This window comes from Pseudoalteromonas sp. 2CM36K (assembly GCF_023161865.1).
GTDB lineage: Bacteria > Pseudomonadota > Gammaproteobacteria > Enterobacterales > Alteromonadaceae > Pseudoalteromonas > Pseudoalteromonas tetraodonis.
Genome location: NZ_JALNTK010000003.1, coordinates 57,672 through 115,342 on the forward strand (window position 1 = coordinate 57,672; position 57,671 = coordinate 115,342).

General features: G+C 40.9%; 49 protein-coding genes and 5 tRNA genes (2 of these 54 cut by a window edge). 16 read left to right on the forward strand and 38 right to left on the reverse strand.

Features of this window, described 5'->3' with window-relative positions; genetic code table 11:
• The 4 genes from glnD to MTN97_RS02350 form a co-directional block, all read left to right on the forward strand.
• Nucleotides 1-2,281 carry the 3' portion of a [protein-PII] uridylyltransferase gene (gene glnD, locus MTN97_RS02335; RefSeq protein ID WP_036981926.1) on the forward strand. Its footprint begins 338 nt before the window's first position, so the window shows 2,281 of its 2,619 coding nt (coding positions 339-2,619); the start codon falls outside the window, past its left edge; the stop codon is at nucleotides 2,279-2,281.
• A gap of 9 nt (nucleotides 2,282-2,290) precedes the next feature.
• Nucleotides 2,291-3,118 carry a 2,3,4,5-tetrahydropyridine-2,6-dicarboxylate N-succinyltransferase gene (dapD, locus tag MTN97_RS02340; protein WP_248473587.1) on the forward strand — a complete coding sequence of 276 codons (828 nt, stop codon included), beginning with the start codon at nucleotides 2,291-2,293 and terminating at the stop codon, nucleotides 3,116-3,118.
• Nucleotides 3,119-3,393: 275 nt separating this feature from the next.
• A complete protein-coding gene (locus MTN97_RS02345) occupies nucleotides 3,394-4,410 on the forward strand; it encodes a tetratricopeptide repeat protein (RefSeq protein WP_248473588.1) in 1,017 nt (338 codons plus the stop codon).
• Between the two features lie 230 nt (nucleotides 4,411-4,640).
• Nucleotides 4,641-6,671 (forward strand): BCCT family transporter, encoded by a 2,031-nt coding sequence (locus MTN97_RS02350; RefSeq protein WP_248473589.1) that lies wholly within the window; start codon nucleotides 4,641-4,643, stop codon nucleotides 6,669-6,671.
• Nucleotides 6,672-6,756: 85 nt separating this feature from the next.
• Here MTN97_RS02350 and MTN97_RS02355 read toward each other — a convergent pair whose 3' ends face one another.
• From MTN97_RS02355 to pspA, 8 genes are all read right to left on the reverse strand, one after another.
• On the reverse strand, nucleotides 6,757-7,101 hold the full coding sequence (locus MTN97_RS02355) for a 4a-hydroxytetrahydrobiopterin dehydratase (protein WP_013465435.1): 345 nt from the start codon (nucleotides 7,099-7,101) through the stop codon (nucleotides 6,757-6,759).
• Nucleotides 7,102-7,139: 38 nt separating this feature from the next.
• The gene (gene phhA, locus MTN97_RS02360; protein ID WP_036981920.1) at nucleotides 7,140-7,937 is read right to left on the reverse strand and encodes a phenylalanine 4-monooxygenase; all 798 of its coding nucleotides are present in this window, start codon (nucleotides 7,935-7,937) and stop codon (nucleotides 7,140-7,142) included.
• Between the two features lie 238 nt (nucleotides 7,938-8,175).
• Nucleotides 8,176-9,357: a methionine gamma-lyase gene (gene megL, locus MTN97_RS02365; RefSeq protein ID WP_248473590.1), complete on the reverse strand. Its 1,182-nt coding sequence runs from the start codon at nucleotides 9,355-9,357 to the stop codon at nucleotides 8,176-8,178.
• Between the two features lie 135 nt (nucleotides 9,358-9,492).
• A complete protein-coding gene (locus MTN97_RS02370; protein ID WP_248473591.1) occupies nucleotides 9,493-10,521 on the reverse strand; it encodes a TIGR01620 family protein in 1,029 nt (342 codons plus the stop codon).
• Nucleotides 10,518-11,936, reverse strand: coding sequence for a YcjX family protein (locus MTN97_RS02375; protein WP_248473592.1), 1,419 nt, complete (start codon nucleotides 11,934-11,936; stop codon nucleotides 10,518-10,520). The genes MTN97_RS02370 and MTN97_RS02375 overlap by 4 nt, the downstream gene beginning before the upstream one ends.
• A 63-nt stretch (nucleotides 11,937-11,999) precedes the next feature.
• Entirely contained in the window at nucleotides 12,000-12,398 is a 399-nt protein-coding gene (gene pspC, locus MTN97_RS02380; protein ID WP_248473593.1) for an envelope stress response membrane protein PspC, read from the reverse strand.
• The gene (gene pspB, locus MTN97_RS02385) at nucleotides 12,395-12,628 is read right to left on the reverse strand and encodes an envelope stress response membrane protein PspB (protein ID WP_248473594.1); all 234 of its coding nucleotides are present in this window, start codon (nucleotides 12,626-12,628) and stop codon (nucleotides 12,395-12,397) included. The genes pspC and pspB overlap by 4 nt, the downstream gene beginning before the upstream one ends.
• 66 nt (nucleotides 12,629-12,694) lie before the next feature.
• Nucleotides 12,695-13,354: a phage shock protein PspA gene (pspA, locus tag MTN97_RS02390; protein WP_016899278.1), complete on the reverse strand. Its 660-nt coding sequence runs from the start codon at nucleotides 13,352-13,354 to the stop codon at nucleotides 12,695-12,697.
• Between the two features lie 186 nt (nucleotides 13,355-13,540).
• Between pspA and pspF the strand changes: the two genes are divergently transcribed.
• From pspF to MTN97_RS02420, 6 genes are read left to right on the forward strand one after another with little or no spacing between them, the layout of a single operon-like run.
• Nucleotides 13,541-14,602, forward strand: a complete 1,062-nt coding sequence (gene pspF, locus MTN97_RS02395) for a phage shock protein operon transcriptional activator (RefSeq protein WP_248473595.1) — start codon at nucleotides 13,541-13,543, stop codon at nucleotides 14,600-14,602.
• Between the two features lie 14 nt (nucleotides 14,603-14,616).
• Entirely contained in the window at nucleotides 14,617-16,224 is a 1,608-nt protein-coding gene (locus MTN97_RS02400; protein WP_248473596.1) for an ABC transporter substrate-binding protein, read from the forward strand.
• Nucleotides 16,224-17,258, forward strand: a complete 1,035-nt coding sequence (locus MTN97_RS02405; RefSeq protein WP_248473597.1) for an ABC transporter permease — start codon at nucleotides 16,224-16,226, stop codon at nucleotides 17,256-17,258. Before MTN97_RS02400 ends, MTN97_RS02405 begins: the two co-directional genes overlap by 1 nt.
• Nucleotides 17,245-18,138 (forward strand): ABC transporter permease subunit, encoded by an 894-nt coding sequence (locus MTN97_RS02410; protein ID WP_069438639.1) that lies wholly within the window; start codon nucleotides 17,245-17,247, stop codon nucleotides 18,136-18,138. The genes MTN97_RS02405 and MTN97_RS02410 overlap by 14 nt, the downstream gene beginning before the upstream one ends.
• Nucleotides 18,139-19,131, forward strand: a complete 993-nt coding sequence (locus MTN97_RS02415; protein WP_036981906.1) for an oligopeptide/dipeptide ABC transporter ATP-binding protein — start codon at nucleotides 18,139-18,141, stop codon at nucleotides 19,129-19,131. It begins immediately after the preceding gene.
• Nucleotides 19,131-19,892 carry an ATP-binding cassette domain-containing protein gene (locus tag MTN97_RS02420; RefSeq protein WP_214552121.1) on the forward strand — a complete coding sequence of 254 codons (762 nt, stop codon included), beginning with the start codon at nucleotides 19,131-19,133 and terminating at the stop codon, nucleotides 19,890-19,892. Before MTN97_RS02415 ends, MTN97_RS02420 begins: the two co-directional genes overlap by 1 nt.
• Nucleotides 19,893-19,943: 51 nt before the next feature.
• On the opposite strand, the gene ppiD is transcribed toward MTN97_RS02420, so the two are convergent.
• The 11 genes from ppiD to MTN97_RS02475 form a co-directional block, all read right to left on the reverse strand.
• The gene (ppiD, locus tag MTN97_RS02425) at nucleotides 19,944-21,845 is read right to left on the reverse strand and encodes a peptidylprolyl isomerase (protein WP_248473598.1); all 1,902 of its coding nucleotides are present in this window, start codon (nucleotides 21,843-21,845) and stop codon (nucleotides 19,944-19,946) included.
• Between the two features lie 172 nt (nucleotides 21,846-22,017).
• Nucleotides 22,018-22,374, reverse strand: a complete 357-nt coding sequence (locus tag MTN97_RS02430) for an HU family DNA-binding protein (RefSeq protein WP_255314649.1) — start codon at nucleotides 22,372-22,374, stop codon at nucleotides 22,018-22,020.
• A gap of 126 nt (nucleotides 22,375-22,500) precedes the next feature.
• Nucleotides 22,501-24,861 (reverse strand): endopeptidase La, encoded by a 2,361-nt coding sequence (gene lon / locus MTN97_RS02435; RefSeq protein ID WP_036981902.1) that lies wholly within the window; start codon nucleotides 24,859-24,861, stop codon nucleotides 22,501-22,503.
• A gap of 149 nt (nucleotides 24,862-25,010) precedes the next feature.
• Nucleotides 25,011-26,294, reverse strand: coding sequence for an ATP-dependent protease ATP-binding subunit ClpX (clpX, locus tag MTN97_RS02440; protein ID WP_248473599.1), 1,284 nt, complete (start codon nucleotides 26,292-26,294; stop codon nucleotides 25,011-25,013).
• 131 nt (nucleotides 26,295-26,425) lie between these two features.
• A complete protein-coding gene (clpP, locus tag MTN97_RS02445) occupies nucleotides 26,426-27,043 on the reverse strand; it encodes an ATP-dependent Clp endopeptidase proteolytic subunit ClpP (RefSeq protein WP_013465450.1) in 618 nt (205 codons plus the stop codon).
• Nucleotides 27,044-27,202: 159 nt separating this feature from the next.
• On the reverse strand, nucleotides 27,203-28,507 hold the full coding sequence (gene tig / locus MTN97_RS02450; RefSeq protein WP_036981899.1) for a trigger factor: 1,305 nt from the start codon (nucleotides 28,505-28,507) through the stop codon (nucleotides 27,203-27,205).
• Nucleotides 28,508-28,860: 353 nt separating this feature from the next.
• Nucleotides 28,861-28,937, reverse strand: a tRNA-Pro gene (locus MTN97_RS02455).
• Between the two features lie 56 nt (nucleotides 28,938-28,993).
• Nucleotides 28,994-29,070: transfer RNA gene (locus MTN97_RS02460), tRNA-Pro, on the reverse strand.
• Nucleotides 29,071-29,087: 17 nt separating this feature from the next.
• Nucleotides 29,088-29,163 (reverse strand) — tRNA-His (locus MTN97_RS02465).
• 24 nt (nucleotides 29,164-29,187) lie between these two features.
• A tRNA-Arg gene (locus MTN97_RS02470) sits at nucleotides 29,188-29,264 on the reverse strand.
• Between the two features lie 55 nt (nucleotides 29,265-29,319).
• A tRNA-Pro gene (locus tag MTN97_RS02475) sits at nucleotides 29,320-29,396 on the reverse strand.
• A gap of 349 nt (nucleotides 29,397-29,745) precedes the next feature.
• Between MTN97_RS02475 and folD the strand changes: the two genes are divergently transcribed.
• Entirely contained in the window at nucleotides 29,746-30,600 is an 855-nt protein-coding gene (folD, locus tag MTN97_RS02480; RefSeq protein ID WP_036981898.1) for a bifunctional methylenetetrahydrofolate dehydrogenase/methenyltetrahydrofolate cyclohydrolase FolD, read from the forward strand.
• Nucleotides 30,601-30,630: 30 nt separating this feature from the next.
• Here folD and MTN97_RS02485 read toward each other — a convergent pair whose 3' ends face one another.
• Nucleotides 30,631-31,527 (reverse strand): DMT family transporter, encoded by an 897-nt coding sequence (locus MTN97_RS02485; protein WP_248473600.1) that lies wholly within the window; start codon nucleotides 31,525-31,527, stop codon nucleotides 30,631-30,633.
• A gap of 188 nt (nucleotides 31,528-31,715) precedes the next feature.
• Complete coding sequence (gene cysS, locus MTN97_RS02490; RefSeq protein ID WP_248473601.1) at nucleotides 31,716-33,095, reverse strand: cysteine--tRNA ligase; 1,380 nt, start codon at nucleotides 33,093-33,095, stop codon at nucleotides 31,716-31,718.
• 154 nt (nucleotides 33,096-33,249) lie between these two features.
• Between cysS and MTN97_RS02495 the strand changes: the two genes are divergently transcribed.
• Together MTN97_RS02495 and MTN97_RS02500 are read left to right on the forward strand one after the other, a co-directional pair.
• A complete protein-coding gene (locus MTN97_RS02495) occupies nucleotides 33,250-33,741 on the forward strand; it encodes a peptidylprolyl isomerase (protein ID WP_008111051.1) in 492 nt (163 codons plus the stop codon).
• 67 nt (nucleotides 33,742-33,808) lie between these two features.
• Nucleotides 33,809-34,543: a UDP-2,3-diacylglucosamine diphosphatase gene (locus MTN97_RS02500; RefSeq protein ID WP_036981895.1), complete on the forward strand. Its 735-nt coding sequence runs from the start codon at nucleotides 33,809-33,811 to the stop codon at nucleotides 34,541-34,543.
• Nucleotides 34,544-34,741: 198 nt separating this feature from the next.
• On the opposite strand, the gene MTN97_RS18075 is transcribed toward MTN97_RS02500, so the two are convergent.
• The 4 genes from MTN97_RS18075 to miaE form a co-directional block, all read right to left on the reverse strand.
• A complete protein-coding gene (locus MTN97_RS18075; RefSeq protein ID WP_340139791.1) occupies nucleotides 34,742-34,864 on the reverse strand; it encodes a hypothetical protein in 123 nt (40 codons plus the stop codon).
• Between the two features lie 154 nt (nucleotides 34,865-35,018).
• A complete protein-coding gene (locus MTN97_RS02505) occupies nucleotides 35,019-35,393 on the reverse strand; it encodes a hypothetical protein (protein WP_248473602.1) in 375 nt (124 codons plus the stop codon).
• A 102-nt stretch (nucleotides 35,394-35,495) separates the two neighbouring features.
• Nucleotides 35,496-35,630, reverse strand: a complete 135-nt coding sequence (locus MTN97_RS17850; protein ID WP_282447287.1) for a hypothetical protein — start codon at nucleotides 35,628-35,630, stop codon at nucleotides 35,496-35,498.
• 327 nt (nucleotides 35,631-35,957) lie between these two features.
• Nucleotides 35,958-36,728, reverse strand: a complete 771-nt coding sequence (gene miaE / locus MTN97_RS02510; protein WP_069438646.1) for a tRNA isopentenyl-2-thiomethyl-A-37 hydroxylase MiaE — start codon at nucleotides 36,726-36,728, stop codon at nucleotides 35,958-35,960.
• A gap of 199 nt (nucleotides 36,729-36,927) precedes the next feature.
• Between miaE and MTN97_RS02515 the strand changes: the two genes are divergently transcribed.
• Nucleotides 36,928-37,527 (forward strand): Yip1 family protein, encoded by a 600-nt coding sequence (locus MTN97_RS02515; RefSeq protein WP_248473603.1) that lies wholly within the window; start codon nucleotides 36,928-36,930, stop codon nucleotides 37,525-37,527.
• 87 nt (nucleotides 37,528-37,614) lie between these two features.
• Here MTN97_RS02515 and purF read toward each other — a convergent pair whose 3' ends face one another.
• The 10 genes from purF to fabB form a co-directional block, all read right to left on the reverse strand.
• Nucleotides 37,615-39,141: an amidophosphoribosyltransferase gene (purF, locus tag MTN97_RS02520; protein WP_013465461.1), complete on the reverse strand. Its 1,527-nt coding sequence runs from the start codon at nucleotides 39,139-39,141 to the stop codon at nucleotides 37,615-37,617.
• Nucleotides 39,142-39,159: 18 nt separating this feature from the next.
• A complete protein-coding gene (locus MTN97_RS02525) occupies nucleotides 39,160-39,654 on the reverse strand; it encodes a CvpA family protein (RefSeq protein WP_248473604.1) in 495 nt (164 codons plus the stop codon).
• 256 nt (nucleotides 39,655-39,910) lie between these two features.
• Nucleotides 39,911-40,537, reverse strand: a complete 627-nt coding sequence (locus MTN97_RS02530) for an SPOR domain-containing protein (RefSeq protein ID WP_036981892.1) — start codon at nucleotides 40,535-40,537, stop codon at nucleotides 39,911-39,913.
• Between the two features lie 11 nt (nucleotides 40,538-40,548).
• Nucleotides 40,549-41,814, reverse strand: coding sequence for a bifunctional tetrahydrofolate synthase/dihydrofolate synthase (gene folC, locus MTN97_RS02535; RefSeq protein WP_248473605.1), 1,266 nt, complete (start codon nucleotides 41,812-41,814; stop codon nucleotides 40,549-40,551).
• A gap of 25 nt (nucleotides 41,815-41,839) precedes the next feature.
• Nucleotides 41,840-42,715, reverse strand: coding sequence for an acetyl-CoA carboxylase, carboxyltransferase subunit beta (gene accD / locus MTN97_RS02540; protein WP_069438649.1), 876 nt, complete (start codon nucleotides 42,713-42,715; stop codon nucleotides 41,840-41,842).
• 176 nt (nucleotides 42,716-42,891) lie between these two features.
• Nucleotides 42,892-43,686, reverse strand: a complete 795-nt coding sequence (gene truA / locus MTN97_RS02545) for a tRNA pseudouridine(38-40) synthase TruA (RefSeq protein ID WP_036981890.1) — start codon at nucleotides 43,684-43,686, stop codon at nucleotides 42,892-42,894.
• Between the two features lie 169 nt (nucleotides 43,687-43,855).
• Nucleotides 43,856-47,443 (reverse strand): FimV/HubP family polar landmark protein, encoded by a 3,588-nt coding sequence (locus MTN97_RS02550; RefSeq protein WP_248473606.1) that lies wholly within the window; start codon nucleotides 47,441-47,443, stop codon nucleotides 43,856-43,858.
• 351 nt (nucleotides 47,444-47,794) lie between these two features.
• Entirely contained in the window at nucleotides 47,795-48,811 is a 1,017-nt protein-coding gene (locus MTN97_RS02555; RefSeq protein WP_013465468.1) for an aspartate-semialdehyde dehydrogenase, read from the reverse strand.
• A 45-nt stretch (nucleotides 48,812-48,856) separates the two neighbouring features.
• Complete coding sequence (locus MTN97_RS02560) at nucleotides 48,857-49,978, reverse strand: 4-phosphoerythronate dehydrogenase (RefSeq protein ID WP_248473607.1); 1,122 nt, start codon at nucleotides 49,976-49,978, stop codon at nucleotides 48,857-48,859.
• Between the two features lie 108 nt (nucleotides 49,979-50,086).
• Nucleotides 50,087-51,298, reverse strand: a complete 1,212-nt coding sequence (gene fabB, locus MTN97_RS02565; RefSeq protein WP_248473608.1) for a beta-ketoacyl-ACP synthase I — start codon at nucleotides 51,296-51,298, stop codon at nucleotides 50,087-50,089.
• Between the two features lie 179 nt (nucleotides 51,299-51,477).
• Here fabB and mnmC point away from each other — a divergent pair, with 179 nt between their 5' ends.
• Together mnmC and MTN97_RS02575 are read left to right on the forward strand one after the other, a co-directional pair.
• A complete protein-coding gene (gene mnmC, locus MTN97_RS02570; protein ID WP_248473609.1) occupies nucleotides 51,478-53,487 on the forward strand; it encodes a bifunctional tRNA (5-methylaminomethyl-2-thiouridine)(34)-methyltransferase MnmD/FAD-dependent 5-carboxymethylaminomethyl-2-thiouridine(34) oxidoreductase MnmC in 2,010 nt (669 codons plus the stop codon).
• Between the two features lie 290 nt (nucleotides 53,488-53,777).
• Nucleotides 53,778-54,413 (forward strand): NAD(P)-binding oxidoreductase, encoded by a 636-nt coding sequence (locus MTN97_RS02575; protein ID WP_069438653.1) that lies wholly within the window; start codon nucleotides 53,778-53,780, stop codon nucleotides 54,411-54,413.
• Here MTN97_RS02575 and MTN97_RS02580 read toward each other — a convergent pair.
• The 3 genes from MTN97_RS02580 to MTN97_RS02590 form a co-directional block, all read right to left on the reverse strand.
• Nucleotides 54,406-55,164, reverse strand: coding sequence for a sulfite exporter TauE/SafE family protein (locus MTN97_RS02580; protein ID WP_248473610.1), 759 nt, complete (start codon nucleotides 55,162-55,164; stop codon nucleotides 54,406-54,408). The two genes, MTN97_RS02575 and MTN97_RS02580, sit on opposite strands and share 8 nt — an antisense overlap.
• Nucleotides 55,165-55,611: 447 nt before the next feature.
• Complete coding sequence (locus MTN97_RS02585; RefSeq protein ID WP_248473611.1) at nucleotides 55,612-55,995, reverse strand: hypothetical protein; 384 nt, start codon at nucleotides 55,993-55,995, stop codon at nucleotides 55,612-55,614.
• A 75-nt stretch (nucleotides 55,996-56,070) separates the two neighbouring features.
• On the reverse strand, nucleotides 56,071-57,671 hold the 3' portion of the coding sequence (locus MTN97_RS02590; protein ID WP_248473612.1) for a type I restriction endonuclease subunit R. Its footprint extends 1,630 nt past the window's final position; the window shows 1,601 of its 3,231 coding nt (coding positions 1,631-3,231); the start codon falls outside the window, past its right edge — the gene reads right to left on this strand; the stop codon is at nucleotides 56,071-56,073.

Below are 57,671 nucleotides of genomic sequence, written 5' to 3' on the forward strand. Positions count from 1 at the left end.
GCTGTGGGATCTTAATTTAGAAATAGGTCACAGTGTACGCACCATTGAACAAGCCATAGAGCAAAAACGTGAAGATGTTACCTTTGCCACCAGCCTACTAGAAAGCCGATTAATTTTCGGCAACCATATTGAATTCGAAAAGCTCAAAAGTCACCTCATCGAAAGGCCTGTATGGGGCTCTGGAGAGTTCTTTGTTGCAAAAGTACAAGAGCAAAATTTACGCCACAAAAAATGTCATGGTACGGCTTATAATTTAGAGCCTAATATAAAAGAAAATCCAGGCGGGCTGCGCGACTTACAAACCATTATTTGGGTTGCAAAAAAACACTTTAGAGCCGAAACCCTGCAAGAGCTGATAAATCACGGCTACCTAACTCACGAAGAATACCAAGAACTGTTAGAGTGCCTTGAAAATTTATGGAATATTCGCTTTGCTTTGCATTTAGCCGCAGGTCGCTCAGAAAACCGTTTATTATTCGATCACCAACCGCAAGCGGCTGAAATTTTGGGTTTTGGTAGTGATGGAAAAGCCTCTGTTGAGCGCATGATGAAACGCTTGTTCAGAATAATGAGCCGGGTTCGTGAACTTAATCAAATGCTACTTTCGTACTTTGAGCAAAGTATTTCACCAGACAGCAGCCAAGCCACTGTTGAAGAACTTGATCGTAATTTTGAACGCGTTGGCCATCAAATTCGGGTAAAAAGTCCGTCAGTATTTTTTAGGCGTGACCAACTTTTTGTATTATTTGAGCACATTGCTGATCACCCAGAAATTACCCATATATACCCAAGCACTATTCGAACTATCCGCCAAGTACGTCGTCGCTTATTAGGTGACTTACAAGATTATGCCGCGTGCCGCGAAGCTTTTTTACGTATTATAAAGCACCCTAACGGCATGGGCCGTGCGTTTACGCTAATGCATAAGCACGGCATGATTGCAGCTTACCTTCCGCAGTGGCGCAATATTTTTGGCCAAATGCAGTTTGATTTGTTTCATGCCTATACCGTAGATGAACATACCCATAAATTAATTAATAATATTTACCAATACTTCGATAAAACCAGCATTAGTGAATTTCCAATTTGCAGTGAAATAGTCACGCGCATGGATAAACCCGAATTACTGTATTTGGCTGGTATTTTTCATGATATTGCTAAGGGGCGAGGAGGAGATCACTCAGAGCTGGGCGCTGTTGATGCCATAACGTTTTCAAAGCTGCATGGTTTTGCTTCTTCAGATGGTAAGCTCATAGCGTGGTTGGTAAGCAACCACTTACTTATGTCGGTAACTGCGCAACGTAAAGATATTAACGACCCCGATGTAATAAAAGATTTTGCATCGCGAGTAAAAACCGAACGCCAACTCGATTACCTCTATTGTTTAACCGTGGCTGATATTCGAGCCACCAATGACAACCTATGGAATGACTGGAAAAACACGCTGCTGCGCGAGCTTTATTTGCACACACAGCGCGCCTTGCGCCTTGGGCTTGAAAACCCGATGGATCAACGCGACCAAATTCGTGATAAAAAGCACCAAGCTAAGCAACGCCTGCTTAATTTGCATTATCACGAGGAGCAAATTGACTTAATTTGGAGCCGTTTTAAAGCAAATTACTTTACCGCTTTTAGTGAGCAACAAATTTCTTGGCATACTGAGCACTTACTCAAGTGCACTGATTTAAGCCAGCCCAGTGTTATCGTTTCTAATAAAGCGATGCATGGCGGTACCCAAGTGTTTGCTTATAGCCCCTATTCAGGTGCGCTCTTTGCTCGACTGGTTAGTGTTATTGGCTCTAAAAAAGCGCAAATTCAGCACGCCCAAGTACTGACCACCAAAGATGGCTACGTACTGTTCAACTTTGTTATTTTAGAAGTTAACGGCGAGCCGATTGCCAGTAGCCGCGCACAATCGATTAAACGCGGATTAGAGCAAGCGCTTAATGATCCACGTAAAAAAATACGCTTTAAAAAGAGCCGATCACAGCGTTTTAAAGACTTTAATATTAAACCTAAAATTGTACTGCGCCCGCATCCTCGTAAGGATCGTAGCTTAATAGAAATTCAAGCGGTTGATATACCTGGACTATTAACTAAAATAGCCGAGGTTTTTCAAGCTTACTTACTCCACATACATGCCGCACGTATTACCACGGTAGGCGAACGTGCAGAAGATTTCTTTGTGGTATCAAATAACGAATATCAAGCGCTCACTGATGAAGAGCAAGCAAAAATTCATCAGGCATTACGTAAAAAACTCAACGCCGAAATTGAATAAGAGGACACTATGTCAGATTTAAAAACCATGATTGAAAATGCGTGGGATAACCGCGACAGCATTAGCCCTGCTACAGTATCAAGCGATGTTAAACAAGCGATTATAGATGCGCTTGAGCTATTAGATAGCGGCGCTGCTCGCGTTGCAGAGAAAATTTCAGGCGAATGGGTTGTTCACCAGTGGCTTAAAAAAGCAGTACTACTTTCATTTAGAATTCGTGAAAATCAGCCAGTGAACGACGGCGTAAACCAATTTTACGATAAAGTACCGCTTAAATTTAGCGACTACACGCCCGAGCAATTTCAGCAAGGCGGCATGCGTGTCGTACCCAACGCCGTTGCTCGTAAAGGCAGCTTTGTAGGTAAAAATGTCGTATTAATGCCATCGTACGTAAACATCGGTGCATTTGTTGACGATGGCACCATGGTTGATACATGGGCGACAGTGGGCTCATGTGCTCAAATTGGTAAGAATGTACACTTATCTGGCGGCGTAGGCATAGGCGGCGTTTTAGAGCCGTTACAAGCAAATCCTACCATCATTGAAGACAACTGTTTTATTGGCGCACGTTCAGAAATTGTTGAAGGCGTAATTGTTGAAGAAGGCGCCGTTATTTCAATGGGTGTTTACATCAGCCAAAGTACCCGTATTTACGACCGTGAAACCGGTGAAATTCACTATGGCCGCGTACCTGCCGGCGCAGTTGTGGTTCCAGGTGCTCTACCTTCAAAAGATGGCAGCCATAGCTTGTATGCGGCTATTATTGTGAAAAAAGTAGACAAACAAACTCGCGAAAAAGTGGGCATTAATGCCCTACTGCGCTCGATTGATGATTAAGAGCAGCTGTAAGTTTTTAGCTGTTAGCGCTAAGCAGGTTGATGTTAAACGTAGCTTGGGTTGAATAAAACGAAACCCAACGACACATTAAGTTAATGTGTATTCGCTAAAATTTAATTACATACAGAAAAAGCCCTAAGCTTGTATAGCTTTAGGGCTTTTTTAGTGATTTTAAAATACTTTCTCACAAACCTGTACCCTTTAATGGCGTTGCTTTGTTAGATGCCTACAACTATAATGAATTGACGCATAGTTCGATTGTCGAGGTTACGTTGTTGCGGCTTTTTGTAATAAGTTGGTTGATATTATTATGTTCAAAACACCTCTTTGCTAATGACTTTAATACCTTTGAAAAAAAATTAGATGAAGCCGAAGATTATCTTACTGTTAATCCAGCTCAATCTATTACTATTTTAGAAAACCTCACAGGGTTACAACTCATGCCGCCAGAATTATTTATTCGCTGGCACCTTATCTATGCCCGTACAGCAGTACCTACAAGTCACTATGACAAGCTTTATACATCGATTGAAGCAATATTTCAGCATCATCAAACTGACTATTTCAAACAAAAGCTGACCACCATTATGAGTGCCTTGGGAATATGGCTTCGCCATGCAGAATATTTAGACGATGCCCAATATTCATTTAAATGTGCTTACAAATATGCGCAAAACGCTCGTCAACGGCTAACACTCACCAACAGCATAGCATTGGTTGCTCGCTCGCAAGATGACTTTGCAAAAGCGCGTGCCTTGTACCTTGATAGCCATAAAATCACCACACAATTACAGCTTCCCAATGTAACCGCATTGATAGAGAGTAACTTAGGTTATTTAGCCCTAGATGAGGGCAACATACCCGAAGCTGAGCGCTATTTTAGAAGTGCATTAAGTAATAACCAAAACATTGATAAACGCGCGGGGCAAATCTCAACCGGACTTAATTTATTAATGGTTTTTTTGATTCAAGAGCAGCAAATTAACTTTGAGCGACTCTATAGCCCAACAGCCACATTAACCCATGCCTTTCCCAACGAAGCAAAACAAGCATTACTTCTTTGGCTTGAAATAGGCTACAAAAATTTGACCGGTGGTTTTATAAGCCAAAAAGACAAACAACAGTTACAAACAGCTTATGAGCAATTAGAAAGTGATAAAATGAAACAACTGGTCGCACGCTATTTAGCCAACAAACTAGATGTAGCTGTAACCTTACCCGCTTCTATTGTCGCTAAGGACTTTACCAGCCCTTGGTTTGAGCTGGTAAAGCAATGTGATTGGAAACGCTAAGACTCGATTTAGTCCTTAGCATGTAAAAGTCTATCCCCCTCTAAAACAGCGGCATTAACACTCCTATATCAAATTTCACTTACTTTCTTTTTTAAAACCAATCTGCTGTAAATATTAACTTTAATTTAAAAAAGTGTCGTTTTTAAGCTGCAAAATTAGCCAACCATAGTGAATTTATAATAAGGTAGTTAGGCATACTTGAAAGTTAGCAATTAATATTAAGGATTAATATGACAAAAACTGCTTTACGCTCAACCATTTTGCTACCCGTATTTTTGCCTGCAGTATTTATTATTCTACTTTTGGTAATTGGTACAAGTAGTAACCCTGAACTCGCTGGTCAGGCATTTAGTGTTGCCCTTGCGTGGATAACAGAAACCTTTGGCTGGTTTTATATGTTGTCTGTCGCTATTTTCTTGGTATTTATTGTCTCGGTCGCGGCTTCTAGTTGGGGGAATATAAAATTAGGCCCCGATCATGCACAGCCACAATACAGCTTTGGTGAATGGTTTGCCATGCTCTTTTCTGCCGGTTATGGCGTGGCACTGCTTTACTTTGGTGTTGCTGAACCTGTGCTGCATTACGCATCCCCGCCATCTGGGGCGGCTGAAACCGTTGATGCCGCCAAGCAGGCAATGCAAATTGCCTTTTTCCATTGGGGATTTCATATTTGGGCCATCTATGGAATTGTTGGTTTAGTGCTTGCTTATTTTGCATTTCGCCATGGCTTACCACTGTCTATTCGCTCTGCCTTGTATCCACTTATTGGCGATAAAATTTATGGCCCAATCGGCCATACTGTGGATGTGTTTGCCATATTAGGTACTTTATTTGGTATTGCTACTACACTAGGGCTTTCGGTGACCCAAATAAATGCAGGCCTACATTACTTATGGCCAAACATCCCTATTAATACCACAGTGCAAATTACGACCATTGCCGTTATTACTGCCGCAGCTACGCTCTCAGTAGTTGCCGGTATGGATAAAGGGGTTAAGAGATTATCAATTGTGAATATGACCTTAGCGGTTTCACTAATGGCTTTTGTGTTTTTCATTGGCCCAACTATTCACATCTTAGAATCATTTTTACAAAATACCGGCAGCTACCTAAGCGGTATTGTTGAGCGTACTTTTAATTTACAAGCTTATAGTCGCAGTGATTGGATTGGTAACTGGACTTTATTTATATTTGGCTGGACGATTGCGTGGGCGCCGTTTGTCGGGATGTTTATCGCAAAAATTAGCCGCGGCAGAACCATCAGACAATTTGTTGTTGGCGTAATGTTAGTTCCTACTATTTTTACTTTTTTATGGTTCTCAGTGTTTGGCGATACAGCACTGAATTTAATAATGAATGAAGGCTTTGATACGCTCATTGGTGATGTACAAGCAAATCATGCCGTGGCGTTATTTCAATTATTTGAAGTGTTACCACTGTCATTTTTCATTTCACTGCTCACCGTAATTCTGATCATAACTTTTTTTGTTACATCATCTGATTCTGGCTCTTTAGTCATTGATTCACTCGCCTCTGGTGGAAATATCAATACGCCGGCTTGGCAACGCGTGTTTTGGGCGGTACTAGAAGGTGCTGTGGCGGCTGTCTTATTAGTGGCAGGCGGACTTAGTGCACTGCAAACCATGACCATAGCCAGTGCCTTACCCTTTGCTGTTATTATGTTAATTGCCACTGCCGGGCTTTGGCGAGCTCTAAAAATTGAAGGCCATCGCGATACCAGTCTACAAGCACATTCACTTAATGGTCGTAATATCGATCTATCCCATTGGAAACGCCGTTTAGCGGCTATGGTTAATTACCCTAATAAAGAAAAAGTACATACTTTTATTGGCAGTGTAGTAGTTGAGGCAATGAAAGCCGTACAAGCAGAATTGAAATCTCGACAATGGCATGCCGTGGTCGAATTTGATACTGATTTAGGACGCGCTCATTTAACTGTACTACGTCATGAGCATGTGGATTTTGTTTATGATATTCGCCTTACCGAGCACCCTATGCCGAGCTTTGCTTACTCAGAGCTGCGGCCAGATAATGATAATAATGAAATGTATTATAAGGCCGACGTGTTTTTACGTCGTGGTGGTCTGTCATACGATGTTTATGGCTACAGTGAAGATGATATTGTGAAAGATATTCTTGATCAGTTTGAGAACTACTTACACTTTCTAGGTAATAGTCCAGGCGAACTTCCTTGGGATATGGCCGAACATGATGACATGTTAAATACCGATAAAGCTTAACGGATGCAGTCAATATTGGTAAAACGGTAATTAAAAATAAAAAAGGCACTGTAAAGTGCCTTTTTATTTACTCAAATATAATTAATTACAGCGCGTTAAATACGTCATCTGTTTTAGCAGCACAAATAAAATCGTTTTTATGCAAACCTTTAATTGAATGGCTCCACCAAGTAACAGTTACTTTACCCCATTCGGTTAATAGACCAGGGTGATGGCCTTCGTCTTCAGCCATATCGCCAACTTTATTAGTAAATGCAATGGCCTGCTTAAAGTTTTTAAACTTATAAACGCGCTCTAATTGCATAATACCGTCGCGTACTTCCGGCACCCAATCAGGGATTTTTTTAATTAATTCAGCCAATTCTGCATCAGATACTTTTGGTGCATCTGCATGACAGGCTTCACATTTTTGTTCACTTAATGAAGACATTTTAAATCCTTAATTCTAGTGTTACTTTTATTAAAAAACTAACTAGCTAATTTTTCTTTTGGGGGAAATTTCGGCTCATGTAAACCAAGCGCCTTAGCTTGCTCAACTAAAGTCATTATATCCATTTGCGATATTTCAAACAGATCATGAATCGAATTAATCGTATAATACAATGGTTGCATAATATCTATACGGTACGGTGTACGCAGTACATCTAATACATTCATTGAGTTTATCTCTGGTGTATCTGAATACACGTATTGGGTTTCCCCTGGGCTTGATAAAATACCACCGCCGTAAATACGTAATCCTTTTTCGGTTTGCATCAAACCAAACTCAACGGTAAACCAGTACATGCGTGCTAAATAAACGCGATCTTTTTTCTCTGCCGCGTAACCTAGTTGCCCGTACTTATGGGTAAATTCAGCAAAGTCAGGATTGGTTAGCATGGCACAGTGACCAAATATCTCATGAAAAATATCGGGCTCTTGTAAATAGTCAAATTCTTCACGGCTACGAATAAAGGTCGCTACAGGAAATTGCTTGTTAGCGAGTAACCTAAAAAACTCATCAAAATCGATAAGTGCAGGCACAGGTGCAACTTGCCAACCTGTGGTTGCTAATAGGACTTCGTTTAGCTCACTAAGCTGTGGGATACGGTCATGAGGCAGGTTGATTTTTTTCAACCCTTCCATGTACTCGTCACAGGCTTTGCCTTCAATGCACGCAAGTTGGCGTGCTACAAGCTCAGACCAAATTTTATTTTCTTCATCGCTCCAATGTATAACGCCATTTTCATCTGGTGTTTTAGAGGTGTAATTACTTGCTTTAGCCATAAATACCTTCTTTGGGTTTAAACCCTAAATCGGTGTCAAAATAATAGCCACGTGCTCGGCTATTCGATGTAGCCATACTATGCAAAAGTGAACAAAAGTTTAATAGCTTGACTCAGATCAATACTTTCGCTGATTGCGTAGATCGTAAATCTATAGTTACACCATAGCAAAGATAAAAACACACCCTATATTTAACAGCACTTTCAGATCGAAACCTCTGTAAATAATAAATTACACCTTACGATATTTTAGTAAATGCTTGGTTGAGATCGTTAATAATATCATTAACATCTTCAAGCCCAACTGATAAACGAATTAAACCATCACTAATTCCGGCTGCTAATCTTTCTTCGGGTGTGTAAGGCGAATGGGTCATCGATGCAGGGTGTTGAATAAGTGTTTCAGCATCGCCTAAGCTAACCGCTAAAGTACATAGCTTCATGCTATCAATAAACTGCTCACCGTCGGTTAAACTCCCTTTAATTTCAAAAGCAATAACACCGCCAGCAGCTTTCATTTGCTTACCAATAAACCGATGACCTGGGTGCGACTTCAGTCCAGGATAGTACACTTTACTCACTTGAGGGTGAGCCTCTAAATATTCAGCAATCGTTTGCGCACTCTGGCAATGACGCTCTACCCGTATAGCTAATGTTTTTAAACCTCGGTTAATTAACCATGCATCGTGTGGGCTAATCGTCGCGCCTATATCTTTTAACACCGTCATTTTAATCTGTGTAATGTGCTCAAGGGATCCACACACAATACCTGCGACTACATCGCCGTGACCATTTAAATACTTGGTAGCACTGTGCATAATAATATCGATGCCGTATTGTTTAGGTGACTGTAGCAGCGGCGTTAAAAAGGTATTGTCGACCACACTTATTAAATTATGCTGTTTTGCTACATCACCAATAAGTGCTAAATCAATAACGGCCATCGTCGGGTTTATCGGTGTCTCTGCAAATATCATTTTTGAGTTTGGCTTTATTGCAGCACGTAACTCATCTTCATTGGTCATATCCACAAAGGTGACTTCAATGCCCCAACGCGGCAACATATGCGCAAAAAAAGCAAAGGTGCAGCCATAAAGCGCACTTGATGCAACTAAGTGATCGCCTTGTGATAAAAAGCTCAGTACCGAAGCCGATACCGCTCCCATACCTGTAGCCGTTGCCGCTGCAGCCTCACAGCCCTCTAATTGCGCCACTTTTTGTTCAAGTTCAGTGGTGGTAGGGTTACCCAAACGCGTATAAATATAACCTGGCTCATCGCCAGCAAACCGTGCAGCACCCTGCGCAGCATTTTCAAAATGAAATGTCGATGTTTGGTATAATGGCGAGGTTAATGCGCCATGGGGATCATTGGCTTTTTGTGGGCCATGGATACATTGGGTGTGTGGATGATGCTTGCTCATTGTGTGCTCTCGTTTTTATTATGTGTGTCAATTACATAAATAAAACGCACCGCACTTTAAATCACAAGCATGCCGGATGCTCAGATGGCTATTTGTGCAAACTTTACTCAAAAAGCTGTACACAAATATTGCCAACTATTTACTCTCCGCTCTCTTAGTGCGACTCATAATTTTACTCGCAATTCCTTGAACAGTGCCTTTTAACAAGCTGCGTTTATTTTCAAGACGCGGTAAGGGTCGACTTAATTCCATGGCTTTATAGCCTATACGAGCTGTAAATATACCCGCACTGACGCCTTGCGCGGCTCGCCCTGAAAGTTTGCCTAATAGCTCAGCACTAAGTGCTGTGGCCGCTAAATCAGATACAAGCTCTGCACTGCCTACAAACATGACTTGCTTTAACAGCATTCGGTAGAGCTTAATGCGACTGGCGTAACCAAAACCAATGCCATAAATTTTACCTATTTGCTCGATTAATTTTGTACCGCGCCAAAGCACCGCCATCATATCCACCAGCGCAAGAGGGCTTAATGCGACTAATAAGGCTGACTCTGTTGCAAAGCGGTTTATAAGCTTTTTAGCTTGGGTGTCTTGCCTTACCAGTAGGCTATTAGCGTAAAGTGTCATTATTTCTTTATCACTATGGTGCGTAGCAACTTGGTTTTTAAAGTTTTCAAAATTGTCTAACTGCTGGTGCTTGTTCAATTTTTCAAGCCAAGGGAGTGCACCACCCACTTGCTCACTGTTTAATAGCCTATCGGCTTCATGGCGATGCAGCTGATTACGCTTTAAACTGCGCAACATCAGATATTCTCGCCATAACAATCTTGTTATTAATAACACACCGCTTACCACAGCGGTTAAATAAATACTGCCCAAAATAAGCGATTGCTGATAAGCAAGCACAATAGAAAACCCAAACTCTAGCAGTACTAAAATAATAAAGCTGAGCGCAAACAAGCCTTTTAGCGTTTGCCATTTTGACTTTTTATACACCGGATCTAAATCAACTTCAGGCTCAAGCGCATCATCCTCAACCTCAGAGGTGTAATCACTTTGTCCGTGTTCAATAATTTTAGCGGATGTTAACGCAGGCTCGTTTTGCTCAATACTTGGTGCACTAATACGACGCCCTGCTTGAAACTGTTGCGTTGACTCACTCATGTTAATTTATCTCCTAGCAGGTACTGCATCACATGATCTAATCGAATATGTTTAAGTTGTTTGTCGGGGCTTGGCATCGGCGAAAATGACAAAAATTCAAACCCTTGCTCTGGCCACTCACTTTTATTAAGCATTCTACTTGGCGGCTCTGGTGGTAAATAAGTCAGCCACTCATCCTCATTTAAAGGTTTACCGTAAACGCAATCAAGAGTTTGACCTTTATCAACCACTTGGCGAGGCTGGGTTGCGGTAATTGATGACATAGCCATAGTTTCAATTTGTACACCATCAAACTTTAAATGATTACTTTGCTCTTTAACCAGCGAGTCTAGTAACAAGGCTAACGCTTTATGATGCTTAGCGCTGATGTGATCTGACTTATTAGCAGCAAACAATATTTTATCAATATTCGGTTTGAATAAACGTTTAAAAAAGCCAGACTCCCCATAACTAAAATGGGCCAACAATTGATTAATAACACGGCTTTGCTCATGCAACGTTTCATGGCCTTCATTTAATGCACTGAGTACATCAACCAACACAATTTGGCGGTCAAAATGACGAAAATGCTCATTATAAAATGGCTTAACGACTTCTTTCACGTAAGCGTTAAAACGTTTAATTAAATGCGCTAAATTAGAACCCGCCACTACATCGTCTTTCATTTTTTCAGGATTAATTGGAAAAAATAACAATAACGGCGCACCTTGCAAGTCGCCTGGCATTAACATTCGCCCTGGTTGTAGCATCGCAAGTTTAGTGTCTTTTTTTAGCCCTACCAGCATGCGTTGATAAAGTTGTGCAATGTTAGCAAGCTCACTTTCATCCACAGGGGCATGTAAATCAAGTTGCTCTACGGCGTGTAAAAAATCGCCTGAGGTAGCGCTGCGAGGAGACTGATTTAATAATGGGTATTGCTGTTCACTCCACGCAGTATAGCTTTGTTCAAGCATAGGTAAATCGAGCAGCCATTCACCTGGATAGTCAATAATATCAAGGTATAACGTTGATTGCGGTGAAAAATGACCTCGCAGACCCGCATTACTTTGGTATTTAATCGCTAAGCGCAGGGTATTTATTCGCTCTGTAGACGCCGGCCAAGCAGGGTCACCTTCCATTGGCAGTAAAGCATTTATTGCACGGTTAAAGTCAAAGGTGGGCACGTTTAATGCTTCTTGCGGCACAATTTTAGTGGCAATATGACGATGCTCGCGCATCACATCAAAAAAAGGTAAGTTGTTGTCATTCGCCTGAGAGGTTAAGTGCTTAACTAACGCACTGATAAACGCGGTCTTACCACTGCCGCTCAACCCAGTTACGGCAAGCTTAACATGTTGGTCTAAACTACGGTGCAGGGCTTTTTGTGCTTTGCCTTTAAAGGTTTTAAAGGTCTTTTTTGCAAATGATTGGCTCATAAAGTGTTTTGCACCCTATCTGCCGTAATTGTTCACGTTACAAACAAGGTGCCTATCAATCCTTTAAAGTTTATTAATTTCACGACTGACCGTAAATTCGCTTGAGGTAACGTAACGTTCCATCTCTTGTAAGCGAACATCAACACGCGTTAAACGCTCTTTTAAGTCTTGTAATGCACGACGAGGTGGCTCGCCCTTTTGCCATACTTTAAACTTAACTTCCAGTGGGTCACCGCTATAAGTTGAATGCGTTTTATGTGTTGCAGCAGGTTTTTTATCTAAAATAAACCATGCTGCAATGTACGCTACCACAAATAATGGGCCACCGGTTAGTAGTACCGCACTAACAAATATAATGCGAACTAACCATAACTCCATATTAAAGTAGTCACTTAAACCGGCACATACGCCAGCTATTTTGCCGCGTTGTGGGTCTCTTAATAATTCGCGTTTAGTGTTCATACTTTTTGTCTCCACTGAGGTGACTCTTGATCAAGCAACGCTTCTAATGTTTTTACTCTATCAGCCATTTTTTCAGCTTTTTGTGCAAGCTCCAATAATTGGCGATGCTCATGCTCACTCAACCCTTGGCTTACTTGCTTTTTGCTACGGTAGTGTAAAATTAACCACAGTGGCGCAACAAAAATCATAAATAAGATAAAGGGGGCAACTAGTATCTCTGGATCAAACATAATCCTCTCCTGACAATCCATATTCTATGTTGATGTCAGGGGCACGTGGCCCCTGATATTATCGTTTTATTTATTTGCGAGTTTCTTTTTAAGTTCAGCTAACTCGTCATCAATCTTTTCATTCTTTTGTAAGTCTGCAATTTCATCAGCTAACGTTTGTTTACCTAAATCGTAAGACTCTATTTGAGATTCTAGCCCATCAATTTTGGTTTCGTAACGTTCAAAGCGATTAAGTGCATCCTCTACTTTAGAACTATCAAGCGCTTTTTTAACTTCAAGGCGCGACTCAGCCGAGCGTTGACGTAAAATAATCGCTTTTTGACGTGCCTTAGCATCTGCTAGCTTTTCTTGTAGCGTAGTTACCTCTTGTTGTAGCTTCTCTATATGAGACTCTACATGGTCAAGTTCACTTTCTACCGCAGCAACTGCGTCGGCTGATTTTTGCTTTTCAAGTAATGCTGAGCGTGCTAGATCGTCACGATCTTTGCTCAGTGCCAATTCGGCTTTGTCTTGCCAATCGTTTACTTGGGCTTTTAGTGTATCTACGCGACGTACTAATTCTTTTTTCTCAGCGAGTGTTTTTGCTGATGTAGAGCGGACCTCTACCAGTGTATCTTCCATCTCTTGGATAATAAGACGAACCATTTTTTCAGGGTCTTCTGCTTTATCTAAAATGGCATTGATATTAGAATTAACAATGTCTGCAAAACGTGAAAAAATTCCCATAACATATACCTCTATTATTTAATCTAAATGTGTCTGCTTTTATTAGTATCAATATGCTTGCCAACTTTTTTAATTTTAAAATAGCAATAAATTTCAAATAGTTAAATGCAAATTACAAATTACTTTTGTTGTTAATCATAATGAAATACACTAACTGTTAGTAAAAATGACTAAGAGTTAGGAAATATGAGTCAATATCGCCAACAGGATAATTTGCTCGGCCAATCAGACAGCTTTTTATCGGTTCTTGATCAGGTATCGCAGCTAGCAAACCTAGATAAACCCGTACTTATTATTGGTGAACGCGGTACCGGTAAAGAGCTTATTGCAGCACGTTTACACTTTTTATCCAAGCGCTGGGATCAAAGTTACGTCAAACTCAACTGTGCGGCATTAAACGAAAATCTACTCGAAAGTGAATTATTTGGCCATGAAAGTGGTGCATTTACCGGCGCAAGTAAACGTCATGAAGGCCGATTTGAGCGGGCTAATAGCGGCACCTTATTTTTAGATGAGTTGGCAAATACTTCTGCCCTAGTGCAAGAAAAGCTATTAAGGGTAATAGAGTATGGTGAGTTTGAGCGTGTTGGCGGCAAACAAACGGTTAAAGTAGATACGCGCTTAGTCTGTGCGACCAATGAAGACTTACCGCATTTAGCGCAGCAAGGTGAATTTAGAAGCGATTTACTCGATAGGCTCGCATTTGATGTAATCACTCTACCGCCACTGCGCGAACGCCAAGACGATATTATGTTATTGGCTGAGCAATTTGCAATGAATATGGCACGCGACTTAGAGTGGGAGCTATTTAGTGGTTTTACTCGTAATGCACAAGAAAGTTTACTTAGTTATGAGTGGCCGGGTAATGTGCGTGAGCTTAAAAATGTGGTGGAGCGAAGCCTTTATCGCCACGGCAATGAACACATCCCTGTGCATAAAATTATTTTAGACCCTTTCGAAAGCCGCTTTAGACCTAAAGCACGTATTAAACATACACAAGCCCCTGTTGCTGTGCAAAATGAAGTTGTTAACACCCAGCCTACAGAAGCGCCTGTAACACCGAGTTTAGGTAACGCAGAACTTGAGTTTCCTTGTGACTTAAAAACACTCTCTAATGAATTTGAGATCACATTAATAAAAAAAGCATTAGAACATAGTCAATTTAATCAAAAGAAGACTGCAGAAGTACTTGGTTTAACGTATCATCAATTACGTGGTTATTTGAAAAAATACAATTTGCTGGAATAGTAGAGGTTGTGCGGGTGCGTAAATTATTACTTGCTTTATTATCATTGAGTTTAGTAGGTTGCATTGATAGTAAAGAAGAAATCTTAGAAGAAAAAAACCAAGGCCTCGTTTATTGCGCTGAGGCAAATCCTGTGTCGTTCAATCCACAAGTCACAACCACAGGATCAACCATCGATATTATTGCTAACCAGTTGTACGACCGGTTAATTAGTATTGACCCTGTGACCGCCGAATTTAAAAGCGAACTAGCCACCGACTGGAAAATTAGCAAAGACGGTAAGTCTGTCACATTTACTCTGCGCAAAGGGGTTAAATTTCATACCACCGCGTATTTTACTCCAACACGCGAATTTAACGCTGATGACGTCATTTTCACTTTCAGTCGTTTATTTGATGTATACAACCCCTATCACTTTGTCGGTGATGCGAATTACCCCTACTTTCAAAGTGTGGGTATTGACCAACTTATTCGTAAAATTGTCAGGGTGTCTGATCACCAAGTTCGGTTTGAATTATTTAACGCAGAAAGCAGTTTTTTAGCGAATATGGCGACCGATTTCGCCGTGGTGCTCTCTAAAGAATATGCCATGGCGCTCAAAGCCAACAACCAAGAAAACCTATTTGATCAATATCCAGTTGGCACCGGTCCTTATATTTACAAAGAATACCGACGAGACCATTTAGTACGCTTTTATAAAAACGCTGACTATTGGAAACACGAGGTGACACTTGAGCAGTTGGTGTACGACATTACCCCTAATGGCACTACGCGTATTGCTAAAATTCTTACCAAAGAGTGTGACGTAACTGCGCATCCTAGCAGTGCACAGTTAAGTATTTTAGCTCAGCGAGATGATATTAACGTTGAAAAGGAAACCAACTTAAACATAGGTTACTGGGCATTTAATACCGAACGCCCTCCGTTTGATAACTTAAAAGTACGCCAAGCCTTAGTACATGCCATTGATATAGAAAAAATAATGCAGGCAGTTTACTATGGTAATGGACTTCGTGCGCGGTCAATATTACCACCCACGTCGTGGGCGTTTGAAGCACAAAAGAACATGCCAATTTTCGACCCACAACTGGCAAAAAAATTATTAACTGAAGCAGGTTTTCCAAAAGGGTTTGATATGAGCATTTGGGCTATGCCTGTCAGCCGTATTTATAACCCCAATGCACGAAAAATGGCAGAGCTGATGCAAAGCGATTTACGCAAAATTGGCGTTAACGTTAATATTGTCGAGTATGAGTGGAACACCTTTATTCAACGCATAGGCGAGCACCGTCACGACAGTGTATTATTAGGTTGGGCAGCAGATACGCCAGATCCTGATAACTTTTTTAGCCCGTTACTTAGCTGCACCGCGACCTTCAGTGGCAAAAACCCAGCGAACTGGTGTAATCCTGAATTTGATTTACTGTTAACTAAAGCTCTCGATACGACCGATTTAAATTTACGTAAACAATATTACGACGCAGCACAAAGCATGATCATCAAACAATTGCCTTTACTGCCAATTGCCCATGGCATGCGTTTTCAGGCAAGTAGTGCTGATGTTGAGGGGATCACACTCGGGCCATTTGGCGCTATTTCATTGGCTAACGCGAGGAAGAAGTAATGTTATTCGATTATATTTTACGCCGCCTCGGATTGTTATTTTTCATGGTGTTATTACTGAGTATTTTTACTTTTTCGCTGAGCTACTTATTCCCTGGCGATCCACTGAGTAACTTAAGCGGCATACCAGACACTAACTTTACTCAAAATGTACAGCTAGAAGAAAAGTACCTGTTTAACAGTAACTACTTTATGCAGTACATTGCCTTTGTCGGGCGAATCGTACAAGGCGATTGGGGCGTGTCGTTTGCCTCGGGGAGCAGTGTTTTTGCTCACGTGGTTGATTTAATTCCTGCAACGTTAGAGCTAAGTATCTATGCGTTATTTATTTCGGTGGTAGTGGGTGTGCCTGTCGGAATTTTAGCATCGGCTTATCATAAACAATGGCTTGATAAATTAATTAGCTCAACAGCTATGGTTGGCTATTCTATGCCTATTTTTTGGCTCGCGTTATTACTAATTATGGTTTTTTCGCTCAAACTTGGCTGGTTTCCCATGTCGGGGCGAGTGAGCTTATTGTATGAAATACCTGCCAGTACGGGGTTTATCTTACTGGATATTTTACTTGCTGATTTTCCCTACAATGGCATGGCAATGCTTGATGCACTGCATCACCTAACGTTACCTACCATTGTACTGGCTATGTATCCAACTACTGTATTAGTGCGCTTTACTCGCGAATCGATGTTAAAAGTGATGGATCAAAACTTTATCAAAACAGCTCGCGCCAAAGGCCTTACCCGTGGGCAGCTTATTATTCATCACGCCCTGAGAAATGCATTACTGCCAGTCATAAAGCAAATTGGTTTGCAATTTAGCACCTTGATCACCCTTGCTATGATCACCGAGGTTATTTTTTCATGGCCGGGGATTGGCCGTTGGTTAATAGACAGTATTTATCAACGTGACTACCCTGCTATACAAGGGGGGTTAATGGCCGTTTCTTTTTTCATTATTATTGCGACAATTATGGCCGAACTGACCTACACCCTACTCGATCCTCTGTCTCGGAATCAAGCGCATGGCAAAGTTTAACTTATTTTCAGAAGATTCAAATAAATCGCCATTAGCGAGACTCTGGCGAAAGTTTAAAAATAACCACCCTGCACTGGTTGGTTTATGGGTGTTTATTGCCTTTAGCCTGTTAGCGGCTACCGCACCTTTTCTTGCGCCTTATGGGGTAAATCAACAGCACAGTGATGCACTATTACTACCTCCCTCGTGGAATGAAATGGGCGATGTGCGGTTTATACTTGGCACCGATGATTTAGGCCGAGATGTGCTGTCCCGTTTAATGAATGGCGCCACATATACGTTCGGGTTATCGGTTGTGGCTGCACTGATCACCACTGTTATTGGTGTGTTGCTAGGTACCTTTGCAGGGATCAACAAAGGCATACGTTCTAGTTTTTTGAACCACTTACTGGATGTAACGCTGTCAATTCCCTCATTGTTACTGGCCATCATTATTATTGCTATACTCGGTCCTGGATTAATGAATACCGTATGGGCAATTATTTTGGCCTTATTACCCCAGTTTATTCATTCAATTAGAAACCTGATAGTTGACGAACTTGGCAAAGATTATGTTACCGCCTACCGCTTAGATGGCGCCTCTAAATGGCATATTTTATCGCGCGGGATTTTTCCTAATGTGTATGAGTATATTGTGGTTATTTTTACTATGGCCCTCTCCACAGCTATTTTAGATATTGCTGCGCTAGGGTTTTTAAAGCTTGGCGCACAGCCGCCCACCACTGAATGGGGTGCTATTTTGGCTGAAAACTTAGGGCTTATTTACTTAGCGCCATGGACAGTGGCACTTCCGGGTGTACTGCTATTTTTAGCCGTTCTTTCAACAAACTTGGTGGGCGATGGACTTCGCAAAGTTTTACAAGCGCGTAAGGCCGATTAAATGCATTTACTAGATATTCGAAATTTAACCATAGAGCTGCAAACGTCTGAAACTGCTATTCGCGCTGTTGACCGAGTAAGTTTTAGTTTAAAAGAAGGTGAAGTACACGCTTTAGTGGGAGAATCAGGCTCTGGAAAAAGCTTAATTGCAAAAGCCATTGTAGGCGTACTTAACGAACGCTGGGTTATAACCGCCGATAGAATGCATTGGCGCGGTGTTGATTTAATGCGCCTCACACCTGAGCAGCGCCGTAAAACCGTCAGCCAAGACATTGCAATGATTTATCAAGATCCAAGTCGCTGCCTTGACCCTACTGCAAAAATATTTAACCAAATCGCTGAAACACTGCCTGAAGTAGCCGCCAAAGGGTTTTTCTTAAAACGCAACCGAGAGCGTAAAGACCGTGTTAAAGCCTTAATACATAAAGTAGGTATTAAAAATCATGAAGCCGTGCTTGATAGCTACCCTCATGAACTCTCTGAAGGTGTGTGTCAAAAAGTCATGATAGCCATGGCCATTGCGCGTACACCTAAGTTGCTCATTGCTGATGAGCCCACAACCGCACTAGAGAGTACCACTCGTGCGCAGGTATTTCGATTATTAAAAAGTTTGAATCAGCTAAAGAATATGTCTATTTTGATGATTTCCCATGAGCTAGAAGAAATAGTAAATTGGTCACATGGTATTCATGTTTTGTATTGCGGACAAATGGTTGAAGCCGGTCCAACGCACCTTATTTTTAGCCAACCGCGTCACCCTTATACGCAGGCTTTATTAAAAAGCTTACCTGATTATGAGCACGGCTTAGCACATAAAGAACCTTTTTATGCATTAAAAGGTACCATACCTACACTACAACATTTACCGATTGGTTGTCGTTTAGGACCGCGTTGCCCGCAAGCACAAAAAGAGTGTGTGGTTGCCCCTAAACTCTCTAAACACCACGGCCATAGTTACGCGTGTCACTTTCCATTGATCAAGGAAATAAAATAATGCAACCCTTGTTAAAAGTTCAAGCCTTATCAAAAACCTTTAACATACGTGCAGGTTTATTTAGCCGTAAAAAATTTGATGTACTAAAAAACATCTCATTTTGTATTGGTAAAGGTGAAACAATTGCCATTATTGGGGAAACCGGTTCAGGAAAAAGCACCTTGGCTAAATTATTAGTGGGTGCATACAGTGCCGATAGCGGGCAGATATTATTAGAGAATAACACCATAGAAAACAATGGTAATCGTGATGCCCAGTGTCGTTATATCCGAATGATTTTTCAAGACTCCGCCACCTCTTTAAACCCAGCAGTGACCATTGCTGAAATGCTCGATGATTGCTTAAAATTCAATACTGATTTTGATAGAACTCAACGTAGTGAAAAAATTGGTAGTACGCTGCTTAAAGTGGGTCTACTGGTCGATCATCAGCAATACTATCCGCATATGTTTAGTGTAGGGCAATTACAGCGTGTAGCGCTCGCTCGTGCGCTTATATTAGATCCTAAGGTTGTTGTGCTCGATGAGGCACTTTCATCGCTTGACCCTTCTGTAAGAGCGCAAATAGTAAACTTATTACTTAAACTACAGCTTGAAACTGGCTTAACCTATATTTTGATCACCCATCATTTAAGTTTAGTGCGCCATATTAGCGACCAGCTAGTGGTACTCAATAAGGGTGAGATTGTTGAATACGGTGCCACAGAAACTATTTTTCAAAACCCGCAGTCAAAGGTCACCCAGCGCCTGTTAAGTTGTTAATGAAAAAACAAAAAAGGCGCCAATTGGCGCCTTTTATAGTTTAGCTATGATTTATTCAGCAGGTTGCGCTGCTTTTGGTACTTTTAGTTCCGCTTGTTGCTTAAGCGACTCAATGAATACCGTATAGTTTTTCTGTGCTTGGGCCATGGTGATATTTTGCTTCATTTGTGGCTCAATGCTGTCACTCACTGGTGCATCATTTACCGCATTAAGCGCAACAATAGCAGCATCACCATTGTTTAAGTTAACTACATCATAAACTGCGCCATCATGTGGGTGCGCCATTTTAAATATTTGGGTAACAATAGCAGGCGAAACAGCAAAGCTTTCACGAGTAAGTTGCGACTCATGACGAACGCTTAGTGACTGCTCAGCAGCAACGTCATTTAAGCTCTTACCGTCTTTGATTTGTGCAAATAAGGTACGTGCTTTTTCTTTAGCAAGATCCGACGCTTTTTCGTTTACTAAGCGTGTTTTAATTTGCTCGCTTACTTCGCTCAATGCTTTAGTTGCAGCTGGTTGATGCTCGTTAACACGAACCACAATCACGTGCTCATTACCAAGTTCGATTACTTCAGAGTTTACTTTATCTTCTAGTAATTCAACTGATGATAATGCGGTTATAACCGCAGGATTATTAAGCGGCTCAGGAAGCGCACTCAGTGCTAATAGCGGTGTAGATTGTACTTCAACACCTGCTACTTCAGCAGCATCGTCTAAGCGGTCAGAAATTTCAAAGGCTAATGCACCCATTTCTGTTTGCTTCTCGTAAAACGCATCCACTTTTTCAGCTTGCTCAAGTTCAGCGCGTAAATCGGCTTTAACGGCATCATAAGGTTTAACTTGCTGCGATTGAATGTCTGTAAGTTTAATGATGTGATAGCCAAATTCAGAGGCTACTACATCAGAGTAATCACCTTTGTTTTGCAGTGCAAAAGCAGCATCCTCAAATGCAGGTTCCATGACATCACGTTCAATCCACTCTAAGTCACCACCCATTTCGGCGCTAACAATATCATCTGACGACGATTCAGCTAATTGTGCAAAATCAGCACCCGCATTAAGCTGGGCTAATAAAGATTCAGCTTTGGCTTTTGCCGCATCGTCATCTTCACTGTTATCAATTAAAATATGTGATACACGACGTTTTTCAGGCTCAACATATTGCGCTTTACTCTGCTCATAATATGCTTTTACGTCGTCTTCGCTTACCGATGCAACATCGATATCATCTGCATCTAACTCAATGTAATTAACTGAAATAAGCTCTGGCGATAAAAATTGCCCTGCATTTAATTCGTAATAATCAGCCACTTCTTGATCAGTAACGTCAACATCAGCCTGCATTGCTTGTTTATCAATGACTAAATAATCAATGCTGCGAGTTTGTTGTTGCAGTGCAATGGCTGATTTAAGCTCGTTTTGCAATGCAAAGTCAGTTCCTGCAACCGCTGACACTAACTGGCTACGTGTCATATCATCACGAAGGTACTCTCGAAATGAATCAGGTTGGAAGTTCATTTGACGAATCACTTGTAAGTAACGGTCGTTATTAAATTGATCGCCAATTTTAAAATAAGGAAGCTCTAAAATTGTTTGACGAATACTTTCATCACTCACACGCAGACCCAGCTCAGTCGCTAACTGGCTTTGTAATTCTTGTTGTACTAAACGGTCAATCACGCCTTGACGTATTTGAGCCATATAAGTTGGATCGGCTGCTATTTGGGTAAAATATTCACCAAATTGTTGTTCTAAGCGGCTACGTTCATTTTGAAACGCACGGCTAAATTCTGTTTGGCTAATTTTAATTCCATTTACTTCAGCAACGGGTTGTTCTGTGGTTTGACCTAAGTAACTACCGATCCCAGCTAAGGCAAAAGATAAAATCACCGCGCCTAAAATGACTTTGGCTACCGGCCCTTGCGAACCTTCTCTGATTTTCTCAAGCATTTGTTTATCTCTTTTCTGACCAAGGTCTTTTCTACCTTGTCATATGTAAAAAAGCGTATCTTACCAGATACGCTTTTTCACTTGAAGTAACTGGCGGTGAAGTAACTTAATCTATCGATTGCAATAATTAAGCGTCTCTTTACTCGCCATAACTAAATTGTTTACACAATGATTAGTTTACTGCGTCTTTAAGCGCTTTACCGGCTTTGAAAGCTGGGATGTTAGCTGCAGCAATTTGAATCGTTTCACCAGTTTGTGGGTTACGACCTGCACGAGCAGCACGCTCACGTACAGAGAAAGTACCAAAACCAACAAGTGCAACTGAGTCGCCATCTTTTAGCGCGCCAGATACAGATTCGATGAATGAATCTAGCGCACGACCTGCAGCCGCTTTAGAAATGTCAGCATCAGCTGCGATTTGATCGATTAATTGAGATTTATTCACAATATCATCCTCTTTCATTGTTGTTATCAAGAGCGATTGTTTTTTTAAACTAACATCACTGTTTTGAAATTTTTGAGCATTTATTTAAAGCTCATATGATTATATTTTTCTTAAGCCTAGGCCCAGCAAGGGCTAGGCTTGAAAACCAGTGCTTAACTTATCATACCGTTTAGATTTGAAAAGCCCCTAAAAGCACTTTTTTTGGCTTTTTTACTGCTTTTTCGGAGTTTCGACTGAAAAACTATCAACTGGATGCACTAAAGCAAGCTTTAATACCTCATCAATCCATGTAACTGGGTGAATATCAAGACCCGCCAATACATTGTCAGGTATCTCTTTTAAGTCACGTTCGTTAATTTTTGGAATGATGACCGTTTTAATCCCACCACGGTGAGCCGCTAATAATTTCTCTTTTAAACCACCAATAGGCAATACTTCACCACGTAAGGTAATTTCACCTGTCATGGCTACATCAGAGCGCACCGCATTACCGGTTAAGCTTGAAACCAAACACGTTACCATTGCAATACCGGCACTTGGGCCATCTTTAGGTGTTGCGCCCTCAGGTACGTGTACATGAATATCGCGTTTTTCATAAAAGTCGCTATTAATACGCAGCTCATCAGCACGATTACGAACAACGGTCATCGCCGCTTGAATCGACTCTTGCATCACATCGCCTAACGAGCCTGTATAGGTCAACTTACCTTTACCTGGTACTGCAGCACATTCAATCGTGAGTAAGTCACCGCCTACTTCTGTCCATGCTAGGCCAGTAACTTGGCCAATACGGTCGCCGTCTTCTGCTTTACCATAATCAAAGCGTTGCACACCTAAGTACTCTTCAAGGTTATCTGCATCGATCGTCACTGTTTTAGTGTCTTTCTCGATTAAGATATTTTTAACTGCTTTACGACATAGCTTAGATACTTCACGCTCTAAATTACGCACGCCCGCTTCACGGGTGTAATAGCGGATAATACCAATGATGGCACTGTCGGCAATTTCAACTTCTTTAGCTTTTAAACCGTTACGCTTAATTTGCTTAGGAATTAAGTGCTCTTTAGCAATATTTAGCTTTTCGTCTTCGGTGTAACCCGATAATCGAATCACTTCCATGCGGTCTAATAAAGGCCCTGGAATATTAAAGCTATTTGAGGTTGCAACAAACATCACATCAGATAAGTCGTAATCAACTTCTAAATAATGATCCGCAAAGTGACTGTTTTGTTCAGGATCCAGTACTTCTAATAATGCTGATGCAGGGTCGCCACGCATATCCGCTGACATTTTATCAATTTCATCTAACAAGAATAACGGGTTTTTAACGCCCACTTTAGTCATGTTTTGAATCAACTTACCAGGCATAGAGCCAATGTAAGTACGACGGTGACCACGTATTTCGGCTTCATCACGCACGCCACCCAGTGCCATACGAATGTACTTACGACCCGTTGAACGCGCAATAGATTGCCCAAGTGAGGTTTTACCCACCCCCGGCGGCCCAACTAAACACAAAATTGGCCCTTTAAGTTTATTGGTACGCTGCTGTACCGCGAGGTACTCAATAATGCGTTCTTTGACTTTATCAAGCCCGTAGTGATCGCTATCTAGTATTTTTTGCGCACCGGCTAAATCTTTTTTCACTTTAGAGCGTTTTTTCCACGGTACGTTGATTAACGTATCTATGTATGAGCGAACAACACTGGCCTCTGCCGACATCGGCGACATCATTTTAAGTTTGTTAAACTCTGCGGTGGCTTTTTCTTTTGCTTCGCTGGGCATACCTGACTCTTCGATGCGTTTTTTTAGCGCTTCGAATTCATCTGGTACATCATCAATTTCGCCAAGCTCTTTTTGAATCGCTTTCATTTGCTCATTGAGGTAATACTCACGTTGCGATTTTTCCATCTGCTTTTTAACGCGGGTACGAATTTTTTTCTCAACTTGCAATAAATCTATTTCACCTTCCATTAGCGCCATTAAGTACTCCAAACGCTCAGTAACGCTTGATATTTCAAGTACTTTTTGCTTTTCAGGCACTTTTAATGGCATATGTGCAGCCATGGTATCAGCAAGACGCGCTGGCTCATCAATACCAGAGACCGAGGTCATCACTTCAGGTGGGATTTTTTTATTTAATTTTACGTAGCCTTCAAACTGGCTTAATGCACTGCGAATAAAAATATCTTGTTCTTGTTCGTTCACTGAATCCGATTCAATAAACTGTGCATTGGCAACAAAGAAGTCTTCGTTATCAACAAACTCTTCGATATTCGCACGCTGCGTGCCTTCAACTAATACTTTTACTGTACCATCGGGTAGCTTTAATAATTGAAGTACAGTCGCAATTGTCCCAACACGATAAATATCGTCTTTCTCAGGCTCATCTACAGTTGCATCTTTTTGTGCAACTAAGAAAATTTGTTTGTCTTTGTCCATTGCCGCTTCTAGGCATTTTATTGATTTTTCACGGCCTACAAAAAGCGGGATCACCATGTGTGGATACACCACAACATCGCGCAGTGCTAGCACAGGGATTTCGACTCGATCGTTTCTCTCAAGCGTCATTGTATTTTCTCTTTGCACTTCATTTATTTAAAGATTACTCAAGTATATGGGGATAACCTAATTAAAGTTCAACAATTTTTGCCAACTCGATTAAATTAATTATAAAAAAAAGGGAGCCAATGGCTCCTTTTTTATAATTCGCTCAGAATTTAATCTGCTGCTGCGTGTTCTTGATTACTGCTGTCATAAATCAAGATTGGGTCAGACTCACCTTTAATGACGGTTTCATCAACAACCACTTTGCTTACGTTACCAATTGAAGGCAGCTCATACATAGTATCAAGCAATACACCTTCTACGATTGAACGTAGGCCACGCGCACCGGTTTTACGTTCCATTGCTTTGTGAGCAATAGCACGTAGTGCATCATCACGAAACTCAAGTTCAACGTCTTCCATACCAAACAATACTGAAAACTGCTTAGTAATGGCGTTTTTAGGCTCACTTAGAATCTGTACCAGCGCGGCTTCATCAAGTTCAGTCAATGTTGCAACTACAGGTAAACGTCCAATAAACTCTGGAATTAAACCATATTTTACTAAATCTTCTGGCTCAACATCTTTAAATGTTTCACTCAAAGAACGACTCGCCGCCGACTCTTTAACGTCAACACCAAAACCGATACCGGTGTTTTTGTGGCTACGCTGCTCAATAACTTTATCAAGACCAGCAAATGCACCACCACAAATAAACAGGATCTTAGAAGTATCTACTTGCAGAAACTCTTGCTGTGGATGTTTACGTCCACCTTGTGGAGGAACAGAAGCCACTGTACCCTCAATCAGTTTAAGTAAGGCTTGTTGTACACCTTCACCTGATACATCACGTGTGATTGATGGGTTATCTGATTTACGAGAAATTTTGTCGATTTCATCAATGTAAACAATACCACGTTGTGCTTTTTCTACGTCGTAGTCACATTTTTGTAGAAGCTTTTGAATAATGTTTTCAACATCTTCACCTACATAACCGGCTTCGGTTAGTGTAGTGGCATCGGCCATAGTAAACGGCACATCAAGTAAACGAGCTAACGTTTCAGCTAATAATGTTTTACCACTCCCGGTTGGGCCAATTAATAAAATATTACTTTTACCTAGTTCAACGTCTTGTTTAGTTGATTGATTGCGTAAACGCTTGTAGTGATTGTAAACCGCTACAGACAATACTTTTTTAGCATGGTCTTGACCAATAACGTAGTCGTCTAAGTGGTTACGAATTTCTTTTGGCACAGGTAATTTGTCAGCGGCATCATGCTTAGGCGCGATGTCTTTAATTTCTTCCCTGATAATATCATTACACAGCTCTACACATTCATCACAAACGTATACTGAAGGTCCTGCAATTAACTTTCGAACTTCATGCTGGCTTTTGCCACAAAAAGAGCAGTATAACAATTTATTACTTTTTTCGCCGTCTGTAGGAGTGTCAGACATTCAGCTACCTCATTTTATTACGTTGGCCACCAAAGTCTTGGTGGCTATTTTAATACGCTTTAACTATACCAAAATTTAGTGTTTTTCGCATAGTAACTCTCATTAGCAAGCATCACTGCTTGCAGGCATACTTACTTGCTACCGCGATTAGTAAATACTGAGTCAACAATACCGTAATCTACAGCTTGGCTTGCACTCATAAAATTGTCACGGTCTGTATCGCGTGAAACAACGTCAAGCGGTTGGCCAGTATGCTCAGCCATTAAGCGATTTAACTTGTCTTTAATAGACAGGATTTCTTTCGCGTGTATTTCAAAGTCAGACGCTTGACCTTGGAATCCACCTAACGGTTGGTGAATCATCACGCGTGAGTTTGGTAAACAAAAACGTTTACCCTTCGCGCCACCAGACAGTAAAAATGCGCCCATACTAGCCGCTTGGCCTACACAGATTGTGCTTACGTCTGGTTTAATGAAGTTCATTGTATCGTAAATAGCCATTCCCGCAGTGACAGAGCCACCCGGTGAATTGATATATAAGAAAATATCTTTCTCTGGGTTCTCTGATTCTAAAAATAGCATTTGCGCTAAGATCAGGTTTGCCATGTTGTCTTCAACTTGGCCCGTTAAAAAGATAATACGCTCCTTTAATAGCCTCGAATAAATATCAAACGAGCGCTCGCCTTTAGCTGTTTGCTCAACAACCATAGGGACTAATGCGTTTAGGGGATCTGTCATACCAGTGTTCATACTTATTTAATTCCTTATGCGCTTATACTTATTCTGAGAAAAGCATAATGATCATTTTTAGCTAATTAAGAACCACAAACTAAAATGGCCCGGGCACACTGCATAAACAGAGTAACACGAGCCATTTAATCGTTAGCGAGCGCTTAAGTCAATGACTTATTATGCACCTTGCTGTGGATTCATGATGTCATCAAATGCTTTTTCAACATCAGTCACAGTTGCTTTAGCTAAAATAGCTTCAACAGCTTGCTCTTCCATTGCTACATTACGCATTTGCTGCATTAGTTGATCATTTGCTTTGTAGTATTCTACTACTTCAGTTGGATCTTCGTATGCAGAAGCTACAGTAGCAATCAATGCTTCAACTTTAGCGTCATCAACTTTGATGTCATTCGCTTTAATCACTTCACCTAATAATAGGCCAGTTTTAACACGTGTTACAGCTTGTTCGTGGAACAATTCAGCTGGAAGCTCTGGCATGTTTTGACCATTGCCACCAAAACGTTGAGCAGCTTGCTCACGTAGAGCGTCAACTTCTTGGTCGATTAATGCTTTAGGCACTTCAACTTCGTTTTGCTCTAAAAGACCTTTGATTGCTTGGTCTTTTACGTTAGCTTTAACTGCTTGGTCTAGCTCACGCGTCATGTTCTTTTTAACTTCTTCTTTAAGCGCGTCTACGCCGCCTTCGGTAACACCGAATTTAGTTGCAAACTCATCGCTTAATTCAGGTAATTCTTGCGCTTCCACTTTTTTCACTGTGATAGTGAATTGAGCCGCTTTACCTTTTAAGTTTTCAGCATGGTAATCTTCAGGGAAAGTTACATCAGCAACCACTTCTTCGCCTGCTTTTTTACCAACGATGTTATCTTCAAAACCTGGGATCATACGACCTTGCCCAAGTTCTAATGGGAAGTCTTCAGCTTTGCCGCCTTCAAATTCTTCGCCGTCGATAGTGCCAACGAAATCAACCGTTACACGGTCGTTTGCGCCAGCCGCTGCATCAACATCAGCCCAAGAAGCGTGTTGCTTACGAAGTGTTTCTAGCATGTTTGCTAAATCTTCGTCCGTAACTTCTACCGCTGGTTTTTCAACAGCAATTTTCTCTAAACCTTGAACTTCAATTTCAGGGTAAACTTCAAATGTTGCTGAAAACTCTAAATCTTTACCTGCTTCAAGCGCTTTAGGAGCAAATGTCGGTGCGCCTGCAGGGTTAATTTTTTCAGCAACAATTGCTTCAATGTAATTACGTTGCATTACTTCGCCAGCAACTTCTTGACGAACAGCTGGTCCGAAACGCTTGTTGATTACTGATACTGGAACTTTACCAGCACGGAAACCGTCGATACGCTGCGTTTTTGACAGTTGTTGTAAGCGTTTTTTTACTTCGGTCTCAACGTTCTCTGCAGGAACGGTGATGGTCAGACGGCGCTCAAGGCCTTGAGTCGTCTCAACAGAAACTTGCATGATTTACCTCAATATTCAATTTTGGCGACTGTTCGCCTTCCTTACAAACAAAGTAATCTATAGGCGTCTTGATAAAATTCAAGCTTTGGGCTTAAAAAAATCCGTCGCTACCAGGAGATACCATTGCTGCTCTGCCCTTCGGGCACTATATTATTAAACAAATAGACGCGGCATTATAACCTAATATTTATGATAGTCGAGTGTAGGGGGCAATTATTTGGGGTAGATCAGGGTAGATAACGACTAAGCGAATAAAAAACAGACTAATTAAGTGAAAATACGATTAGTAAAGAAAAAATTAAGGGTGTTGCGTAATAAAAGTAGAATTTAGATGTGTTTTACTTAGGGGGAAATGGTCGGCGATGCAGGATTTGAACCTGCGACCCCTTGGACCCAAACCAAGTGCGCTACCAAACTGCGCTAATCGCCGATGTAGATATTTTCTCGAATACTCAAATTTAGGATTTAAGACCACTTATAAGAAAGTGGTCGGCGATGCAGGATTTGAACCTGCGACCCCTTGGACCCAAACCAAGTGCGCTACCAAACTGCGCTAATCGCCGATATTCTTTTTTGTAATTGGGGTGACTGATGGGGCTCGAACCCACGACAACCGGAATCACAATCCGGGGCTCTACCAACTGAGCTACAATCACCACGGCATTACAATGTTTTCAAAATGGCGCACCCAGAAGGATTCGAACCTTCGACCGACGCCTTAGAAGGGCGTTGCTCTATCCAGCTGAGCTATGGGCGCATCGAAAACTTCATAGTTCACTAGTAAGTTAAATTGTTATGAGTAAACATAAAAATGGTCGGCGATGCAGGATTTGAACCTGCGACCCCTTGGACCCAAACCAAGTGCGCTACCAAACTGCGCTAATCGCCGATACTTACTATTGTCTGCGAGTGACCTCGTTGACAACGGGGTGCATAATAGTGATTTGACCGGGTTAGGTCAAACGTTTTTTTAAGAAAAAAAATCAATTGCTCATTTTTAGTTCATAATGCTCAAATATTACGATACAGGGATAAATTTTAAACTCTTTTTTTATAATTCGGGGGCTTATAATTTAAAAGCAACTTGGCGCTCAACCGCTTTTCTGCGAAAATAGTCGCCATATTAAAAAATGAGTAAGGTAAAGGTGTTTTTCTTTATCGGCATTTTAACCCCTATATATGCATTCGTTTTTTAAATGTATCGGTATCAAGTTAATTAACCTAATTAAAGGTCACCCATGACGGCAAACATCATTGATGGTAAAGCAGTAGCAAAACAAGTACGTAGCGCAGTGGCTGAACGAGTTTCAGAACGTGTTGCACAAAACCTAAGAGCCCCAGGATTAGCTGTGGTGCTGGTTGGACAAGACCCAGCAAGCCAAGTTTACGTTGGTTCAAAACGTAAAGCCTGTGAAGAAGTTGGTTTTATTTCTAAATCATTTGATTTACCCGCAGACACTACAGAGCAAGCACTATTAGCATTAATTGATGAATTGAATGTTGATGGCGAGGTTGACGGTATTTTAGTGCAACTTCCTTTACCTGCAGGCTTAGACGCGGAAAAAATTCTTGAGCGTATTACCCCGCATAAAGATGTCGATGGCTTTCATCCTTATAACATTGGTCGTTTGGCGCAGCGTATGCCAGCCCTACGCCCATGTACACCTAAAGGTATTATCACCTTATTAGATTCAACTGGCGTGCGTTACAAAGGCATGCACGCAGTGGTTGTGGGCGCCTCTAATATTGTAGGTCGCCCTATGTCACTTGAACTGTTGTTAGCTGGCTGTACTACTACTGTTTGTCATAAGTTTACCCAAGATTTAGAAACCCATGTTCGCCGTGCTGATTTACTGGTTGTTGCCGTAGGCAAACCAGAGTTTATTCCTGGCGATTGGATAAAAGACGGTGCGATTGTTATTGATGTGGGTATTAACCGTTTGGACAGCGGTAAATTAGTGGGTGACGTTGAGTACGCCGTTGCAGAACAAAAAGCTGACTTTATTACTCCTGTACCAGGTGGTGTAGGCCCGATGACAGTTGCCAGCTTAATTGAAAATACATTAGAAGCGTGTGAGAAATATCACAGCTAATAAGCAAAAATAAAGCAATGAAGAGCCCGCTTAATTGCGGGCTTTTTGTATCATCATTCTACGTTTTATTAAGTCCAAGCCTTGTGGCAAAACCGAAAACACAATCATTAATAACATAATCGCGTATTGCCAATTTGCATACTGCTCGTTAATTAATATTCCTGCACATAAAATACCGGCAATTGGGTTGGCTATAGTGCCAAAAGTAAATTCAACTACTGACATTCGTCCTAATAACCAAACATATAGGATGTAAGCCAAAGCAGTATTAGGTATCACCAGCCAAAATAACGCCAGCCATTGGGTGCTAGTTATTGATGCAGTTAAAAATTGATACTGCTGTGGAGCAAAATAAAAAGCTTGAACCATAGCGGCAATTGCTAGCAAGCTACCGCCAATGATTAACTGCCAGGTGAGTACCGTCCACCAGTGTACTTTAGCGGTTACTTTTTTTACCAGCGTACTGCCTATAACAATAGTTAATAGCGCCCCTAGCAGTGCCACTACTCCCAATATATTAAGTGCTACATGTTGTGGATCAAATAAGCGCCATGCTAAAACCACTAAAGCAAGGGCACAAAAACCTTGCACTAGCGCAGGCTGTTGGCGTTTAACAAGCCAGGCATACAATAATGCCACTACCGGTACAGACACCATACCCACGCCTGCAATAGCTGCAGGTAGGTTAATTGCCATTACAAAAATAAAACTAAAAAATAGCGCAATATTAATCGTGCCGATTAAAAAGATACCAGGCCATTGCTTTGCTGTTGGCCAAGAAGGTTTAAATAACAGCAATAATAAACCAGCAGGCAGTGCACGTATGGCTCCTAATAAAATTGGCGGCCACTCTGGGGTTGCGTATTTAGTTACCGCATAAGTTGTTCCCCATAAAAAAGCAGGGATCATGGCAAGTAAAATATTCATTAATTTTCCATTTTTAAACTGATGAATGCGAGTTTAAAACCTCAACCATAATTGAAGTCAAGAATATCAATTTTATTAAAAACATAATCAATTTAATGCAATTGATATAACCAAAAAAGGGTTACCCTATGGCAACCCTTTTTTTGTGATCCGCGCGTTATGGCTAAATCCGCAAAGGTTAATAACCTCTATGCTTTACGCCACGTTGTTTTTCCCGCTGAATCTTCAAGTATTACACCCAGTGCATTTAAAGCATCGCGAGCTTCATCTGCTGCAGCCCAATTTTTACTCGCACGTGCGTCATTACGTTTTACAATCAGTGCCTCAATTTCAGCCACTTCATCGTCGTTTTGACTGCCTTGTAAAAATGCCTCTGGTGCTTGTTGAGCAATACCAAGTATTTCACCTAAGCTACGTAGAATAAAGGCTAAATGTCCTGCTTTTTCGCTATCACTGTCTTTTACTCGATTTAGCTCTTTAGCAACTTCAAATACAACCGGTAATGCTTCTGGCGAATTAAAGTCATCATTCATAGCTTTTCTAAACTTAGCCACATACTCATTACCTTCAAGCTCACATTCAACTGGCTCAACACCACGTAATGCCGTGTAAATACGCTCAAGTGATGAACGTGCTTGGTCTAAGTTTTCTTGCGAGTAATTAAGCTGGCTGCGGTAATGGCCTGATATTAAAAAGTATCGAACCGACTCAGCGTCGTATTGTTTTAATACTTCACGGACAGTAAAAAAGTTATCTAACGATTTAGACATCTTCTCTTTGTTAACTTGTACCATACCGGTGTGGATCCAAGTATTAACGTATTGACCGTTATTTGCACAGCATGATTGCGCAATTTCGTTTTCGTGATGTGGGAACTGTAAATCTGAACCACCACCATGAATATCAAAATGCTCTCCTAAGTGCTTTGAACTCATCGCTGAACATTCTATGTGCCAACCAGGGCGACCCTCACCCCAAGGTGATGACCACGACGGCTCCCCTGCTTTGGCTTTTTTCCATAAAACAAAGTCAAGTGGGTCCTCTTTATCTTGTGCTACTTCAACACGCGAACCTGATTGCAACATGGTTAAATCTTGTTGCGAAAGCGCCCCGTACTGCTCAAAGGTAGAAACATCAAACAATACATCACCATCGGCTGCAACATAAGCGTGGCCTTTGGCAATCAAACGCTCAACCATAGCAATAATTTCATCCATGTGGCCGGTTACGGTTGGCTCTATATCAGGACGTAGCATATTTAAACTGTCAAAGTCTTCATGCATAGCTTTAGTCATACGCACGGTTAAGTCGTTAATCGCCTCACCGTTTTCATTTGCGCGCTTGATAATTTTATCATCAACATCGGTAATATTACGTACATACTTTAAATCGTAACCTAAGTGGCGAAGGTAGCGAACAATTACATCAAAACCCACAAATGTGCGTGCATGGCCAATGTGACAGTAATCATAAATGGTGATACCACACACATACATGTCGATTTTTCCATCGACCATAGGTTTAAACTCTTCTTTTTGGCGTGTCAGTGTGTTGTATATTTGTACCATTTAGTTGCTTTCCTTCACGATTAACAGAAAAGCTATGTTACCACTTGCTAAGCACGGGCTCTAGCGGTTTATAACAAACCTAACATCTACTTTGTTAATCTGGGTCAACTACGATAAAATAGCGCCAATATTTAAACTAGCTATAGGAAACCTCATGGTTGTTCTACACACAAACTTTGGTGATATCACCATTAAAATGCACGAAAGCGAAGCTCCAAATACAGTAAAAAACTTTTTAGAGTATGCAAACTCAGGTTTTTATAACGGCACTATTTTTCACCGTGTAATTGATGGTTTTATGGTTCAAGGCGGTGGTTTTGCATCTGGCATGGAGCAAAAAGAAGTAAACGACCCAATTGAAAATGAAGCTAACAACGGCCTATCTAACAAAGTAGGTACTTTAGCAATGGCGCGTACGCCTGATCCACACTCAGCTACAGCGCAATTTTTCATTAACGTGAATAACAACGACTTTTTAAACCACAGCAGTGAAACATCACAAGGCTGGGGTTACTGTGTGTTTGCTGAAGTAGTGGAAGGCATGGACGTAGTAAATAAAATCAAAGGTGTTGCTACAGGTAGTAATGGTTTTCACCAAGATGTACCACTTGAAGATGTGGTAATTGAAAGTGTAACTGTAAGCTAAAACCTCCTTATTCTTCACAGAATACATAAAGCGGGTATTCACCCGCTTTTATTTAACTGGAATCACCATGACTCGCCAAACCTACTTTATTGCCGATTTACATTTGAGTGAAAATCGCCCTGATATTACAGCGGCATTTTTTAAATTTTTACACTCCCATATTGTTCCTCAAAAAGTAGACGCCCTATATATTTTAGGTGATTTTTTTGAAGTTTGGGTTGGTGACGATTATGTTAGCGAACTCTCAGCAGCAGTGGCAGAACAACTAAAAGCGGTTAATAACTTAGGTATTCCTATCTATTTTGTACACGGTAATCGCGACTTTATCATGCGAGAACAGTACGCCGATATGGCAGGAATGACCTTACTGAATGAGCAAACAGTGATCGACCTTTACGGCACTCCTACTGTCATTTTGCACGGTGATGAAATGTGTACCCAGGATGTTGAGTACCAAAAGTTTCGTCGAAAGAGCCGTGGTTGGTGGTGGCCTAAACTTATGCTTGCTATGCCATTGTGGTATCGTAAAAAAATAGCCCGTGATGCACGTGAAAAAAGTAAGCTCAGCCAAGCTAATAAGCCAATAGAAATACTGGATGTGGTGCAAAGCGCAGTACTCGAAACCTTCGCCAAACATAACGTGGCTAATATGATCCACGGCCATACTCACCGCCCTGATGTACATACCTATGAAGTTAATAACCAAACGCTTACTCGCACAGTATTGGGCGATTGGTATACTCAAGGATCGTATTTAGTGGTGACCCCTAATTTTCAAGAGTTAGTTTCGACCCCCTTGTAGGGTTTTTAGCCTTTATTGACTAATCGTAATGAGACTTTGCTTTTAAGTCAGGTAAAGTAATAATAAATTGTGTTTTAAAATAGGTATCGCTTTGTGGTTCTGAATGAAGTTTGATGTCCCCTTTTAAAACCTTGGTTACCCATTGATAAACTATATAAACCTAAACCCGTGTTACCTCTAGCTGTAGTATAAAAGGGTTCAAATATATCTGCCATTATCTGACACGCTCAGCCTCACCCTATTATTAGTCGCTTGTTCGACTTTTATTTCTATTACCCCCTCCTGCTTTTCATCAAAAGCATGGTTTAGCGCATTAACCACTGAGTTTTCGACCTCCTAAGAAATAATACCTGGCAAGCTAATTATATGTTTATTAAGTAAAAAACAGTTTTCACTTTTATTGGCGAGTTTTTTAACCTGGAGTTTAATGACAATAATAGCTCTTCAATAATTTTTCAATATCACATGCTATAAATTAATCATTATGGCGATCAATCGCCATTTTTTTAAAACTTTTTACTAATACGGCGGTTTTATTTAAATTAATTTTAGCCAGCGCTAGGCTCTCTCCAATACTTGTTGTAATACTTTCTAACGTTGATTTAGTCTGCCCCTGTTTCATCGCTTCATTTAATTTATTCAATGACATATCTGCATTTGAAACAGAAATAACGGTTCCACCGATAGGCGTATTCATTTCATGAGCAACACCTGCCACGAGCAACCCTAATGAGGATAGTTTTTGCGCTTCAATTAACCCTTCTTGCAGTTGCTGCTGCTTAATTGTGGCATCAAGCTCACGGTTAACGATATCTAGTTCTATCTTTTCAATATGTAATTTATGTGACAAGGCTAATAGCTGATTTTGAAACTGCTAATTTCTTTAAGCACAGCGTAGGAAAGAGGCCATATCGTGCTTACCTTTAATACTTCTAGATGCTTCAAGCACCAGCTATAAACCTTGCTTAGCTGACCTAATTTGTGAAATATACTCCCATGTACGTATGTTACTATTAACAATTGATTGCAGCTTATCTGCTGTAATATCTGATTTATTCCAGTATTCATCGATATCGAGCATTTTCATGATATCGCTCTGTGGTGCAAAACCAGGTTGCCTCTTAACAGCACAATACGCATTTCTGCGTTACCGATGACCTCTCGAATAGTATTCACCAAACGCAGACCCGAGTCATCCTCCTCCATCACCACATCTATAAAAATAAGTGCAATATCAGGGTGCATGCTCAACGGTTAATATTTTCCAAGTTTTCAGATCTGTATCTGCTTGTTCTTCTTCAGCTGCAAATACAAATAATCCCTCTTTATCTTGCATACATTCTCACCCAATAATAAATAAGGTATGGCCCTTTTATTAAAATGAATTACAAAGCAATGTATGCACTCAAGTATACTAAGCACTTTTACTTAACGGTGTTCCACTGTGAAACTTAAAGTCTTCGTCATCAGATAAAATTAACTGTGCTTCTATTTCAGCAAATTCTTTTACCCGCTCGGTGATATCAAAATCAGCAATGTCTTGAGCAAGGGTTAAATAATCTTGGTAATGACGTGCCTCAGAGCGCAGCAATGAAATATAAAAATCCCCTAAGCGTTTATCTACATGCGGGGCAAGCTTGGCAAAACGTTCACACGAGCGAGCTTCTATGTAAGCACCTACAATAAGCTTATCAACTAAGGCATTAGGCTCAAACGTTTTAACATTGCGTAGCATGCCTTTGGCATAACGACATGGCGTTATACTTTTATATTCAACACCGTATTCATCCATAATTTCGAGGACTTGATAGAAATGATGCAGCTCTTCTTTTATCAGCATTACCATTTTATCAATTAAATCTTGGCCATAAGGCGAGTTAGATTTAGGGATAATGGATTTAGTGAGTTTATTTTTAGCCGCTAAATCACGCCAATTTCCCTCACGTTTATAAATAAGTGTTTCAAACGGTTTAAGCCATTCAAGCAGTGCATCACTGCTGTCTTTATCTACCGCATACTTACGAATTAAAAACATGGCACTTTGCGCCGCTTTTAATTCACATATTAAGTGATCAATTAATATGATGGGTAAGTTTTCTTTTTTGATTGCTTGTTCAACCCACTCATCGGGAGTACTGCATAATAAAAAATTGTTAATTGGCTCTAAAAGCTGACTATGTGGCACGCTGACTACTCATTGCTAAAAATTGCGATTATGGCATTTTAACATGAAATATTACGCTGAATAAAATAAACACACGCTCTTATTGCAAGCATGTGGATAACTTGACTTTGTATACTTACTGAACCATAACTAAATGGACTGTATAAAAACAAACCAATTATAACCAAACAGTAATATATCCTTTTATGGAGAGCACACAATGATACTAAATCACCTATGGGGCTTATACGCCCACCCACTCGAAGAATGGCAAACAATTGATAACCGTCACGAAAGCTTAACCTATAGCTTATCGCATATTTTGCTTATCGCTTTATTTCCCTCAGCAATGGGGTACTACTCATCGGTTTACTTAGGCTGGAGTATAGGTACAGGTAATCCAGTATTTTTAACCCATGAAAGCGCACTGATGATTGCCGCAGCCATGTATGTCGCTTTAATTGGCGGTGTATTTGCACTGGCCTATTTAGCCCATTGGATGGCGGTTACTTTTGGTGCTAAACCGACTTTTACCCAAACAATTGAGCTGGCAGCTTATACCGCTACACCGGTATTTATGTCAGCATTGGCTGCTTTTTGGCCTGAGCTGTGGTTTGTGGTGTGTGTTGGATTAGTGGCCCTGGCCTACTCAGTTTATTTACTGTACACCGGCGTGCCAATTTTGATGCACATTCCGCAGGAGCGCGGCTTTATTTATGCAAGCTCTGTTGTTACCTGTGGATTAATTTTACTGGTTATTATATTAGCACTTACCGCTATGCTATGGACCAACGGTATTATCAGCCCCATGTTTACTTAAATATTACTTTATCATAGACGCAAAAAAGGAGCTGTTAAGCTCCTTTTTTTATTAGCCTTAAAATACTATCAGGCTAACATTGCATTATTAATCAGATTCGTTTTCATCTTGATTATGTATTTCTAAACCAGATGACATTGCGTTTTCACGGATGCTTTTAGCTGAATCGTTGCGCAGCTTATCTATACGGTTTAAGTAATCTTGATCAATGTCGCCAGTAATGTATTGCCCGTCAAACACTGATGTTTCAAACTTAGTGATCTCTGGGTTTTCTTGGCTAACGGCAGCAATTAAATCGCTTAACGATTGAAAGATTAAACCATCAGAGCTAATGCTTTGGTTAATATCTTCTACTTCACGGCCGTGTGCAATAAGTTCTGCCGCAGATGGCATATCTATACCGTATACATTTGGAAAGCGTATTTCAGGTGCTGCTGATGCAAAGTAAACATTTTTAGCGCCTGACTCGCGTGCCATCTCTACAATTTGTGCTGAGGTGGTACCACGTACAATTGAGTCATCAACAAGTAGGACATTTTTACCTTTAAACTCACGGTCAATCGCATTGAGTTTTTGGCGAACTGATTTTTTACGTAGCTCTTGACCTGGCATAATGAACGTACGGCCAATATAGCGGTTTTTAACAAAGCCTTGACGATACGGTAAGTCAAGCACGCGTGCCATTTCTAATGCAATATCACACGAGGTTTCAGGAATAGGAATAACCACATCAATGTCTTTGTCTGCCCATTCACGCGCTACTTTTTCACCTAACTTAGTCCCCATATTTACACGCGCTGCATACACTGACATACGGTCAATGGTTGAATCCGGTCGCGCAAAATAAACAAATTCAAAAATACACGGTGAGTAAGACACCTTATCTGCACAGCTTAAAGAGTGAAACTCTCCATTTTCAGTGACATAAATAGCTTCGCCTGGGGCAACGTCACGAACAAATTCAAAACCGTCAGGCTTTAATGCTACGCTTTCTGAGGCAAACATGTATTCAGTGCCGTTTGCTGATTCACGTTTACCAAACACCAATGGACGAATACCGTTTGGATCGCGAAACGCCACAATACCATGACCGATAATCATGGCGATAGTGGCATAACCGCCACTTACTTTATTGTTGACTTCAGTAACCGCGGTGAAAATGTCTTCAGGGTCTAATTTTAGTTTGTCTGATTTACTTAGCTCATGCGCCATGATGTTAAGTAAAATTTCAGAATCAGAAGTCGTATTAACATGGCGACGTGCCTCTGAAAATAACTGCTCTTTTAACGACTCGGCATTGGTTAAGTTACCATTATGCGCAAGCGCTATACCAAATGGAGAGTTTACATAAAACGGCTGAGCCTCTGACGAGCTTGAAGAACCCGCCGTTGGGTAGCGCACATGGCCAATGCCAATGTTGCCTTGCAAACGTTTCATATGACGAGTGTGAAATACATCTTTCACTAGGCCATTTGCTTTGCGCAAGCTAAATGTATTGTTCTCAATAGTTATGATACCCGCAGCATCTTGGCCACGGTGTTGCAAAACGGTTAAGCCATCATAAATCGCCTGATTAACTGGCGATGTTCCGACTATTCCAACGATACCACACATGTAATTTATCCTCGCCGATTAACGGTTTACTGAATTTAAAAAGCTCGAGTTGTTTTCTAGGTACGAAAAGAACCATTCAACTACAAAGCCAAATTCTGGAATCAAAATGGAGTTGCCCCACCAATGCGTATTAGGCGCACCAGTAAAAGCATCAAGAAAGAAGAGTAACGCGCTCACGACCAACACGCCTCGAAGAGCACCAAACACCACACCAAAAACACGGTCTGTGCCGGATAATCCGGTTCGCTGTACAAGCTCACCTAAAATATAGTTTAGTAAACCGCCTAACAATAGCGTCGCAAAGAATAATATGGCAATGGCCGCCGCATTTCTTAAAAGGGGTTCAGAAATGGATGTTAGGAAGGAAGCTAAATATTGATAAAATAAGCTGGAGATGATGAAAGCCCCTGCCCATACCGCTAATGACATAACTTCTTTAACAAAGCCGCGTATTAAACCGATGATGGTAGAGAGTGCAATAATGCCAAGAATGGCGTAATCAACCCAGATCATAAGAACCAATTAGTCGCTAATTTTGGGCGCATTCTATACCTAAACCTCCTTGTGATGCAAGTTTAAGCGTGAGATTACAGGTGAGTAAACACACACCATTATTAGATTAAAAATAGCGCAGATTCACCGTTATAAAAACAACAAACATTTTGTTTATAGCGCATCTATTTTGCTATTTTTGTGTGGGCATTGATAAGTAAAGGTAGCGAGGTAAGTGTGTAATATCTTGCGATAAACACACTTCCTTTTATTGAATTTATTTGGTCACTTCAAATTGAGTAACTTTACCATTTAGTTTAGTTAGCTCTTTCAGCGCGGGAAGTTGAGACTGCAGCTCATTTTTATTTAATGACGGCCCTACAAATACTTTAGTTAAAGTACCATTTGGCGTTTTAATTGGCCTAGTAAAGCTTTTAAAACCTTTCGTTTTTAGCTTTGCCTGCAACGCTTTTACATTTGCCGCATGAGAAAAACTACCAAGCTGAATGACATACGCCATACTTGTTAAGTTTTCATTAGTATTACGCGTAGCGTTATTTTGCCCGGTAGTTACTGTGCCTTGCTTTGTATCGGCTATGACCGCTTCAACCATTGCTGGCTGTGCAGTAACGTCAGTTTCAGCAGAGCTGTTTTGTTGCTCAAATGCAGCATCATCAGGCTGAATATCTTCAATTTCATCCTCTTTTAATGGTTCTGTATTTGCCACTTGCTGATCAATTGATTCTTGTAAATCAATGGTTTTGAACTCAGAGCGTTCTGGAATCGCTTTAAAGCCTTCTTTATAGTGCGCTTTTTCACCATCGAGTATATTGGGAATAAACACAATTGCTGCGATCACCACAATACTTGTACCGACTAAGCGATTAATAAAACCTGAGTTCACCGACATCCTCTCTATTTTTTAAAGTAATGAATAGCGCCAGCCACGGTAAAAAATGAACCAAATACAATTAATAGTGTGTTACTTGGCTGGTTTGGCAAGATAGTATCCAATGCTGCCTCTACGCTATTATAACCCTGTTTAAAATAACTATTAGGAATACTTAAAAGTGCCTGATGTAGATTAGCAGCGCTATCGCCGCGTGGGCCCTCTAAGCTCGCAAACGACCATTCATCTACTACATCACTAACTTCTTTAAGCACACCGACCTTATCTTTATCAGCAAGCATAGCGGCTAATGCATGAATTTTAAAGCCTTTATCTTTATAGCTTGCTAATTTAGTCGCTAAATAGCGAGCTGATTCAGGGTTATGTGCCACATCGGTATACACTAATGGTTCTGCACTTAGTTGTTGAAAACGTCCCTCAACGACTAAGTTCACTAAACACTGAGTAATCACCTCATCGCTCGGTAATAAGTTTAATACCGATAATGCGGTTAGTGCCGTGGCTACATTTTGACATGGAATTGCTGGTTTAGGTAACTCAAGATTATGCTCTTTAAATTGCCAACTAAAACTCTGCGCGTGCTCTTTAAAAATAAAGTCGCTGCCAGATAACACCATATTAGCGTTAATTTCTTTACCATAATCGGTCATTGTATGCGGAATATTTAAGTCCCCAATAATTGCAGGAGTACTCTCTCGAAAAATACCCGCTTTGTCATAAGCAACTAATTCACGCGTGTCACCTAAGTATTCTTTATGATCTAAGTCAATCGTGGTAATGATGCTGGCATAGGGGGTAACAATATTGGTCGCGTCAAAACGCCCGCCTAAACCTACCTCTAACAGCACGTAATCAACCTCTAAACGCTTGAATATTGCTAACGCGCCTAAGGTGCCATATTCAAAATAAGTCAGTGGGGTGTCACCACGACCTTGTTCTAATAAATTAAACGCATCGACATGGTATTGATCATCAAGCTCTGCGCCATTAACGCGCACTCGCTCGTTGTATCGAATTAAATGCGGAGAGGCATACGTACCTACGCTGTAACCTTGCGCAAGTAATAACGATTCTAAACAGCGCGCAGTTGTGCCTTTGCCGTTTGTGCCGCCAATAAGAATAATTTTGCTGGAAGTGTTTAATAAGCCAATGTTGTTTGCAACAGTAGCGACGCGTTCAAGTCCCATCTCTATATTTGCAGGGTGAACACTTTCTAAATAACAAAGCCAATCATCAAGGCTTGATGATTGGCTAGGAATTGTTTTTGTCATAGCATGTAATCAGTAAAGCTGAAATTTACGCTACTCTATGCTCTTGTTCCGTAGAAGGCAAGTTCATAAATTTAGCAAGTACGCGTGCTAGCGTATCGCGCATTTCTCGACGATCTATAATCATGTCGATTGCGCCATGTTCTAACAAGAATTCACTGCGTTGGAAACCCTCTGGTAGCGTTTCGCGAACAGTTTGTTCAATAACACGCGGACCGGCAAAACCAATCAAAGCTTTAGGCTCTGCAACGTTAATATCACCAAGCATTGCCAATGATGCTGATACACCACCCATTGTTGGATCTGTCATTACAGAAATAAACGGTAGGCCTTTTTCAGTCATTTTAGCCAGTGCCGCACTGGTTTTAGCCATTTGCATAAGTGACATAAGGGCTTCTTGCATACGTGCACCGCCCGATGCAGAAAAACAAATCAGCGGCATATTATGCTCTAAACATTGGTCAACCGCGTCAACAAAACGGGCACCCACTACCGATGCCATTGAGCCACCCATAAATGAAAATTCAAATGCAACAGCAGCAACCGGAATACCTTTTAGGTTCCCTTTCATTGCGACAAGCGCGTCTTTTTCACCGCTTGACTTTTGAGCTGCATTGATACGATCTGAGTATTTTTTTGAGTCTCTAAATTTAAGCACATCTTTAGGCTCGTGTTGGGCACCTAACTCGTGACGATCGCCTTCATCTAAAAACTGTTCAAGACGTTTACGACCACTAACACGCATATGATGATCGCATTTAGGGCATACGTTCAGTGATTTTTCTAATTCTGCTTTATATAAAATTGAATCACATGACGTACACTTAGCCCATACACCTTCTGGAATTTCTTTACGACCTGAAGACTTAGTCGTTTTTGGTAAGATTTTTTCTAGCCAACTCATTTGCAACTCTCTTAATGCTGTTCTGTGTCGCGGGTCTACATGTTAACCATGCAAACAAATTTTTCCAATTAAAACATGAATTACGCTGTCACGGTATAAAAAACTGGTCTTAGTAGTTAGCAATACGAATAACAGCGTATAAATTTAGCCTCAAAATATACGCATCTCGTTACTTATCAAATATCACTATCGGCTAAAAACAATGGTCCTAGCGGCGTTCTAGGGATATTAAAATGTTCTGGATAATCAACATCCACTAAATATAAACCTGCTGCTTTTGCTGTAGCACTCGCTTTAGCTCGCTCTTTAACATCTAGCAGCTCTTTTAACCAAATTGGTTCATGTTTATGTAAGCCAATATCCATTAAACAACCCGTAATATTACGTACCATATGGTGTAAAAACGCATTAGCTTTAATATCAATAATGACATAAGCACCTTGGCGCTGTACCGATAAATGATGAATCGTTCGCGTTGCCGTATTAGCTTGGCAGTGCAGCGCTCTAAACGAGGTAAAGTCATGCTCACCTAGTAAATATTGACACGCCTGCTGCATTTTCATTTCATCTAATGGGTGATGAAAATGTGTAACACCTTCATTTAATACCGCACCACGAAACGCATAATTGTAAATAACATAACGATAACGACGAGCAGTTGCACTAAAGCGGGCATGAAAGTCTTCCGCCACAGGTTGTGCAAAACGAATAGCAATATCTTTGGGTAATAAGGTGTTCATGCCTAATGTAAAGGCCACCATTTCACGCTCAGCATGTGTATCAAAATGCACTACTTGTCCAGTGCCATGTACACCGGCATCGGTACGCCCTGCACATACAATTTCAACTGGATGATTACAAATGCGCGACAACGCTTTTTCTACTTCTTGTTGTACACTATTTACGTGTGATTGACGCTGCCAACCACTGTAACGTGCGCCATTGTATTCTACTCCAAGTGCTACTCGCATAATTACTGCTTTACCTACTGTGCTAATCGACGCTGCATTTTATGCTATATGGCGTTCTAATAAAAGCAGCGAACTAAGGTTCCTAACTATGCGATACAAAAAACCCGTTATTAGTGTTAGCCAATAACGGGTTTTACAGCTCAGATATCCTTTTCAGGATTAGCTATTGTTAGTTTTTCAGCTTAGCTTTTAGATTTTGTGCTTCTTCTTGCACATCGTCTGGGCCATTATTAATAATCTCATCTAAGATTTTAACTGCCGAGTCAGCATCATCTATCTCTATATATGCGTGAGCAAGATCAAGCTTTGCCGAGTAACCACCACTTTGAGTATCGACATCCATAGGGTTATCACCAGCAAGTAATGAATCGTAGTCACCTAAACCAACATCCATATCGACGTCGGTGTAGGGCTCGTGATCTATATCCGCATCATCACTTTGCTCAAGTAATGCATCTATATCAACAAAGTCATCTTGATCTAATGGCTCAGTAACCTCAGGTTGCTCAATGAGCTCTTGCAACGATGGTGCTTTATCATCAGCTAAATCTTCATTAAGTAAGCTATTAAAATCAACATTGAATTCACTGCTGTCGCTTAAATCAACATCATCAGGTTCAGCCAACTCATTCAGTAATGAATCAAAATCTGTTTGTGTTAAATCAGCCATGAACTCATCATCTGAAATCATTTCTGATTCTGTCGGTACTGACGCTTGCGTTAAATCAGCTTCACGATCAGCATTTGTTTGCTGATCGGTAAATTCAGCTGACTCTGTTAACGCATCAAATTGATCATCGTCAAAATCATCATTAGAGCTAACAACTTGCTCATCTGCAGCTTGTTCAGTCAGATCTGCAGACTCTGAAATATCATTACCTAAAGCTTGCTCTATATCTAACTCTGAAAACTCATTGTTAAGTAACAGCTCATCATCAAACTCATCTTCTAAACTATCGAGGTCGTTACCTGCTGATAGAGCATTAGCAAGATCTTGCTCTGCTTGGCTGGGTGACATGCCTGTGGCATCACCATCTAAATTATCACCTTGTAGCTCTTCTGGGGTTAGTGATTGTTGCTCCTCATCAGATAAAGGCAGTTCATCATCCAGCTCTAACTCAGGATACTCCCCAAGTTCTTCACTTGGGGTGATTATTTCAGGCTCATATAGCTCATCGTCTTCTGACGATAAATCGTTGCTTTGGATATCGCCAGCAAGCGGATCATCGCCTAAATCAATTTCCTCTTCATCAAGATCATCGTCTAAGTCATCCATTGACCAATCAGGTACTTGTTCATCCTCATCGCCTGTTACCTCAAGCTCACTTAAAAGATCATCAACACTTTTGAAGTTTTCATCATCGTATTCGTCAGGCGCATCTTCTGGGTCGAGTAAGGTTGAAGACGTATCGGTTAAATCATCTTCTGATCCAACATCAGGCGCTGCTTGAAGCCCTGGTTCGGCTTCAAACCCTGGCTCTGTTTCTGATTCAGATTGCTCATCTAAGCCATCAACTGACCAATCAGGTGCCTCGACATAATCATCACTTGTTTGTTCTAACTCGCTCAGTAGCTCATCAGCGCTATCGAGATTTTCATCGTTGTGCTCATCAAGCGCGTCTTCTAGATCGAGTAAATTAGATGACGTATCAGTAAAATCATCTTCTGATTCAACATCAAGTTCAGGCTCTGCTGCAATTTCTTGCTCTGCTTCAGTTTCTGGCTCAGGCTCAGGCTCAGGCTCAGGCTCAGGCTCAGGCTCAGGCTCAGGCTCAGCAAAAGATGAAGCGATAGATTCTACATCTTCACTATTTAACTCTTCTTGCGCGTCAGTTAAATCTTCAATTGAGTCCGCTAATGCATGATCTATTTCAGAATCATGAACATCACTTTCAGGTTGCTCTGTATCTAGTACATCGCCAATATCTACTTCGTCTTCATCAATTAAGCTGTCAATATCTGGCTCTTCAGTTTGAGCATCATTAGACGGTTGTTCAGTGTCGAGCAAACCATCAATATCAACTTCATCGTCTTCATCAACTAAGCTGTCGATATTTGGCTCTTCAGTTTGAGCTTCAGTAGCCGATTGCTCTGCATCGAGTAAATCGTCAATATTAAATGCGTCATCTTCATCAACTAAGCTATCGATATCAGGCTCTTCAGTTTGAGCTTCAGTAGTTGGTTGTTCAGCATCGAGCAATTCATCAATATCAACTTCATCGTCTTCATCAACTAAGCTGTCGATATCAGGCTCTTCACTTTGAGCTTCAGTAGCCGATTGCTCTGCATCGAGTAAATCGTCAATATCAAATTCGTCATCTTCATCAACTAAGCTGTCAATATCCGCGTCTTTACTCTCTACATTAGCGGGTTGCTCTGCATCGAGTAAATCATCAATGTCGAAGTCTTCGCCCTCTTCGGCGAGCTCTTCACTGAGTGCAGCCATATCATCATTCGATTCACCTTTAGGTTCATCTGGTAATGAATCGTCATCTTCTTCATCAAGCAGGCTATCTAAATCATCCGCACTTAAAATATCATCCGATTCGTCAAGATTAATTGCATCGCCCGTGTCATCTTCATCAGGGCTATCAAAATCTTGTTGCATGAAAACATCAAGTTCATCGCTCTCAGTATTTTCATCTTCAAAAACAACATCATCATTAAGTAAGCTTTCTAACTCATCTTGATCTAATAAACTGTCATCATCGAGATCATCATTAAACTCCACTTCATCAAGTAATACGTCATCCATGTTCTCATCTAACTGCACACTTAAATCATCAAGTGGATCGGGAGCAGGCGCTTCGTCAAGCGTGGGTTCTGGCATTTCATCTAGAGGGTCAGTATAAGCAGGCGCTTGTGATATAAATTCATCATTGTTACTCTCAGGCTCTTGGTTATTACCACGCTTACGCAGCCACATAACTACAGCAAAAATAATCAACAACGCTGGAATGGTCATTAATAAAATGAGTACCAAAGGATTCGAGAGTAATGCAGCAAAGCTAAATTCATTCTCTTGCTCTGCATCTTTTAATTTTTGCTGCGCAATAATCTCGTTTTGCTTAACGATTAATTCTTTTAACTGTTGTTGAATTTCACTATCTTGGCTTAGTTGTAAACGAACTTTTTCTAACTCGTTTGAAATACCTGTCAGCTGTTTTTTAAGATTGTTGTTTTCAACTAAAATCTCCTCTACGTTACTAACCGAACTTTTAAACTGCTGCTGAAGCTCAACTAATTTATTACCTTGATCTGATTTAATCGCTTTTAATTCTTGTTGTAATTCTTTTTTGGCTTCATCAACGTCTGCTTTGCGGGCTTGGGTTACTTGTGTTTGTGCTGAATTGATCTCTGCTTGAGTGAGTGTCCCATTTTTCTTTTTTTCCCACAGTTCATCGTCTTGCTCAGAACGTTGCTTAGCTAATTGCGGGTTTACTCGTCTAATTTCTGCCAAAGTAGGTATTTTTAAATACGAACCACTTTGCATGTGATTTAAGTTTTGTTCTAAAAATGAGTTGGGGTTTTTGTTATACAAGGCCTGCATTACTTGATAAATGCTGACTGAGTTATCTGGGCGAACTTTAACGGCAATACGCCAAAGTGTATCGGTTGGTTTTATTGGCCCAATAGAGCGACTCTGCGCGCCATAATCTGCGCCTTTAGGCCCTCTTAATTGGGTACTGTCTTGAGAGTAAACAGTCGTTACCATCAGTGCAGACGCTAATATAATAAGTGAAACGAAACCGCGCATGCTGATCCTTTAATGTTTAAATGTTAACGCAGCGCTTTAAAATTGGCGCTTAAACATTGATTATTCTTGCCGTTGTTAGCCACGTGGCCAACGCACATTTTTATTACAATCTATTTTTATTGCAAGCTCTATTCCAGTTACAAACTATAAACCAGTTAAGCCATAATATCCATCGCAACGCATTGAAAATAAATACCTTAAACATCATGATAAAAATGTTTTTATGTTGTTTATCAAGATGTTTACACTCTCTTAGTTAATAAGTGGCAAAAAAATGGCGGTTATAGCATAAAAAAACGGCAAACCACCGTGGTTTGCCGTTTATTGAAATCATCACTATTTTCAGGCTAATTACATATAATTAGCAATCAGTTCTTCTGCTATTTGTACACTATTGGTTGCAGCCCCTTTACGGGTATTATCACTTACTACCCACATATTTAATCCATGTGGGTGTGAAATATCAGCACGTAAACGGCCGATATAAACAGTATCATTACCACTGGCATCTGATACAGCCGTTGGGTAGTCGCCAGCATCATCAATTAGCTCAACACCTGGCGCATCACTCAAGAGTTGCTTTACATGCTCAAAATCATAAGGCATACGCGTTTCAATATTAATTGACTCAGAATGACCAAAAAATACAGGGACGCGAACACAAGTCGGGTTTACCGCAATGGTTGTATCGCCTAAAATTTTATGCGTTTCGTTTACCATTTTCATTTCTTCGCGCGTATAGCCGTTATCTTCAAAGCTATCGATTTGCGGTATCACATTAAACGCAATTTGCTTAGGAAATATTTCGTTTTCCATTGGGCGTGCATTCATTAAATTTGCAGTTTGTTTAGCCAGTTCATCAACTGCCTCTTTACCCGCTCCCGACACCGCTTGGTAAGTTGAAACGTTAATACGATCAATGCCGTATGCATCATAAATAGGCTTAAGCGCAAGCATCATTTGAATGGTTGAACAATTAGGGTTGGCAATAATATTGCGATTTCTAAAATCGGCTAAGCTCGATGCATTTACTTCTGGCACAATAAGCGGCACTTCAAAGTCATTTCTAAAGTGCGATGTGTTATCAATAACGATACAGCCAGCGTCTGCGGCAATAGGGGCATATTTTTCAGATACACTGCCACCAGCAGAAAATAAACCGATATGCGCTTGGCTAAAGTCAAAGCCTTCAACATCACGTACTTCTATGGTCTCACCACGAAACTTTATATCTTCGCCAGCACTGCGGCTGCTTGCTAATAAAAACAGCTGATCGACCGGAAATTTACGATCTTCCAAAGTTTCAATGATTTGACGACCTACAAGGCCTGTAGCGCCGAGTACGGCAACGTTATATTTTTGCGACATATTTCATCCTCTGTAAGCACGATTAAAACAACCGTGCTAATTAAATTAGTTTGCTGTAGTAAAACCAAGCTGCGCAAGTGCAGCAAGCTCGGTGCTATCACCTTCAACCACCACGGTGCTAAATTCACGTCGGGTTGGATAATTTTTTCGTAAACTGTCAAAGCCTTCATCGGTCAAGTGACGCAGTAAAATGCCATCATCACGGCGTACGTCATAAACTAAATGCACTAAACGAGCTATATCTGTTTCGCTAAAACTATTTCCTAGAGCGACTTTTTTAATTGCAGGAGGCGGTAAAAAATCATCAAGCGATTTTATTGCGTTAACCCCTTTTAGCTCACACAAGCTTTGATACAACATTTGTGTACCCCGAGCTTTACCCTCAAGAGTATGTCCGGCAATGTGCACACTGGCATAGCGAACATGCTCAAGTAACTCGGTTAAAATGTTAGGTTCGTTTTCCCACACATCCAACACTAAATCGAGCTCAGCGCCGGCTTCCATCACCTCAAGTAATGCTTGATTATCAACCACATCACCTCGGCTGGCATTAATTAAAGTAAGCCCAGGTTTAAGCGTAGTTAAGCGCTTTTTATCAAGCATGTGCAGTGTTTTATGCGTACCTGTTTTTACTAACGGCACATGAAACGTGACTATATCTGACCGCGCTAATAGCTCATCAAGCTCAACGTGCTCGGTTAATAGCCCTTGCTCATGCTTTTTTGGGTCGCACAATAGTAAATTAACGTTAAGTGCTTTTAGCTTGTGCGCGAGGCAACTACCAATATTACCCACACCCACAATACCAATTGTTTTCCCGCTTAATGGGCTGGCGTTTTCTTGACTTAATGCAAATAAGCTACTTATCACATACTCAGCAACCGCAATCGCATTGCAGCCAGGTGCACTGGTAAAATCAATATTTTTTGCGTTGAGCAAATCGGTATCAATATGATCCACACCAATAGTGGCTGTACCTACAAAGCTTAGCTTATTAGCCTGTGCTAATAATTCACTATTGACCTGGGTGACTGAACGAGTCAGTAATACATCAACATCAATGAGTTGTTCTGGAGTTAATTGCCTGCCATCAAATCGCTCAACCTCACCCATATCTTTAAAGAATTGCTCAACTAAAGGCATATTTTGATCGGCAAGAATTTTCATTGTGAATCCGTTTGGCAAAATGAGACCCTATTGTAACGAACAACCGCCTATTTGCACAAACGAAAAAGCCGAGCATTTTGCTCGGCTTTAAAATAGTTAAAGGTTTATTTAGCCTTTGTATTTGCTCATTACTAATGTGGCATTGGTGCCGCCAAAACCAAAACTGTTAGACATAACCGTATTTAGTTCAACGTCTTTGGCTTCAGTTACAATGTTCAAGCCCACTGCTTGCTCATCAAGCTCATCAACATTGATAGATGGCGCAACAAAACCATGCTCAAGCATTAGCAATGAAAAAATGGCTTCATGTACACCTGCCGCACCCAGTGCATGGCCTGTCATTGCTTTAGTTGCGCTGATCATTGGCGAGTTACCACCAAATACTTCTTGAATAGCGCCCAGCTCTTTCACATCGCCTACGGGTGTTGACGTACCATGGGTATTCAAGTAATCAATGCTATCAACGTTTTGCATTGCTTGGCGCATACAACGTACTGCGCCCTCACCCGATGGTGCAACCATATCGTAACCATCTGAGGTTGCGCCGTAACCGGTAATTTCAGCATAAATGTGCGCGCCACGTGCAAGTGCGTGTTCTAGCTCTTCAACAACCACAATACCGCCACCGGCTGAAATCACAAAACCATCGCGGTTAGCATCGTATGTACGTGATGCTTTTTCAGGTGTGTCGTTATATTTAGTCGAAAGCGCGCCCATAGCGTCAAATTCCATCGCTAGCGTCCAGTGAAGTTCTTCACCACCACCTGCAAAAATAACGTCTTGCTTGCCTAGTTGAATTTGCTCAACGGCATGGCCAATACAATGCGCAGAGGTTGCACACGCCGAGCTAATTGAGTAGTTAACGCCTTTAATTTTAAATGGCGTTGCTAAACAAGCCGAGGTGGTGCTCGCCATAGTACGTGGCACCATGTAAGGGCCAACGCGCTTAACGCCTTTTTCGCGAAGGATATCGGCCGCTTCTACTTGCCATTTTGATGAACCGCCGCCAGAACCCACTAATAAACCAGTGCGCTCGTTTGATACTTGTTCGTCGCTAAGGCCCGCATCTTCAATCGCTTGTGCCATTGAGATATAAGAATAAGCCGCTGCATCACCCATAAAGCGCATTGCTTTGCGGTCAACATGCTCTTTAACATCAATATCAATTTTACCTGATACATTGCTGCGCAATTTGTAATCAGCAAATTCTTGGTTAAAAGCAATACCGCTTTTACCCGCTCTTAGTGACTCTAATACTTCTTCTTTATTATTGCCGATGCTTGATACAACACCGATGCCTGTTATTACGGCTCTTCTCATGGGTAATTCCCTTAGCTTAATACTTAATTGTGTTCTATTTTACGCGAATTTAATCACCTAAGTGGTCAGCTTTCTAGCGTACACTTGTACTCTGAACCCAAAGCTTATAAATAACGCCAGACTATTTCAAAGAAAACACGTAAAATAATTAAAAAATTATCTATAAAATTGAATTGGTCATGATAAAAAACGCCCACATACACTTTAACGACTTAGGCACACCGGTTGCTAATGACTTTGATGATGTTTATTTTTCTAATGACGACGGCCTCGCTGAGTCTCATTATGTGTTTTATCAACAAAACAATATAGAGTCACGGTTACAAAATCATGACCGTGAGCACTTTGTTATAGCCGAAACCGGTTTTGGTACAGGGCTTAATTTTTTGAATGCATGGCTGCAGTTTTCTGACCACCTGCAATGCCCACAAGTTCAAAGTCAACAGCCTAATAACGTGCAACGACTGCATTTTATTTCTTTTGAAAAATATCCACTTAGCGTAAATGATTTAAAACAAGCCTTACAAGCTTGGCCTAGTTTAAGTCATTTAAGCGCCCAACTCATCTCCCACTACCCGATTAATTTAAATGGCTGCCACCGCCTTGAATTTGCCAATGGCCTTGTGGTGCTCGACCTCTACTTTGGTGATGTACTCGAGTGTATTAATAGCATGAGCTACCCACAAAGTGGGCTGGTTGATGCCTGGTTTTTAGATGGCTTTGCGCCAAGTAAAAATCCTGATATGTGGCAGCAAAGTGTATTTAATGCCATGGTCGATATTTCCAGAAGCAACGCCACATTAGCCACATTTACCGCTGCGGGCTTTGTTCGTCGTGGCTTAATTGAAGCAGGCTTTAGCATGCAAAAAGCTAAAGGCTTTGGCCGAAAACGTGAGATGCTAGTTGGTACACTCGCTCAGGCTAATCTAAAACAATCAGCCCCCGCCTATTTTGAACATCACCACACTCCCCTTACTAATGTGGCTGTTATTGGCGGTGGTATAGCGAGCAGTTGTATTCTTTATAGCCTCGCCAAACGCGGTATACCAAGCCACTTATTTTGCCAAGATAAACAACCGGCTATGGGTGCATCACATAATATACAAGGGGCGGTATATCCACATTTACAAGCAAAAAATTCGCCACACAGTGAACTATTTGCCCATAGTTTTTTATACGCAAAGCGGCTTTACAATCAATTACTCAACAATGGCTTTTTGTTTGATCACCAGTGGTGTGGTGTGCTGCAACATGCAGTAAAACAGCCATTGGCAGAGCGTCATCAAAATCTCGCTGATAAACAGCTGTGGCCAGAGCAGCTTATGCGAAATGTGACTGCTGATGAGGGTGATGCTATCGCTGGGGTTAAAACAGGTTACTCAGGGGTGTTTTTTGAACAAGGCGGCTGGGTTAATCCCCCCCAGTTAGTCTGTGCTATGTTAGATGCCGCACAGCAATTAAATGAGTTTGAGAGCCTATTTAATTGCCACATTGAGCAACTTAACAAACAACCCGATGGCTGGTACTTAACCACGCAAAAACAAACATTTGGCCCCTTTAGCGATGTGATTATTTGCGCCGGTGAACACAGCGATGCATTTGCGCAAACTAAAACGCTCCCTATTGTTGGCGTACGCGGACAGGTGTCACATGTTCAAGCAAGCACGCAATCACGTAAGCTAAAAACCGTGTTGTGTCACAAGGGGTATTTCCCCCCCGCTTACTTAGATCACCATTGTATGGGTGCCACCTTTGAAAAAAACAGTAAAAGCCGTGAAGTGACCGAGCAAGATAATCAAACTAACCGCGAGCAATTACTGAGTTTTTATAACAACACTGAATTTGCCACCAGCTTAGGCAAAATTAGCTCAGCTAAAGCCGCTGTTCGCTGTAGTTTTATTGACCATTTACCTATGGCCGGTGAATGGGTGGAGCAAACTGACTATACACATGCATTTGCTAATTTACGTTTGGGTAAGCGCTATCAATACCAAGCATTAAAAAAACCACAACAGGGCCTGCATATTTTTACCGGCTTTGGCGCGCGAGCATTATGCAGTGCACCGCTATCTGCCGAGCACTTAATTAGTAGTTTAAACAATGAACCTCGCCCACTAAGCGAACGCGTAAGCCAAGCTATTCACCCAGGCCGCTTTATTGTTCGTGACCTTATTCGCAATAAAATTTAAAGGTAATAATACCTACAAAGCTATTTACTGTAATTACCAAGAACGCAGTGTACGTATTGGCTTATACCACCGTAGCTTTGTAACCGAAGTAAGTATAATGATCGAATAAAAAGTTCTAAAAAACGCCTTAAAAAATAGCTAATTTTAATACTCAGTTAAGTAATAACCTTTCACTAATATGTTTTTTTAAATAAGCTCGTTTAAATCCCATTTACTCTTTAAAAATAATTTCCTACCCCAAGGTCTGTTTGTACGAACAATCTTTACACTATATTGAGAAGGAATTAATTATGAGTAAGACTTTAATTATTGGCGCAAGTGGTCAAATTGGTAAAATGGCTACCAAACTACTTTTAGAAAATGAGCAAAATGTTGTTGCACTTGTAAGAGACAAAAGCAAACTGCGTGATTTAGATAGCCCATTTTTAAGTATTGTTGAACAGGATTTAGAAGGTGACTTTTCAAATGCCGTTAATGGCTGCGACCAAGTTATCTTTGCAGCAGGTTCAGGTGGAAGTACAGGCACAGATAAAACCGTACTTATTGATTTGTGGGCAGCGACAAAAGCAGCAACTTATTCTAAAGAGCACGGTGTGAAACACTTTATTATGGTCAGCTCTATTGGTGCAGACGATCCTGATGCGATAGATAGTGACTTAAAGCCTTATCTTGTAGCAAAACATATGGCTGATGAGCATTTAATTCACAGTGGACTCAATTACACAATTGTCCGCCCAGGAACATTAACTAACGAAAGTGCCTCTTTGGAAGTAACAACAGAGCGCCCTAGCGATCAGTCAAAGGCTAAAATTAGCCGCGAAAATGTAGCCAACGCATTGCTTCACGTTGCTACAAACTCATTTAATAGCAATCGTATTTTTGAGTTATTTGATGGCGATAAACCAATAAAAGCCGCTACTAAGTAAGCATTACACTCACCCCTTGCCATGCAAGCTGCATGGCAAGCAGAGTTAAAATCACTTTAAAAAAAACCCTAAAACGCGCCACCGAGAGCCGCTTAAGTAAACGAATGCCTAACCAGGTGCCAATGGCTCCGCTTAAAATCATCGCCAGTGTTAACGGCAACCATTGCCAAAAGCTAAAACCTAGCCCCGCATAAACAACGGCTTTTAAGCTATGCTGCAAGGTCATAATACTTGAAAAAGTCGCGGTGAATTTAAGCTTATCGTAATGATTAATGTGTAAATAACTTGCCACCAGAGGCCCACTTGCTCCCACAAAAGTAGAAATAAATGCCGTAATTACACCCGCTATTAAACGCCCTAATCGTGAGTCTTTATTAAATTCAGGGATTGTTCCCCACAGTAAATAAATCACAAATAAAGCCACAAACAGCTTCATACTATCAAGGTTAATATCGCTCACTACTTGGCTTGATAACCCGGCACCAATTAACCCACCCAGAGTAAAATATAACAACATCGGCTTATCAAGATGAGCAATACTTAACAATAATCGATTGGCATTAGAGCCTAACTGCACTAAACCATGAACAGGCACCACCACCGCCATCGGCATAACCGACGCCATGACCACCAACAGCATTAACCCGCCGCCCGCACCAAAAGCCGCCGATACAAACGAAGTAAACCCCGCCAGTAAAATGAGTAAAAGCGAAATTAAAGGGGAAATGTGTTCAGCTGTAAAAATATCCATATCAAAGCTCGCAGTTAATCATTGGCTCATAATACAAAAAATAGGTAAGTAAGCGACTAGTCTTTTAGTGGTATGGGGTTCGGGGTTCGGGGTTCGGGGTTCGGGGTTCGGGGTTCGGGGTTCGGGGTTCGGGGTTCGGGGTTCGGGGTTCGCAAGATAAACCAAAGCACAATAAATTCAATCATTTTAGCCATAAAAAAACCCGCGACTTGATTGCTCAAGTTGCGGGTTTTTTAGGGTTTTTAAACAAACGAATTTAAAAACCGTTAATGGTGGGCTGGGGTCATCTTAACCATGATTGTAAATAATTGAATTATAAACACAAATCAAACAAACAGAAAGCAAGGTACCACCTTCAGTACTACTTAAGTTAAAACTCATGCCATTTTTACTCCTAACACTTAGGATTTAAAAATTTGTGGCTAAAATATTAATTTTATATTTTTATCAATTTTTGAGCTTATCTAAAAGAGCATTAACTGCATTTTTACGCCAACAGCTCAAATACTCACTTATAAAATGCTCAAGCTCATCGTCGGTATAAAGCCTAGAGCAACGGTCTGATATCGCTAGCTGGTTTTTTATTTCGTGCATATTAAAATCGTAAAAGATTACTTCTGCCCATTCATAATCACCAAGATCACATTCTAGCTCTTGCTGTACATCATCAGCAGAGCAATGCCCTCTATAATCCGCTACCTGCTCATCCTCAAAATATGTGTCGCACATAGTCTCTATCAAACTATATGCACTACTGTCATCATTAAATGTGACTGTACCTTCAATAATTAGCTTTACTAAATCACGTAATGAGTTGAACTTAACTTCCATATTGCTTACCTGTGAACGTGCCTTTTTATCAAATTAAAAAGGTAAGCTATTACGGCTTACCAATAAAAATAAACTTTAACTGCGTTGCTCATCGCCTTTAGCAGCAACACCTTTCATTAGCATGTCGAATACCAAGCTCGCTATGCCTTTAGACACTAAATCGCTTGATAGTGCTTTCATGGCCATTGCATTGTGAGTATCCATACTTTCAATAATCGCGTTTTGAATTGCTTCTGGGAATTGGCCTAGCATGGCTTGCTCTTTGGTATTGTGCTTAACCTGATCCATTGCGGTTTCGTTTTCGGCTACTTTACCCATAATTGCATTAGCGTAATTAACCATATCGTTTTCAGATAGGCCATCTTCAGCAAACAGGTCGTTCATGCGCTCAATGATTTCGTTTAAAAGCTCAGTTTTAGGATCCTTTGGTACTGCGCCCGAGCCTTCTTTGCTTGGTGGTAAGTAGCTTTTAGGCTCTTCGCCTACTTTGTGGCCTAGCTGTAAATCAGCTTCGCGTTGTTCATGCAGCCGATAATGCGTCATTACTACATCGGTTAGGTCAACGTCGTCTTCTATTACATCCATGCGTAAGAGTGGGTGTAAGTTTTTAGCAAATACACTGAGCTTTTCTAAGTCAGTGTCGTTAAAGTCAACAATTTGAGAGCTAAACTCGTAGTAACGATAAAACGAGATTAAATCTTTTCTAAACACATCTAAAATATCTCTGGCTTCTTTAGCGTGCTTAACACTGTTCTCACTGTACTTAATCGCTTTGTCGTTGTTCTCATCTTTCGCTTTTGAAAGCTCTTTTTGAGCTGATTGCAGTACCGTAGTCGCTTCTTTGTAGCGCAACTTAAAGCGCTCAACCGGCGCTTTCATAATATTGGTGAGCTTGTCTTGCTTGGCATGTTTACTGTTATAAGCGGTTACAAAGGTTTCTACTTCAAACCACTGGTAAATACCCACCTCAGCAAGCTTATCCATAATATCGTAAACAATATTTGGATCTGATACCCCTGAAAGCTCAGCGGTTTGAAAGTAAACTTTAAACTCTTCTAAAACTTCTTCAGGGTCGTTTACAAAATCAAGCACAAAGGTTTTATCTTTACCTTTGCAAGTACGGTTTAGCCTAGAGAGTGTTTGAATACATTCAACACCCTTTAATGGTTTATCAACATACATAGCCACTAATTTAGGCTGGTCAAATCCTGTTTGAAATTTATTCGCTACTAACATTACTTGGTAGTCGTTCGTGTCAAAGGCTTTGCGCATATCGCGGCCACGTAAATTAGGGTTCATCGCTTTTTCAGTAAAGGCATGATCAGGAATATCAGGGTCGTTTACTTCACCAGAAAACGCGACCATCGCATTGACGTTTTCATAGCCTTTATCCATTACGTACTTTTCAAAAGCAAGCTTGTAACGTACAGCCTCTAAACGGCTACTCGTCACCACCATTGCTTTGGCTTCTCCGCCTAATAAGTGTTTAATTTTGGCATTAAAGTGCTCAACAATTGTTTCAACTTTTTGGGCAATATTATAGGGGTGTAGCCTTACCCATTTAGCCATTTTAGACGCCGCTTTTTTGCTATCTACTTCTTGATCAGACTGCGGGTTATCGTGAGCTAATTGATACGCCACACGGTAACTGGTGTAGTTTTGCAGTACATCTAAAA

Excerpts from the sequence above, each read along its gene's own strand:
- dapD (WP_248473587.1), top strand. The coding sequence starts at position 2,291 with ATGTCAGATTTAAAAACCATGATTGAAAATGCGTGGGATAACCGCGAC.
- MTN97_RS02350 (WP_248473589.1), top strand. The coding sequence starts at position 4,641 with ATGACAAAAACTGCTTTACGCTCAACCATTTTGCTACCCGTATTTTTG.
- MTN97_RS02355 (WP_013465435.1), bottom strand. The coding sequence starts at position 7,101 with ATGTCTTCATTAAGTGAACAAAAATGTGAAGCCTGTCATGCAGATGCA.
- phhA (WP_036981920.1), bottom strand. The coding sequence starts at position 7,937 with ATGGCTAAAGCAAGTAATTACACCTCTAAAACACCAGATGAAAATGGC.
- megL (WP_248473590.1), bottom strand. The coding sequence starts at position 9,357 with ATGAGCAAGCATCATCCACACACCCAATGTATCCATGGCCCACAAAAA.
- MTN97_RS02370 (WP_248473591.1), bottom strand. The coding sequence starts at position 10,521 with ATGAGTGAGTCAACGCAACAGTTTCAAGCAGGGCGTCGTATTAGTGCA.
- MTN97_RS02375 (WP_248473592.1), bottom strand. The coding sequence starts at position 11,936 with ATGAGCCAATCATTTGCAAAAAAGACCTTTAAAACCTTTAAAGGCAAA.
- pspC (WP_248473593.1), bottom strand. The coding sequence starts at position 12,398 with ATGAACACTAAACGCGAATTATTAAGAGACCCACAACGCGGCAAAATA.
- pspB (WP_248473594.1), bottom strand. The coding sequence starts at position 12,628 with ATGTTTGATCCAGAGATACTAGTTGCCCCCTTTATCTTATTTATGATT.
- pspA (WP_016899278.1), bottom strand. The coding sequence starts at position 13,354 with ATGGGAATTTTTTCACGTTTTGCAGACATTGTTAATTCTAATATCAAT.
- pspF (WP_248473595.1), top strand. The coding sequence starts at position 13,541 with ATGAGTCAATATCGCCAACAGGATAATTTGCTCGGCCAATCAGACAGC.
- MTN97_RS02405 (WP_248473597.1), top strand. The coding sequence starts at position 16,224 with ATGTTATTCGATTATATTTTACGCCGCCTCGGATTGTTATTTTTCATG.
- MTN97_RS02410 (WP_069438639.1), top strand. The coding sequence starts at position 17,245 with ATGGCAAAGTTTAACTTATTTTCAGAAGATTCAAATAAATCGCCATTA.
- MTN97_RS02415 (WP_036981906.1), top strand. The coding sequence starts at position 18,139 with ATGCATTTACTAGATATTCGAAATTTAACCATAGAGCTGCAAACGTCT.
- MTN97_RS02420 (WP_214552121.1), top strand. The coding sequence starts at position 19,131 with ATGCAACCCTTGTTAAAAGTTCAAGCCTTATCAAAAACCTTTAACATA.
- ppiD (WP_248473598.1), bottom strand. The coding sequence starts at position 21,845 with ATGCTTGAGAAAATCAGAGAAGGTTCGCAAGGGCCGGTAGCCAAAGTC.
- lon (WP_036981902.1), bottom strand. The coding sequence starts at position 24,861 with ATGACGCTTGAGAGAAACGATCGAGTCGAAATCCCTGTGCTAGCACTG.
- clpX (WP_248473599.1), bottom strand. The coding sequence starts at position 26,294 with ATGTCTGACACTCCTACAGACGGCGAAAAAAGTAATAAATTGTTATAC.
- clpP (WP_013465450.1), bottom strand. The coding sequence starts at position 27,043 with ATGAACACTGGTATGACAGATCCCCTAAACGCATTAGTCCCTATGGTT.
- tig (WP_036981899.1), bottom strand. The coding sequence starts at position 28,507 with ATGCAAGTTTCTGTTGAGACGACTCAAGGCCTTGAGCGCCGTCTGACC.
- folD (WP_036981898.1), top strand. The coding sequence starts at position 29,746 with ATGACGGCAAACATCATTGATGGTAAAGCAGTAGCAAAACAAGTACGT.
- MTN97_RS02485 (WP_248473600.1), bottom strand. The coding sequence starts at position 31,527 with ATGAATATTTTACTTGCCATGATCCCTGCTTTTTTATGGGGAACAACT.
- cysS (WP_248473601.1), bottom strand. The coding sequence starts at position 33,095 with ATGGTACAAATATACAACACACTGACACGCCAAAAAGAAGAGTTTAAA.
- MTN97_RS02495 (WP_008111051.1), top strand. The coding sequence starts at position 33,250 with ATGGTTGTTCTACACACAAACTTTGGTGATATCACCATTAAAATGCAC.
- MTN97_RS02500 (WP_036981895.1), top strand. The coding sequence starts at position 33,809 with ATGACTCGCCAAACCTACTTTATTGCCGATTTACATTTGAGTGAAAAT.
- MTN97_RS17850 (WP_282447287.1), bottom strand. The coding sequence starts at position 35,630 with ATGAAAATGCTCGATATCGATGAATACTGGAATAAATCAGATATTACA.
- MTN97_RS02515 (WP_248473603.1), top strand. The coding sequence starts at position 36,928 with ATGATACTAAATCACCTATGGGGCTTATACGCCCACCCACTCGAAGAA.
- purF (WP_013465461.1), bottom strand. The coding sequence starts at position 39,141 with ATGTGTGGTATCGTTGGAATAGTCGGAACATCGCCAGTTAATCAGGCG.
- MTN97_RS02525 (WP_248473604.1), bottom strand. The coding sequence starts at position 39,654 with ATGATCTGGGTTGATTACGCCATTCTTGGCATTATTGCACTCTCTACC.
- folC (WP_248473605.1), bottom strand. The coding sequence starts at position 41,814 with ATGACAAAAACAATTCCTAGCCAATCATCAAGCCTTGATGATTGGCTT.
- accD (WP_069438649.1), bottom strand. The coding sequence starts at position 42,715 with ATGAGTTGGCTAGAAAAAATCTTACCAAAAACGACTAAGTCTTCAGGT.
- truA (WP_036981890.1), bottom strand. The coding sequence starts at position 43,686 with ATGCGAGTAGCACTTGGAGTAGAATACAATGGCGCACGTTACAGTGGT.
- MTN97_RS02550 (WP_248473606.1), bottom strand. The coding sequence starts at position 47,443 with ATGCGCGGTTTCGTTTCACTTATTATATTAGCGTCTGCACTGATGGTA.
- MTN97_RS02555 (WP_013465468.1), bottom strand. The coding sequence starts at position 48,811 with ATGTCGCAAAAATATAACGTTGCCGTACTCGGCGCTACAGGCCTTGTA.
- MTN97_RS02560 (WP_248473607.1), bottom strand. The coding sequence starts at position 49,978 with ATGAAAATTCTTGCCGATCAAAATATGCCTTTAGTTGAGCAATTCTTT.
- fabB (WP_248473608.1), bottom strand. The coding sequence starts at position 51,298 with ATGAGAAGAGCCGTAATAACAGGCATCGGTGTTGTATCAAGCATCGGC.
- mnmC (WP_248473609.1), top strand. The coding sequence starts at position 51,478 with ATGATAAAAAACGCCCACATACACTTTAACGACTTAGGCACACCGGTT.
- MTN97_RS02575 (WP_069438653.1), top strand. The coding sequence starts at position 53,778 with ATGAGTAAGACTTTAATTATTGGCGCAAGTGGTCAAATTGGTAAAATG.
- MTN97_RS02580 (WP_248473610.1), bottom strand. The coding sequence starts at position 55,164 with ATGGATATTTTTACAGCTGAACACATTTCCCCTTTAATTTCGCTTTTA.
- MTN97_RS02585 (WP_248473611.1), bottom strand. The coding sequence starts at position 55,995 with ATGGAAGTTAAGTTCAACTCATTACGTGATTTAGTAAAGCTAATTATT.